The organism is Candidatus Pantoea rara, from assembly GCF_051136265.1.
GTDB classification, from domain to species: domain Bacteria; phylum Pseudomonadota; class Gammaproteobacteria; order Enterobacterales; family Enterobacteriaceae; genus Pantoea; species Pantoea rara.
The window spans coordinates 1,029,566-1,087,236 of the sequence record NZ_CP194942.1; the positions used below are offsets into that span (position 1 = coordinate 1,029,566).

The following is a 57,671-nucleotide window of genomic DNA, read 5'->3' on the forward strand; positions in this document are numbered from 1 at the left end:
ACGTATTATCCGGGAGACGCAATCATGATCACTGGTATCCAGATCACTCAATCAAACAATTCACAACTACTGAACTCCTTCTGGCTGCTGGACGAAGAGAAAGCCGAAGCGCGTTGCCTGTGTGCAAAAGCGGGCTACGAAGAAGATCAGGTTGTCGCTATCAGCGAACTGGGTGAGTTCGCTTACCGTGAAGTACCGGTTGAAATCAAACCGCAGGTGCGTGTTGAAGGCGGACAGCATCTGAATGTCAACGTTCTGCGTCGCGAAACGCTGGAAGATGCGGTTAAACATCCAGAAAACTACCCGCAGCTGACCATTCGCGTTTCAGGCTATGCCGTGCGTTTTAACTCACTGACGCCTGAACAACAGCGTGACGTGATTACCCGTACCTTTACTGAAAGTCTTTAATCAGCCTGAATTAACAGGTGATGAAAATAAGTGCAAAGCGCACACAGCAATTTTATCAATGGTATGAAAGAGATAAAAAGGGAATAGCCCGGCTTCGATAGTCTATTTTCAAAAAGAAAGCATTCTCGTAGTAAAAGCATTGTGAAAGGGTTGTTACTGATTATCAGATAAAAAAAATCGCCTCCTGTGAGGCGATTTTTTTAACCCTGCGATGATTTATTCCGCATTCTCGTTAGCTGGCGTACTGCCGCTTGCCTTACGGCGTTTGCCGACATTTTTGGCGTCACGATGGCGTTTTTTTACACGCGGTTTTTCTGTTTCACTGGCTTTCTGCTCTGCACGCTTCGCCAGTACTTTTTTCGACGGTTTCCCCGTAGTTTTGGCACTTGGCGCTCGCGTCTCAGGACGCAGCTCATCAATCACACGGGCTTTGATCGGCTCGTTCACATAGCGGGTGATTTTGCCCAACAGGACGAAATCGTGCGCTTCAACCAGTGAGATGGCGATGCCTTTACGGCCTGCACGCCCGGTACGACCGATGCGGTGCAGATAGGTATCAGCAGTGCGCGTCATATCAAAGTTAAAGACGTGACTGACATCTTCAACATCGATGCCGCGCGCGGCGATATCCGTCGCAACCAGCACGTTAACGCGGCCTTCACTCAGACGTTTAATCGCTTCGTTACGTTTCGCCTGCACCATTTCGCCTTCAAGATAGCTGCTACGAATCCCCGCTTCGTGCAACCAGCTCACCAGCTCATGCAGACGTTCACGCTTACGCACGAAAACGATGCTGCGCGTCACATCCGGCTGCTTCAACAGATGAATCAGTAATTTGGTCTTATGCTGCAGATCATCAGCACGGTAGTACCACTGCTGGATCTTTTTGCGCTCACGACGGCTAGGGTCTGCTTCCAGCTCAACCGGATCGTTCAGCAGACGCTCGGCGAAGTCACGGATGTTGTCGCCTTCCAGCGTGGCGGAAAACAGCAGGGTTTGCTTGCGCCAGCGCGTTTCAGCCGCGATGGTTTCGATATCCTGGGCAAAGCCCATATCGAGCATACGGTCCGCTTCATCCAGCACCAGGGTTTCTACGGCGCGGCAGTCAAAGTTCTCTTCTTTGATGTACTGCAGCAGGCGGCCGGTGGTCGCGACCACGATGTCCTGATTTTCGCTGAACACTTCGGCATGGTTCATGTAAGCCACGCCGCCGGTAATGGTGGCGATATCCAGATGGGTATGTTTCGCCAGCTCACGCGCATGGTCGGCGACCTGCATCGCCAGTTCGCGGGTTGGAGTCACAATCAGGATGCGGGGTGGCCCGGATTTCTTGCGCGGAAAATCAAGCAGGTGCTGCAACGCCGGTAACAGATATGCGGCGGTTTTCCCGGTCCCTGTAGGTGCCGAACCCAGAACGTCACGACCCTCCAGTGCGGGCGGAATTGCAGCAGCCTGGATCACTGTTGGGCGCGTAAAGCCTTTTTCCTGCAACGCTTGTAGCAGGCTTTCGTCAAGTTCGAGTTCGGAAAATGTGGTTACTGTCATGGTCTACCTCAGTTTGGGGCGCTGATTATAGACAGATCAGACTGAATCTTCATCTGTTAATCCGTTTCGGCTGCGCCTGGGGTTGTCTGCCGCGTGAATTCCCTCTGTCGCCACGTTACACTTATGCGCTGCCGTACGGCAGGAAAAAAACGATGGTAGTGACGAATGATGCAGGATAAGCCGCGTGAACGGCCACAGTTAAACAAGAACGGATTTACCTTTAAACAATTTTTTGTCGCGCACGATCGCTGTGCGATGAAAGTAGGCACCGATGCCATCCTGCTCGGGGCCTGGGCGCCGGTTGCCGGGATAAGACGCATTCTGGATATTGGCAGCGGCAGCGGCTTGATCGCGCTGATGCTGGCGCAGCGTACGCCGGCGCCGGTCCACATCGATGCGGTGGAATTAGAACCGGAAGCCGCACAACAGGCGCAGGAGAATGTGCAGCAGTCGCCGTGGCCGGAGCGTATTCAGGTTCATCAGCAGGATATCGCCGACTGGGCTGAGCAGTGCGATAAACGTTACTCGCTGATTGTCAGCAACCCCCCTTATTTCGCGCCGGGCGTGGCCTGTTCTACCGCGGCTCGGGACAGCGCACGCGCGACGGCCTCGCTCGATCATCAGACGCTATTACGCAGTGCAGCACTACTGATTGAAGAAGAGGGAATGTTCTGTGTGGTGCTGCCCACCGCCACCGGCCAGGATTTTATTGAGCTGGCACAGGCGGATGGCTGGTATCTGCGCTTCCGGCTGGACGTGGCGGAATATGCCCATCGTCTGCCACATCGCGTCGTGCTGGGTCTGTCGCCGCAGGCCGGTGAGACGCTGCTGGAGCGTCTCGCCATCCGCGCGCCAGACACCCGCTATTCAGATGAGTGGTGCAGCCTGACGCGGGAGTTTTATCTCTTCATGTAGCCTGGCGGCGTCAGAATGGTCGGCAGCGCTTCTGGCAGTAAATCCGGATAGTCGCGGATATAGTGCAGGCCGCGACTCTCTTTTCGTTCCAGCGCACAGCGCACCATCAGGTCAGCGACCTGCACCAGATTCCGCAGCTCCAGCAGATTATTGGAGAGCCGGAAATGGCGATAATATTCATCGATCTCCTGCTGAAGGAGGTTGATGCGGCGCAACGCCCGTTCCAGCCGTCGGGTAGTGCGCACGATTCCCATGTAATCCCACATGAATAACCGCAGCTCGTGCCAGTTATGCTGGATCACTACGCGCTCATCGGCGTCATCAACCTGACTTTCATCCCATGCTGGCAGCGCAGTGACGGCTTCGATGGTGGGCAGGGTACGGAGCAGCTCTTCTGCCGCGGACCAGCCATAGACCAGACACTCCAGCAGTGAGTTGGATGCCATGCGGTTAGCGCCGTGCAGGCCGGTGTAACTCACCTCACCAATGGCAAAGAGGCCACTGACGTCGGTCTGACCGTGCTGATCAACTACCACGCCACCACAGGTGTAATGCGCGGCGGGCACAATCGGGATCGGCTCTTTAGTGAGGTCAAAGCCAAAGGTCAGTAACTTCTCATAGATCATCGGGAAATGTGCGCGAACAAATTCTTCAGGCTGGTGGCTGATATCCAGATACATACAGTCGACGCCAAGGCGCTTCATTTCATGATCGATTGCCCGGGCGACGATATCACGCGGGGCCAGTTCGGCACGCTCATCAAAATCGGGCATGAAACGGCTGCCATCGGGACGCAACAGCCAGGCACCTTCACCGCGTAACGCTTCGGTTAACAGGAAATTCTGCGCCTGCGGATGAAACAGACAGGTCGGATGGAACTGGTTAAATTCCAGATTGGCGACCCGGCAGCCCGCGCGCCAGGCCATTGCGATGCCATCACCGGAGGCGATGTCGGGGTTGGTGGTATATTGATAGACTTTAGCGGCACCGCCGGTTGCGACCACTACGGCCCGCGCCCGACAGGTTTCAACCTGCTCGCGATTACGGTTCCAGATCCACGCACCCACCACCCGACGTGGGCCTGGCTGGCCGATTTTATCTGAAAGGATCAGATCGACTGCGTTGGTGCGTTCCAGAATCCGGACGTTGGGATGACTTAATGCCTGGCTCACCAGGGTAGTTTCCACCGCGTGGCCGGTGGCGTCTGCGCTGTGCAGGATGCGGCGATGACTATGGCCGCCTTCGCGGGTCAGGTGATAGCGCATATCGCCTGCCGCCTGCGGATCAAGATCAAAGGCAACGCCATTGTCGATCAACCACTGCACGCAATGCCGGGCATTGCTGGCAATAAACGAGACCGCTTCACGGTCACATAATCCTGCGCCAGCAATCAGCGTATCCTCTATGTGCGACTCGATGCTGTCCGTCTCATCAAATACCGCTGCAATACCGCCCTGGGCGTACAGGGTTGAACCTTCATTGACCTGCGCTTTACTGAGAACGGTCACCTGATACTGTTTTGCCAGCCGTAAAGCCAGCGACAGACCGGCGGCGCCGCTGCCAACAATTAATACATCACACTCATAATCCGGGGTCACATTCATCATAATGTTTAATTTACTAAACAAGAATGCGTCTGAGCATAAGCGCAATGGGGTGACCTGTGAAGTATTTTAAACACCAGTTGCCGCTATTCGTCAGATGATTTCTCAAAGTTACTTATAATCAGTGAGTTAAAATCGCGTCGTATCAGACCTGGTTTTTTATAGCAAACTTATTAAACCTAAAGGATTTAATGATGAAAAAGCTGTTGTCATAGGTTACTCTGCCTGCGATTTACGCGCCTTACACTAAACGAAAACGAACAACCTGTGTAATGTCCACTGGTGCGGTAAATATCAGGGCGAAAAGTGAACTTCGCACCACATCACAACTCTAAGCGCATGCTTGCTCAGAACATGAGATGTGCTGGCAGTTACTTTTGCATATGAAAAATTTGGGGAGACATTACCTCGGATGAGCGAGCAGTTAACGGATCAGGTCCTTGTCGAGCGGGTTCAGAAGGGAGATCAAAAAGCGTTCAACTTACTGGTAATTCGTTACCAGCATAAAGTGGCGAGTTTGGTTTCACGCTATGTCCCCTCAGGCGACGTCCCTGATGTAGTACAGGAATCATTTATTAAAGCGTATCGCGCACTGGACTCTTTCCGGGGCGATAGCGCGTTTTATACCTGGCTGTACCGCATTGCGGTAAATACAGCGAAAAATTACCTGGTTGCTCAGGGGCGCCGTCCGCCATCCAGCGATGTGGATGCGATTGACGCAGAAAATTTCGAAAGTGCGGGTGCATTAAAAGAAATTTCGAACCCTGAGAACTTAATGTTGTCTGATGAATTGAAACAAATTGTCTTTCGTACCATCGAGGCGCTACCCGAGGACTTGCGTATGGCAATCACCCTCAGGGAACTGGACGGTCTGAGTTATGAAGAGATCGCCGTCATTATGGATTGCCCGGTAGGCACTGTTCGATCACGTATCTTTCGTGCGCGAGAGGCCATTGATAACAAAGTTCAACCGCTTATCCAACGTTAGTGATAACGGCTACTGGAAGGGTACATAGGCATGCAGAAAGAAAAACTTTCCGCTTTAATGGATGGTGAGACCTTAGATAACGAGCTGTTTTCCGCCTTGTCTAAGGACGCAGAATTGCAGAAAAGCTGGGCGAGCTATCATCTCATCCGCGATACCCTGCGTGGTGATGTGGGTGATGTCCTGCACTTCGATATCTCTGCGCGCGTCGCTGCTGCCATCGAAAAAGAACCGCTTCGAACGGTTACCACGCTGATCCCTGAAGCTCAGCCAGAACCTTCCCGCTGGGAAAAAATGCCATTCTGGAAAAAAGCGCGCCCATGGGCTGCGCAACTGACTCAGGTGGGTGTGGCTGCCTGTGTTTCACTGGCAGTGATCGTGGGTGTTCAGCACTACAATCAGCCTGCGGGCAGCGCCACACAGACCTCTGATTCGCCGGTGTTCAATACCATGCCGATGATGGGGAAAGCCTCGCCAGTGAGCCTGGGCGTGCCGTCTGATGCTTTTGACACTAACAGCTCCAATCAGCAGGTTCAGGACCAGCGTCGTCGCGTAAATGCCATGCTGCAGGACTATGAACTGCAACGTCGCCTGCACGCTGACCAGCTGCAATTCGAAACCAACGCGCCAAAACAGGCGCAGGTTGATGTTCCCGGAAACCAGTCATTAGGACAGCAACAGCAGTAATGAAGCCGCTTTGGTATGCTGTTAGCCTGCTGACAGGCAGCCTGTTGTGGTCATCTGCCGCCCCGGCGCAAACCAGCGCGTCCGGGGCGCTATTGCAGCAGATGGAGCAGGCAAGTCAGAACCTCAATTACGAATTCGCCTATATCAACGTCTCGCGCATCGGCATCGAATCGCTGCGTTATCGTCACGCTGTGATTGATAACCGCATATTCGCGCAGCTGTTGCAGATGGACGGTCCACGTCGGGAAGTCATCCAGCGTGGTAACGATATCAGCTATTTCGAACCTGGCCTCGATCCTTTCTCACTTCCTGGCAATCACATTATCGATGCCTTGCCATCGGTGATTTTTGCTGACTTCACCAAGCTCGCCTCCGCCTACGATTTTATTACCGTTGGCCGGTCGCGTATCGCCGATCAGATGTGTGATGTATTGCGCATTGTTTCGCGCGATGGTACCCGTTACAGCTATGTGGTGTGGCTGGATGTAGACACCAGGTTACCGCTACGTATCGACCTGCTGGATCGTGACGGCGAGACGCTGGAGCAGTTCCGCGTCATTAGCTTTGCGGTAGATGAAGGGGTGCGTAACCTGATGCAGGGGCTGGAGAAAGCGAATCTACCACCATCGCTCTCCGTGCCGAAAGGGGATCCGGTCAAACTCGCCTGGCAGCCAGGCTGGATACCCGCCGGGATGTCGCTGGTGTCGCAGAACCGTCGTACGCTGCCGGGTCTGGACAAAAATATGGAGTCGAAGCTCTACAGCGATGGTCTGTTTAGTTTCGCAATCAACGTGACGCCAACCGATAAAACCAGTACAACGCAGACATTGCGCACTGGACGTCGTACGGTTCAGACCGTTGTACGTAATAATAACGAAATTGCGGTGATTGGCGAGTTACCGCCGGCAACCGCAAAACGTATTGCGGATAGCATCGACCTGGGGTCACAAAAATGATGAGAGAATGGGCCACCGTGGTGGCATGGCAGAATGGCATCGCGACACTGCACACTGAAGCAAAAACGTCCTGCAATAGCTGCCAGGCGCGTAAAGGCTGCGGCAGCCATATGCTGAATAAACTCGGTCCGAAGAATGCTCATGTGATGCAGATCGCCAGCAGCAAGCCACTGCAACCGGGACAGCGTATCGAATTAGGCATTAAAGAGAGCAGCCTGCTCGGTTCTGCGCTGCTGGTCTACATGACCCCGCTGTTTGGCCTGTTCGTAGTTGCCGGCCTGTTTCAGGCGCTGTTCAACAGTGATTTAGCTGCGGCCTGCGGTGCGCTGCTGGGCGGCATTGGCGGCTTTATTGTCGCTAAAGGCGTTTCAATGAAATTCGGCGATCGCGAAGCTTTTCAACCGGTCATTCTGAACATTGCTTTGCCCCCTGATGCGCTGCGTGTTGAAAGCGAAGCGTAACGTACGTCCAGGCCGCGCATCCCGCGGCCTTTGTCCATTCTGCCTTGCGCAGATATCTGTTTCGCTTCCACCACGTTCCATTCTTTTATGCGCGGCGTTAACAGTGTAATATGCGTCGTCATTAATGAGGCTGACAGGATTGTGGGTAAAGAGCGATCTTCCTGAATGTGTCTGTGCTCAGGTTTTCAACTGAATTTTAAGCGAAGATATCCCAATAAATGAAGCACATAAGAAATTTCTCCATCATCGCTCATATCGACCATGGTAAATCTACGCTCTCTGACCGTCTGATTCAGATCTGTGGCGGCCTCACCGCTCGTGAAATGGCTGCGCAGGTTCTCGACTCTATGGATCTGGAGCGCGAGCGTGGCATCACCATCAAAGCCCAGAGCGTGACACTCGATTACCACGCGAAAGACGGCCAAACTTACCAGCTCAATTTCATCGATACCCCAGGCCACGTAGACTTCTCTTACGAAGTTTCCCGCTCACTGGCCGCCTGTGAAGGTGCGCTGCTGGTGGTGGATGCCGGTCAGGGTGTTGAAGCGCAGACACTGGCGAACTGCTATACCGCGATGGAGATGGATCTGGAAGTGGTGCCGGTTCTGAACAAAATTGACCTGCCTGCAGCCGATCCCGATCGTGCCGCACAGGAAATTGAAGATATCGTCGGCATTGATGCAACGGATGCGGTGCGCTGTTCAGCCAAAACCGGCGTCGGCGTACCGGAAGTGCTGGAACGCTTAGTGCGTGACATACCGCCGCCGGAAGGCGATCCGGAAGGCCCGCTGCAGGCGCTGATTATCGACTCCTGGTTTGATAACTACCTGGGCGTTGTCTCTCTGGTACGTGTGAAAAACGGCACCATGCGCAAAGGCGACAAGATTAAAGTCCTGAGCACCGGCCAGATTTATAACGCCGACCGTCTGGGTATTTTCACCCCGAAACGTGTCGACCGTAATGAACTGAACTGCGGTGAAGTGGGCTGGCTGGTCTGCGCCATCAAAGATATCCTCGGCGCACCGGTAGGCGATACGCTGACAACCGCACGTAATCCGGCAGACAAAGCGCTGCCAGGCTTCAAAAAAGTGAAGCCGCAGGTTTACGCTGGTCTGTTCCCAATCAGCTCTGACGACTATGAAGCGTTCCGTGATGCGCTCGGCAAGCTGAGCCTGAACGATGCCTCGCTGTTCTATGAGCCAGAAAGCTCAACGGCGCTGGGCTTTGGTTTCCGCTGCGGCTTCCTCGGCCTGCTACACATGGAGATCATCCAGGAGCGTCTTGAGCGCGAATACGATCTCGACCTGATCACCACCGCACCCACGGTAGTGTATGAAGTCGTAACCACCAGCGGCGATATCGTTCATGTCGACAGCCCATCCAAGCTGCCCGCGCTGAACAATATTGAAGAGCTGCGTGAACCGATTGCGGAGTGTCACATGCTGCTGCCGCAGGAGTATCTGGGCAATGTGATCACGCTGTGTATTGAGAAGCGTGGCGTGCAGACCAACATGGTTTACCACGGCAATCAGGTTGCACTGACTTACGAAATTCCGATGGCAGAAGTGGTACTCGACTTCTTTGACCGTCTGAAGTCAACCTCGCGTGGTTATGCCTCGCTGGATTACAACTTTAAACGTTTCCAGCCTTCAGACATGGTGCGCGTCGACGTCCTGATTAACTCTGAACGTGTGGATGCGCTGGCGCTGATTACCCACCGCGACAACGCGCCTTATCGCGGACGCGATCTGGTTGAGAAAATGAAAGAACTCATCCCGCGTCAGCAGTTCGATATTGCGATTCAGGCTGCCATCGGTAACCACATCATTGCGCGTTCAACGGTTAAACAGCTGCGTAAAAACGTTCTCGCCAAGTGTTATGGCGGTGACGTGAGCCGTAAAAAGAAACTGTTGCAGAAACAGAAAGATGGTAAGAAGCGTATGAAGCAGGTTGGTAACGTTGAGCTGCCACAGGAAGCGTTCCTCGCCATTCTGCATGTCGGTAAGGACAGCAAATAAGGATTTCCAATGGCTAATATGTTCGCCCTGATTCTGGCGATAGCGACGCTGATTACTGGCATCGTATGGGTAATTGATCGTTTTAAATGGGCACCTGCACGTCGCGCGAAACAGGCTGAAGTGCAGGCCCAGACCGGTAACTCGCTCGACAGCAAAACGCTGGCGAAGGTCGCGGCAAAGCCAGGCTGGATTGAGACCACCGCGTCTGTGTTCCCGGTGCTGGCTGTGGTTTTCATTGTGCGTTCGTTTATCTACGAACCCTTCCAGATTCCCTCTGGTTCGATGATGCCAACGCTGCTGATTGGTGATTTTATCCTGGTGGAGAAATTCGCTTACGGTATTAAAGATCCGATTACCCAGACGACGCTGATCCCAACGGGTCAGCCGAAGCGCGGCGACATCGCAGTATTTAAATACCCGAAAGATCCGAGCCTGGATTACATTAAGCGCGTTATTGGCCTGCCAGGCGACAAAGTCATCTATGATCCTTACAGCAAAACGCTGACGGTGAAGCCGACCTGTAGTGGCGATAAAGCCTGTGACACAGCGTTAGCGGTGACGTATACCGACGTTGAGCCAAGTAACTTTATTCAGACTTTTAGCGGCTTTGATGGCAACGAAACGGGCAACGGTTTCTATCAGGTGCCGCAGGGCGATACCATGCGTGGTGGTCTGCGCCTGGCCACCCGTAAAGAGACAATCGGTAACGTGACGCATGACATTCTGCTGGTAAATGAAGCGCAGAGCCAGGCAGGTATGTATTATCAGCAGCCGGGTCAGCCGCAGTCGAGCTGGGTCGTGCCGCAAGGGCAATACTTCATGATGGGCGACAACCGTGATAACAGCGCAGACAGCCGCTACTGGGGCTTTGTCCCGGAGCGTAACCTGGTCGGTAAAGCGGTCGCTATCTGGATGAGCTTTGAAAAACAAGAAGGCCAGTGGCCAACCGGCGTGCGATTCAGTCGCATCGGCGGTATCCACTAACAACATTGTCTGATTAGCAGGCAATTCGGGTGGCCTCCTCAGGGAGGCCACTGCACACCAAACGGAACGTGTTGGATTACCAGCCCCGTTTGGTATGCAGAGTCACAGACGCAACAAAGAACTGGAATCGCATGAATCCCATCCTGATTAACAAGCTTCAGCGCAAACTGGGCTACACTTTTACTCATTCGGAACTGTTACAGCAGGCCCTGACTCACCGCAGCGCCAGCAGTAAACACAACGAACGCCTGGAATTCCTGGGCGATTCAATTCTTAGCTATGTGATTGCGAATGCCCTTTATCACCGCTTCCCGCGGGTGGATGAAGGTGACATGAGCCGCATGCGCGCCACGCTGGTGCGCGGCAATACGCTGGCTGAAATGGCTCGCGAATTTGATATTGGCGAGTGCCTGCGCCTGGGGCCAGGCGAGCTGAAAAGCGGCGGTTTCCGTCGTGAATCTATTCTTGCAGATACGGTGGAGGCGCTCATTGGCGGAATCTTCCTCGACAGCGGTATTGAGCGGGTAGAGCAGCTGATCCTCGACTGGTATCAGAGCCGTCTGGACGAAATCAGTCCTGGCGACAAACAAAAAGATCCGAAAACGCGCCTGCAGGAGTATCTGCAGGGACGTCATCTGCCGCTGCCAAGTTATCTGGTAGTCCAGGTGCGTGGCGAAGCCCACGATCAGGAATTCACCATTCACTGTCAGGTGAGTGGCATGGCCGAGCCGGTCGTCGGCGTCGGCTCCAGCCGTCGTAAAGCCGAGCAGGCAGCGGCTGAACAGGCACTGATAAAATTAGGTCTCGAATAGGTTTGTCGGGGTGACAGGTGCCTGAACTGGCGCTGAATCCATTACCCTCTGACAGTTCTATCACGGCGTCAGAAGACGCTGAATGACATATGACTCAAATAGCACTCTTTCGGCGCCGCATCCGGCGCTGAACAATTCAGGACTCGAATGAGCGAAAACGTTACTTATTGCGGCTTTGTCGCGATTGTTGGCCGACCAAACGTCGGTAAATCCACCTTACTGAACCAGTTGCTGGGGCAGAAGGTGTCGATCACCTCGCGTAAGCCGCAAACCACGCGCCACCGCATCATGGGCATTCACACCGAGGGCGAATATCAGGCGATTTACGTCGATACCCCGGGCCTGCACATGGAAGAGAAGCGCGCGATTAACCGTCTGATGAACCGTGCAGCCAGCAGTTCGATTGGCGATGTAGAACTGGTGATCTTCGTGGTTGAAGGCACCCGCTGGACGCCAGATGATGAGATGGTGTTGGGCAAACTGCGCGAAAACAAAGTGCCGGTCGTGCTGGCGATCAATAAGGTCGACAACATTCAGGATAAAAGCATTTTGCTGCCGCATCTGCAATTCCTGAGCCAGCAGATGAACTTCCTCGATATCGTGCCTATCTCTGCTGAGAGCGGCAAAAACGTCGATACCATTGCGGCCATTACCCGCAAGCATCTGCCACAGGCTGATCATCACTTCCCGGAAGATTACATCACTGACCGTTCACAGCGTTTCATGGCATCAGAGATGATCCGTGAAAAACTGATGCGCTTTCTGGGTGCTGAACTGCCTTACTCCGTCACGGTTGAAATCGAGCGATTCGTCACCAACGAACGCGGCGGTTACGACATCCATGGTCTGATCCTGGTTGAGCGTGAAGGGCAGAAGAAGATGGTAATTGGCAACAAAGGCGCCAAAATCAAAGTCATCGGAACAGAAGCGCGCAGGGACATGGAAGAGATGTTCGAAGCGAAAGTGCATCTCGAACTGTGGGTGAAAGTGAAATCCGGCTGGGCAGATGACGAACGTGCTCTGCGCAGCCTGGGTTATACAGACGATCTCTGATTCAATGGAAGGCTGGCAACGCGCCTTTGTGCTGCATAGTCGTCCCTTCAGCGAAACCAGTCTGCTGCTCGACCTGTTCAGCGAAAATGAAGGGCGGGTGCGGGTACTGGCTAAGGGCGCACGTTCCCGGCGCTCACATCTGAAAGGCGCGTTACAACCTTTTACCCCGCTCCTGGTTCGCTGGAGCGGGCGAGGGGAAGTCAAAACCCTGCGCAATGCCGAAGCGGTGTCGCTGGCTTTACCGCTCAGCGGCATCACGCTTTACTGCGGTCTCTACGTCAATGAGCTGGTCTCGCGCGTATTGCAGCAGGAATCTCCCTTCCCGGAACTCTTCTTCGACTATCTCAACTGTCTTCAGGCATTAGCCTCAACGCACGGCAAGCCCGAACCGGCACTGCGACGCTTTGAACTGGCACTGCTCGGTCACCTCGGATATGGCGTCGACTTCCTGCACTGCGCGGGCAGCGGCGAGCCGGTCAGCGATGACATGACGTATAGCTATCGTGAAGAGCGTGGCTTTATCGCCAGTCTGGTGGTTAACAATCGCAGCTTTACCGGCCGCGAGTTGCAGGCCCTGTGCGAGCGAGAGTTTCCCGATGCCGATACCCTGCGCGCCGCGAAGCGCTTTACGCGCATCGCCCTGAAACCCTATCTTGGCGGTAAGCCGCTGAAAAGCCAGGAGCTGTTCCGCCAGTTTATCCCGAAGAAAAAGCCCGAACAGTCAGAAGAATAGCGCGGGTCGTACCGCCTGGTTAAATAAGCGCGGTACACTCAACATCACGATGGAAAAGAAGTGAGGATGGTCATGGCTGAGTTGCTGTTAGGCGTCAATATCGATCACATTGCCACGGTGCGTAACGCGCGTGGGACAAACTATCCCGATCCGGTGCAGGCGGCGTTTATCGCCGAACAGGCGGGCGCAGACGGCATTACCGTGCACCTGCGTGAAGATCGCCGTCACATCACCGATCGTGACGTGCGTATTTTGCGTGACACTATCCAGACGCGCATGAATCTGGAGATGGCGGTCACCGATGAGATGATCGGCATCGCCTGTGATATCCAGCCCCATTTCTGCTGCCTGGTGCCGGAAAAGCGTCAGGAAGTCACCACTGAAGGCGGACTGGATGTGGCGGGACAGCAGGAGAAGATGAATGCGGCCGTACAACTGCTGAAAGATGCAGGCATTCTGGTTTCGCTGTTTATCGATGCCGATCACCGCCAGATCGAAGCGGCCGTTGCTACCGGTGCGCCTTACATCGAAATTCACACCGGCGCTTATGCCGAAGCACCTGAGGGACTGGCGCGTGACGCTGAGCTGGCACGCATCCGTCACGCTGCGACATTCGCCGCCAGTCTGGGGCTGAAGGTCAACGCCGGTCACGGTCTGACCTACCATAACGTGTTACCGATTGCGGCGCTGCCGGAAATGCATGAGCTGAATATCGGCCATGCGATTATCGGTCGTGCGGTGATGAATGGGCTGCCGGATGCAGTCAAAGAGATGAAACAGCTACTGCGTGAAGCCCGCCGCTGATGGCTATTCTCGGACTGGGTACAGACATTGTTGAGATTGAACGCATCGCCGGGGTGATAGAGCGCTCTGGCGACCGGCTGGCGCGTCGGGTGCTGAGCGAAGCTGAATGGCAGCAGTATCAGACGCACAAACAGCCGGTGCGCTTTCTCTCCAAACGCTTTGCGGTCAAAGAGGCGGCAGCCAAAGCCTTTGGCACCGGTATTCGTGGGGGGCTGGCGTTTAATCAGTTTGAAGTTTACAACGATGCGCTGGGAAAACCGGAGTTACGCTTCTTTCAGCATGCTGCTGACGTGGCGGAGAGGCTGGGCGTTAAGCACGTTCACGTCACCCTGGCCGATGAACGTCACTACGCCTGCGCCACGGTGATCATTGAAAGCTAGCCGTGCAGCAGTACAAACTTTTCCCACAGCGCATCGCGTGATTCGGTGTGCTGTGGGTCAATGATAATGGTGTTGTCGATGGGGCAGACCTGCTGGCAGGTGGGTACCTCATAATGTCCGACGCATTCCGTACAGCGGCTGACATCTATCTCATAGATCGCATCGCCCAGCGAAATCGCCTGGTTCGGGCACTCCGGTTCACACATATCGCAGTTAATGCATCTGGACGTAATCAACAGCGCCATTTTACCCACCTGATAACAACAGAAAAAGCGCGGGTATTATACGCACTGCTGCTGATCAGACCAGCTTTTTCACCAGCGCTTCGCTGTGACGAATATGGCTTGACGCGCGCTCCGGATCGTTTTGCACCAGCGCCATAAACAGCAGATCGGTCAGTGCCAGCTGCGCCGTGGTCGAGGAGATCGCCGCGCTGCGGGTACTCTGTTCTTCCGCCACCGTATAGAGACAGTAACTGGCGCTCTGCTGCAGGGTATTCGGCGTAAAGCCGGTAAACGCCACCACATCCGCGCCCACCTGAACCGCTTCCTGCGCCGCCAGATTGATCTCTCGCCGTTCACCCGTGTAAGAGATGGCAAGCAGCACATCGCCTGGCCCCATCGCCTGTACGCTGGCCAGCAGGGCGTGCATATCCTGTTCCGCTACCGCATTAATGCCAATCTTCATCAGCTTCCAGGAGAAGTCCTTGGCCACCAGGCCCGATGCGCCGATGCCCACCAGTAAAATGCGTCGGGCATTTTTCAGCAGCTGTAACACGTCATTGAGCTTTTCTTCGCTATTAATATCCAGCGTGGCGCGAATTGCTGAGAGCTTTTCTGTCAGCAACTTTTCACCCACCATTTTAAGCGGGTCGTCGCTGAGAATATGGTTGTGCACAGTAATGGCATCCTTGTCCGCCAGTGACTCACTCAGGGCCAGCTTAAGCGCCGGAAAGCCTTTGTATCCCAGCTTCTGAGCAAACTTCACCACGCTCGACTGGCTAACGCCGGATTCTTCCGCGAGTTTCTGTGAACTCAGGTGACGCGCCCGATCGGGTTGCGACAGTAAAAAATCCGCCAGCCGACGCTCGTTCAATGCCAGACGTGGATAAAGCTGGCGAATGCGCAGCAATGAACTCATGCCCAATCCTCGTAATTCAGGGATAATCAGTGAAGAATAAACTATTCATCTGGCATTGTAGTCATCGGAATTAAAAATGACAGTCATCGCCGTACCGCCTGATGATAGCTACACTACTCTTTATCATCCCGGAATCAGCCGTAAAGGAGAGTTGTTTGACCAGGGGAACACAACGTCGCATCGTATTTTTTGACCTGGATGGCACTTTGCATCAGCAGGACATGTTCGGCACATTTATGCGCTATCTGCTGCGTCGCCGGCCACTGAACCTGCTGCTGGTGGTGCCATTATTGCCGGTGGTGGGCATTGGCCTGCTGTTTAAAGGCCGCGCGGCACGCTGGCCCATGAGCCTGCTGCTCTGGTCAATCACCTTTGGCCGCTCTGAGCGGACATTACTGCGCCTCGAAGCGGAGTTTGCGCAATGGTTTCGCCTGCGCGTCAAAGCATTCCCGGTGGTGCAGCAGCGCCTGACAGAGTATCTCAGCAGTGATGATGCTGACGTCTGGCTGATCACCGGATCGCCACAGTCGCTGGTGGAGCAGGTCTATTACGACTCCGCGTTTCTGCCACGCGTGAAGATGATTGCGAGCCAGATGCAGCGCGGCTGGGGTGGGCGAGTGCTGGCGATGCGCTGTCTTGGCCATGAGAAAGTGGCGCAACTGGAAGAGAAAATCGGCACGCCGCTTCAGCTCTACAGCGGCTACAGCGATAGCAAACAGGATAACCCGCTGCTGTTTTTCTGTCAGCATCGCTGGCGCGTGACCCCGGCGGGTGAGCTGCAGCAGCTGGAATAAGTTTCTAAAGGATCAATGAGACCGCTATAATGCGCCGCTTTTCTGTCGCCCGGAGTGGTCAGCGTGAAACAACAAGATGAATACTGGATGCGCCATGCGCTTGGCCTGGCGCGGCGGGCCTGGGAGCAGGGCGAAGTCCCGGTCGGTGCGGTACTGGTTCAGGACGACCGGGTGATTGGTGAAGGCTGGAACCGGCCCATCGGCCAGCACGACCCGACGGCGCATGCTGAGATGATGGCTCTGCGCCAGGGCGGTAAAGTGCTGGAAAATTATCGTCTGCTGGATACCACGCTTTACGTAACGCTTGAGCCGTGTGTCATGTGCGCCGGCGCCATGGTTCACAGCCGCATTACGCGACTTGTGTATGGTGCACACGATAGTAAAAGTGGGGCGGCGGGATCGCTGCTGGATGTACTGGGTCATCCCGGCATGAATCATCAGGTTGAGCTGCACAGCGGCGTGCTTGCTGAGGAGTGTGCCGCCATGCTGAGTGATTTCTTCCGTATGCGTCGTGAGCAGAAAAAAGCGCTGCGGCAGGCGCAGCGCCGCGATTAGTTCATCGCAATCTTCGGTTCAACCGCCGGATAGCCCTTCGCCAGTTCAGCCTGGGCTTCTGCCTGCTGCGTCAGACGCTTCTCCTGCTCCTGCAGATAGCCTACCAGGCTTATCTGATACTTGCGGATATTCTCCACGTAATTATACGCTTCATGCCCACGGGCGTAGCCATACGTCGTCTGGGTATAGTATCGCTTCTGACTCAGCATCGGCAGACGTAGCTTCACATCGGCCCAGCTGTCCGGATTGCCGCCCTGGCGCGCCGTTAGCTTGCGGACGTCGAGCATATGCGCATAGCCCATGTTATAGGCCGCCAGTGCAAACCATATGCGCTCATCTTCCGGGATGGTCTGCGGCACCTTCGCCATCATATCCTGCAGATACTGACTGCCGCCGCGGATACTCTGTTCGGGATCGGTCCGGTCGCCCACATCCAGGCTATCAGCGGTATTACGCGTCAGCATCATCATGCCGCGCACGCCAGTAGGGGAGGTGGCCTGCGGATTCCAGTGCGACTCCTGATAGGAGATCGCCGCCAGCAGTCGCCAGTCAATGCTGGTGGCGTACTTCTCGAACAGCGGCTTAATGTCGGGCAGCGTATTGTCGATGGCGCGCAGGAAAGTGCGGGTATCGACATAGTCGAAGGTGCCGACGTGGCCAAGATATTTCTCCTCCAGCCGCGCCATTGCGCCTTCCTCACCCATCCCGTTAAAGAAGTCGAGCATTGCCGCATTCAGGCTGTCATCATCGCTGTGTCGCACATACCAGGTCACCGGCTCTTCATCCGTGACGTCGAACGCCACCGCCAGCTGCGGATAGATGCGTTGCAACAGGGCGATGGTTACAGAATCGCCAATTGTGTAGTCAAGCTTGCCAGCGGCCACCGCTTCCAGCAACGCTTTAGGACTCAGATCGGTGGAGATCGCCCAGTCCAGATCGGGGAACTGACTGGAACGCGCGCTCTTGAGCGTTGACAGATAAGCCGATCCCGATGCAACCGTCAGCCGCCCCTTTAAGTCACCGAGGTTTTTAGGGCGCGGCTTATCCACGCGATAGACCAGCTGCTGCGAAACGTTGTAGTAACCTGGCCCGGTCTGAAAGCGCGTCAGGCGTTCATTGTTATAGTTGAGGCCAGCAGCCAGCAAATCGGCTTTACCATCGTCAAGGTCATCAAACAGATCGCTCAGGTTAGGACGAACCGTCACCTCGAGTTTGACGCCCAGATAATCGGCGAAGCGTTTTGCCAGCTCATAATCCATACCGGCCGGTAACTTGTTCACTGTGTAGTAAGTCAATGGGGAGTTGATGGTACTGACACGCAGCACTCCCCGCGATTTAATCTGTGAAATCGTATCCTGCCCACCCCCATACCAGGGAATGGAGGGCCACAGCGCTAACGCTAACAGCACGGCAACCAGACCGATAAACAGATAATTAAATTTTAGGCGTTTCAAATAGTTATCTCTCGCTGGCTCTAAGGCCTCTGTCTTTTAAAGGCAGTATTTATCTTCTTTGAACTCCCAGAGCGAGGGGCATTTTGCGCAACTAAATCACGCTGAGCAACTTTTATAGCAGCTTTTGCGCAAAATTCAGGCAAATCCGGGTCGCCAAAAATTGTGCGCAAACGGTTTCGTCGCGAGGTCGCTTTCTCTATAATACGCCCCGTTTTCCCTGTTGCGCCCAATTTGCGTCGCCCGGCGCCCTGACGAGAGACTTATTAATGGAAATTCTGCGTGGTTCGCCCGCCCTGTCGGCATTTCGTGTAAACAAACTGCTGACCCGCTTTCAGGACGCTCATCTGCCGGTGAGTGATATTTACGCTGAGTACATCCATTTTGCTGATGTCAGCGCGCCCTTAAGCGCTGACGAACAGAGCCGTCTGCAACGCCTGCTGAAATATGGTCCCTCTCTCGCTGAACATGCCCCACAGGGTCGTCTGCTGCTGGTGACGCCGCGTCCTGGCACGATTTCGCCCTGGTCATCCAAAGCAACCGACATCGCCCACAACTGCGGCCTGCCACAGGTGCGTCGTCTGGAACGTGGTCTGGCTTTCTATGTACAGGCTCCCCAGCTGACCGAAGCACAGTGGCAAACGCTGGGCACGCTGCTGCACGATCGGATGATGGAAACGGTTTTCAGCGATCTGGCGCAGGCTGAGCAGCTGTTCGCGCACCACACGCCGCAGCCGGTCAAAAGTGTCGATCTGCTGGGTGAGGGCCGTCAGGCGCTGGTTCAGGCCAATATCTCCCTGGGCCTGGCGCTGGCAGATGATGAAATTGACTACCTGGTGGCGGCGTTTACCGCACTGGGCCGTAACCCCAACGACATTGAACTCTATATGTTTGCGCAGGCGAACTCTGAGCACTGTCGTCACAAGATTTTCAACGCCGACTGGATTATCGACGGCGAGAAACAGCCGAAGTCGCTGTTTAAGATGATTAAAAATACGATGGAGCAGACGCCGGACTTCGTGCTGTCTGCTTATAAAGATAACGCTGCCGTAATGGAAGGTTCAGAGGTTGGTCGCTTCTTTGCTGACGCCGGAGAGAGCGAATACCGCTGGCATCAGGAAGCGGCGCATATCCTGATGAAGGTGGAAACCCACAACCACCCAACGGCGATCTCGCCGTGGCCGGGTGCTGCGACCGGTTCCGGTGGTGAAATTCGTGATGAAGGCGCAACCGGACGTGGCTCTAAACCAAAAGCGGGCCTGGTCGGTTTCTCGGTCTCAAACCTGCGTATCCCGGGCTTTGAACAGCCGTGGGAAGAGGACTTCGGCAAACCAGCCCGCATCGTCAGCGCGCTGGAGATCATGACCGACGGCCCTTTGGGCGGCGCTGCCTTTAACAATGAATTTGGTCGTCCCGCACTGAACGGCTACTTCCGTACTTATGAAGAGCAGGTTACCAGCCACAACGGCACCGAGCTGCGCGGCTACCACAAGCCGATCATGCTGGCGGGCGGCATCGGTAACATCCGTGCCGACCACGTGCAGAAAGGCGAAATCACCGTGGGCGCGAAGCTGGTGGTGCTGGGTGGTCCGGCCATGAACATCGGTCTGGGCGGCGGTGCGGCTTCATCCATGGCCTCGGGCCAGTCAGATGCCGATCTCGACTTCGCCTCGGTACAGCGTGATAACCCGGAGATGGAACGCCGTTGCCAGGAAGTCATTGACCGCTGCTGGCAGTTGGGTGATGAGAACCCGATTCTGTTTATCCATGACGTGGGCGCAGGCGGCCTCTCCAATGCCATGCCGGAGCTGGTCAGCGATGGCGGCCGTGGCGGCCGGTTTAACCTGCGTGACATCCTGAGTGATGAGCCAGGCATGAGCCCGCTGGAAGTCTGGTGTAACGAATCACAGGAACGTTATGTGATGGCTGTTGCACCCGATCAGCTGGCGCAGTTTGAGGCAATTTGCCAGCGCGAACGCGCACCGTTTGCGGTCATTGGTGAAGCGACCGAAGAGCTGCACCTGAGCCTGGAAGACAGCCATTTCGATAATAAGCCGATCGATATGCCGCTGGATGTGCTGCTGGGCAAAACGCCGAAGATGACGCGGGATGTGGTGACGCAGCAGGCGCAGGGCACCGAACTGCAGCGCGACGGCATTACGCTGGTCGACGCGGTGAATCGTGTGATGCACTTGCCTGCCGTGGCGGAAAAAACCTTCCTGATTACCATCGGTGACCGCAGCGTGACCGGCATGGTGGCGCGCGACCAGATGGTCGGGCCGTGGCAGATCCCGGTGGCCAACTGTGCGGTGACGACTGCCAGCCTCGACAGCTACCACGGTGAAGCCTTTGCCCTGGGCGAACGTTCACCCGTTGCGTTGCTGGATTTCGCAGCGTCGGGTCGTCTGGCTGTAGGTGAAGCACTGACCAACCTGGCCGCCACGCAGATTGGTTCGCTGAAGCGCGTGAAGCTCTCCGCTAACTGGATGTCTGCAGCCGGTCATCCGGGTGAAGATGCCGGTTTATATGCGGCGGTAAAAGCGGTCGGTGAAGAGCTTTGCCCGGCGCTGGGGATCACCATCCCGGTTGGTAAAGATTCGATGTCGATGAAAACCCGCTGGCAGGAAGGCACTGAACAACGCGAGATGACCTCGCCGCTGTCGCTGGTGATTACCGCCTTTGCCCGCGTTGAAGATGTGCGTCGCACCGTCACGCCACAGCTGCAGGCCGATCAGGATAACCTGCTGCTGCTGATCGATCTGGGCAACGGCGCAAATACGCTGGGCGCAACTGCGCTGTCGCAGGTCTATCGCCAGCTCGGCGACAAGCCTGCTGACGTACGTGATGCTACGCAGCTTGCGGGCTTCTTCAATGCGATTCAGGCGCTGGTGGCTGAGCAGAAACTGCTGGCCTACCACGACCGCTCCGACGGCGGTCTGCTGGTGACGCTGGCCGAGATGGCCTTTGCCGGTCACTGCGGCATTGACGTTGATATTGCTTCACTGGGTAACGATGCGCTGGCCGCCCTGTTTACCGAAGAGCTGGGTGCGGTAATTCAGATCAACACCGCCGATCGCGGCGCAGTAGAGCAGATCCTGGCGGATCATGGCCTGGCCGCCTCAACGCATCTGCTGGGCAGCGCGCAGCCGGGCGATCGCTTTGTGATCCGTTCCGGTGACAGCGCAGTTTACAGTGAAAGCCGCAACACGCTGCGCACCTGGTGGGCAGAAACCACCTGGCAGATGCAGCGCCTGCGCGACAACCCGGCGTGTGCCGATCAGGAGCATGAAGCGAAGAAAAATGACAGCGATCCTGGCCTGAACGTTAATCTGACCTTTAATCCGCAGGAAGATGTGGCGGCGCCGATGATCGCGACTGGCGCACGTCCACGCGTCGCCGTGCTGCGTGAGCAGGGCGTCAACTCGCATGTGGAGATGGCTGCCGCCTTTGATCGGGCCGGTTTCACCGCCATTGACGTTCACATGAGCGATTTGCTCGCCGGACGGCGCGGTCTGGAAGAGTTCCAGGCGCTGGTCGCCTGTGGCGGCTTCTCTTACGGTGATGTGCTGGGTGCCGGTGAAGGCTGGGCGAAATCGATCCTGTTCAACCCGCGCGTGCGTGATGAGTTCGAAACCTTCTTCCACCGTCCGCAAACTCTGGCGCTGGGCGTCTGCAACGGTTGCCAGATGATGTCGAATCTGCGTGAACTGATCCCAGGCAGCGATCTCTGGCCGCGCTTTGTGCGTAACCAGTCTGAACGCTTTGAAGCGCGCTTCAGCCTGGTCGAAGTGGCCGCCAGTCCCTCACTGCTGCTGGACGGGATGGCTGGTTCGCATATGCCTATCGCGGTTTCACACGGTGAAGGCTTTGTTGAAGTGCGTGATGCGACGCATCTGGCGGCGCTGGAGTCGAAAGGGCTGGTGGCACTGCGCTTTGTCGATAACTTCGGCAAGGTGACAGAAACCTATCCGGCTAACCCGAATGGTTCTCCTAACGGCATTACCGCCGTGACCAACGAAAGTGGTCGCGTCACCATCATGATGCCGCATCCGGAGCGTGTGTTCCGCACCATCAGCAACTCCTGGCACCCGGCAGAGTGGGGCGAAGACAGCCCGTGGATGCGTATTTTCCGCAATGCGCGCAGACAGCTGGGTTAATTTATTCCGCTGAATGGAACAGGAGGCCAGTGTGCCTCCTGTTCTTTTTTACGCCGTTGTTGGCAAATGACGACAACAGGGATGCCGCACTGTCTCTTTATGGCGACATCTATCTCATTGATTTTAAATAAGCCGGATTCTGGCGTGATTTGATGTCGTCTTGCGGAGACACATTGTCCCTGTTTATATCGGAATTTTCGCAAGAGTGATTAAACAGGCCGATTCAATCTGCTGAAAAATATAATGATTTATTTTCTGGCATGGAACTTGCTATACTCCTGCAGCTGCTCATTCACCTGTTTATGATTGCCCCGCTTAGCGGATAAGAGCTCATAAAGCCCGAATGACGCACCAAACGGAGCCTGCCGTCCACCTGACCGATAATCGCTTGCGTTATCAAACACCGGACGTAACGTTGAGTAAGGCTCCACCCATTCTTACGCGATGCACTACGCGTCGTGCCAGCGGCAGGCCATTGAGCCTGCCGTTTTCTTTTGTTCCCTTTCTTTTGCCGACACCTTTCTTCGGCTGACAGAGTCCGCTAGCATCCAGACAGTGATTCTTAAGGAAGCGGCTGCGTGAAAAAATGGCGTTTATTTCCCCGTTCTCTGCGTCAGCTGGTGCTGATGGCATTTGTGCTGGTGCTGCTGCCCTTGCTGGTGCTGGCCTGGCAGGCGTGGGAAAGTCTTTCTGCGTTAAGCGAACAGGCTGCGGACACTAACCGCAATACTTTTACGGATGTGCGCAGAAGTGAGGCGATGGCGCGAACGGCGGTTGAGCTGGAGCGCAGCTATCGTCAGTACTGCGTGCTGGATGATGCTTCGCTGGCGCGGCTCTATCGGACTCAGCACACGCGCTACAGTCAGATGCTGAGCTCGCACAGCGCCAGCCTGCCCGAACTGCCCGCCTTCCAGACCTTACAGGCGACGTTGCCGCTGCTGACGCCACTGAAATGCGATAATGGCAACCCGGTGCCGCCTGCCGCAGAGGCGCTGGATCGTTTTTCTGCCACTAACGCCCAGATGGTGCAGGACACGCGCGAAGTGGTCTTTTCGCGCGGTTTACAGTTGCAGCGTGAAATCGCCGATCGCGGCCAGTTTTTTGGCTGGCAGTCGCTGATTCTTTTTATCATTAGTCTGGCCCTCATGACGCTGTTTACCGGCATGATTATTGGCCCGGTCAAGCGTATTGAGCGGATGATCAACCGGCTTGGCGAGGGACGGGAACTGGGTGACAGCGTGACATTTCGTGGCCCGCGCGAACTACGCTCACTGGGACAGCGCATCGTCTGGCTCAGCGAACGGCTCGCATGGCTGGAATCGCAGCGTCATGAATTTCTGCGCCATCTCTCTCACGAATTGAAAACGCCACTGGCCAGCCTGCGTGAAGGCACCGAACTGCTGGCGGACGAAGTCGCCGGCGCGCTGAATGCCGATCAAAAAGAGGTGGTGACTATCCTCGATGGCAGCAGCCGTCATCTGCAGCGTCTGATTGAACAGCTCCTCGATTACAACCGTAAACTGGCAGATGGCCCGATTGAACTGAAGCCGGTCAGCGTGGCAGAAATCGTGGAGGGCGTAGTCACTGCACATGCGCTCTCGGCGCGTGCCAAACTGATGCATACGGTGGTCAATCTTGAGGTCATTCACTGCCTTGCCGAACCGACGTTACTGATGCGGGTCATTGATAACCTCTATTCGAACGCCGTGAACTACGGCAGCGAATCCGGTACCATCTGGCTTCGCAGTCAGCAGCTGGGTGATCGAATCTGGATTGAGGTCGCAAATAGTGGCTCGCCGATTCCGCCGGAAGAGCAGGCGATGATTTTCGAACCGTTCTTCCAGGGTAGCCAGCAACGCAAAGGGCCGGTAAAAGGCAGCGGGCTGGGATTGAGTATTGCCAAAGATTGCCTGCGCCGGATGCACGGCGACCTGACGCTGGTCCCCTGCGAGCAGGCTGACGTCTGTTTTCGAATTGAACTGAACACCACATCCGGGAAAGTCTGACCGATGAAATATTTACCCGCTTTGCTGTTGAGCACGCTGACTACGCTGCTCCTCAGCGGATGTACGACCTCCCCGGCCACCTCCTCTTTGCCGTCAGGCCATCAGGTGGCGGAACCCGATGTCAGAATTGCTGATTACCTGGCGACCCGCTGCAGTGATCTGTGGCCGATAGAGAATAGGGCGGCGCTGGATAATACCCTCTACTGGATGCGGGCGATCGACTGTGCTGAACGTCTTTCTCCCGCTGAGGCCCGTGCCGAAGCGCATCGCTGGCCGGCAGAAAACTGGTCGCGCGCCTTTAAGCAGGGCGTGCTGATGTCCAACGGCAATGTGACGCCCGTGGAGCGTCGTCGCTATGTTGAAACGCTGGATCGCTACAGCAGCGATTTCCCGCAGTCTGTGCGCCCGCTGATCCAGCTGTGGCGCAGCAATCAGACCGCGCAGCTCGACCTCAGTGAAGCGCGCACCCGTTATGTCCATCTGCAGCAGAGCAGCGATACGCAGCTGGAGACGATACGCCAGCAGATGGTGAAACAGCAGCAGCAGCTCAGCGAGACACAGCATAAGCTGGAGCGGCTGACTGACATTGAGCGCCAGCTTTCATCACGTAAAGCCCCGGATGTCTCTGACAGCAGTCACGGCACGGCGCTGCCGCAGGATGAGGAGCAATAATGGTGAGGCAAGCGGCTAAATTGCTGCTGGTAGATGACGATCCCAGCCTGCTGAAGCTGCTGGGCATGCGTCTTCGCAGCGAAGGGTATCAGGTCACCACCGCAGGCAGCGGACCCGAAGCATTGCGTCTGCTGCAGAAAGAGAAGATCGAGCTGGTGATTAGCGATCTGCGGATGGATGAGATGGATGGCCTGGCGCTGTTTGGCGAGATCCAGAAGCGCCATACTGGTCTGCCGGTGATTATCCTGACGGCGCATGGTTCAATCCCGGACGCCGTATCCGCCACGCAGCAGGGCGTCTTCAGCTTCCTGACCAAGCCGGTGGATAAAGATGCGCTCTATAAAGCCATTGATGAGGCGCTGGCACAGCAGGCACCGGTCAGCGATGATCGCTGGCGTGAGGCGATTGTTACCCGCAGCCCGCTGATGTTACGGCTGCTGGAGCAGGCGCACATGGTGGCGCAGTCGGACGTCAGCGTGTTGATTAATGGTCAGAGTGGCACCGGTAAGGAGATGCTGGCGCAGGCGATTCACGCCGCCAGTCCGCGTAACGGCAAGCCTTTTGTCGCCATTAACTGTGGCGCACTGCCGGAGCAGTTGCTGGAGTCAGAGCTGTTCGGCCATGCCAAAGGAGCCTTTACCGGCGCGGTCAGTGCCCGTGAAGGTTTGTTTAAGACTGCTGGCGGCGGCACGCTGTTTCTGGATGAGATTGGTGATATGCCGCAAACGCTACAGGTTAAGTTGTTGCGGGTGTTGCAGGAGCGTAAGGTCAGGCCGCTGGGCAGCGATCATGATAGTGAGATCGATGTGCGGATTATTTCAGCCACGCATCGCGATCTGCCCAGGGCAATGGAGAAAAAGGAGTTTCGCGAGGATCTCTTCTATCGTCTGAATGTGGTGAATCTGAAGATCCCGGCGCTGCATCAGCGTACGGAAGATATCCCGCTGCTGGCTAATCATCTGTTGCGGCAGGCAGCGGAACGGCATAAACCGCAGATTCGCAGTTTTTCCGTCGATGCAATGAAGCGCTTGATGGCCGCCAGCTGGCCGGGCAACGTGCGTCAGCTGGTTAACGTGATTGAGCAGTGTGTGGCGTTGAGTTCATCGCCGGTGATCAGCGATGCGCTGGTGGAGCAGGCGTTGAGCGGCGAAAATAGCGCGTTGCCGACCTTTGCGGAGGCGCGCAATCAGTTTGAGCTTAACTATCTGCGTAAGCTGTTGCAGATGACCAAAGGCAATGTGACTAACGCCGCACGTCTGGCTGGACGCAACCGCACGGAGTTCTATAAGCTGCTGTCTCGTCATGAACTGGATGCCAGTGATTTCAAAGAGTAGCGGAGGCTGCGATGTGATACCGGCAGGTTGCCTGCTCAGGCCCGAATCTGAATGGGTGCGGTCAGCATAATCTGACAGCGCTTGCGGCAACCTGAAGAATCCCGGATATTACCGCCCGACAGCGCCAGCAACATTTATACTTGATAAACCCTCTGACCATGGAGGGAGTGAAAAAGGGTCTGACATGAAAAAGATTGATGCGATTATCAAACCATTCAAACTCGATGATGTCCGTGAAGCCTTGGCGGAAGTGGGCATCACCGGGATGACCGTGAGTGAAGTGAAGGGCTTTGGTCGCCAGAAAGGGCACACCGAGCTGTACCGCGGCGCAGAGTATATGGTCGACTTTTTGCCTAAAGTGAAAATCGAGATGGTGGTGGGCGACGATATCGTTGATACCTGCGTCGAGGCCATTATGCGCACCGCGCAGACCGGCAAAATCGGTGACGGTAAGATCTTTGTCTTCGACGTAGCGCGCGTCGTGCGTATCCGAACTGGCGAAGAAGATGAAGAGGCGATCTGACAGGCTTTTTATCAGCGCTTTATCAGCATCAAGAAGCCCGCGCTGCGGGCTTTTTTTATGGCGCAATTACATGCCTTTATGCGGGCCAAAGAGTTCGTAATGAATGCGTGCGTCTGCCACGCGGGCATCACGCAGTTGCGCCACCACATGCTGCATAAAGGGCAGCGGGCCACAGAGGTAGAAGTGGGTATCGGGTAAGGCAAGACGTGCGGCGATCACGCTGATATCCATCAGACCCTGCGCGTCATAACGACCCGCATCTTCAGTCGCGGGCTCACGATACCAGATCTCGCTCATGAAATCGGCGAACTGCGCGCCAGTGGCACGCACTTCATCGCCAAAAGCATGCTGTTTGCCGTTCTCTGCGGCGTGCAGCCAGCTGACCGGCGCGCGATGCTGGTTAGCTGCCAGTGAATGCAGCATCGCCAGCATCGGGGTCTGACCCACGCCCGCAGAGATGAGCGCTACCGGTGTGACCGGATCGACATCCAGGAAGAAGTCACCGTGCGGTGCGGCGAGCATCAGTTCGTCACCCACCTTAGCATTCTGATGCAACCAGCCGGAAACGGTCCCCTGCGCTTCACGTTTCACCGCAATCCGATAATCTTTGCCATTGCTGAGATGAGTCAGCGAGTACTGACGAATCTGGTGATGGTCGAAACTGGCGGGCTGCAGATGTACTGTCAGATACTGACCCGGCTTAAATGCCGCAACCGGGCCGCCATCCATCGGGCTGAAGGTAAAGCTTTTAACCACATCGCTTTGCTGCTCAATCGCGCTAATGCGAAAAGCACGGGTATCGCGCCAGCCTCCGGTTTGCTGCTCGGTCGCCTGATAAATTTCCTCTTCCCGATGGATAAACACATCTGCCAGTACGCCATAGGCCCGGCCCCATGCAGCCAGCGCCTCTTCGCCTGGATTCAGTAGCTCTTTGATGGTTGCCAGCAGATTTTCACCCACGATGGCGTACTGTGCAGGCTGAATATTCAGGCTGGTGTGTTTCTGCGCAATCTTTTCCACCGCAGGCAGCAGTACGGCCAGATTTTCCAGATTCGCGCCGTAAGCGCAGATGGCATTGAACAGCGCTTCGCGTTGATCGCCGTTGCGCTGGTTATTCATATTAAAGACGTTTTTGAGTTCCGGATGGTGCGACAGCATGCGGTCATAGAAGTGGGCAGTGAGCTTTGGGCCGCAAGCGGCGATGGCAGGCAGGGTCGATTTAACGGTGGCGATGGTGTGTGCATCAAGCATATCAGTGGCCTCTTTATAAACATGTATTTTAAATGCATCTTATAGCTAACTCGCCTGTGGAGTAAATAACCCGGGAAAATTTCGGGTTATGCAGATGGCAACATTCAGGTGCATGAACAGAAGCCGCCGTCACATCCCAGAGAAAAAATGTGACGTCTGAACGGGGTAAAAAGGTGTAAAAAAGCAGTGCCAGTCACCAGCCAATCGTTTGCGTAAAAAGAGGCGGTTCACCCTACCTTCACCTGTTAAAACGGTTTACACTGTTGGCCTTCGCCCCTGAAGGGGGGTAAATACCGTCAGAAAGTTAGCTGAGTCAGGAGATCCGGATGTTAAAGCGTGATATGAACATTGCCGATTACGATGCCGAGTTGTGGCAGGCGATGGAGCAGGAGACAGTGCGTCAGGAAGAGCACATTGAACTGATTGCTTCTGAAAACTACACCAGCCCGCGTGTTATGCAGGCACAGGGTTCTCAGCTCACCAATAAATACGCTGAAGGGTATCCAGGCAAACGCTATTACGGCGGCTGTGAGTACGTTGATATCGTTGAGCAACTGGCCATCGATCGCGCAAAAGCGCTGTTTGGTGCTGATTACGCTAACGTGCAGCCACACTCAGGTTCACAAGCTAACTTCGCGGTTTACACCGCGTTGCTGCAGCCGGGTGATACCATTCTCGGGATGAATCTGGCGCACGGTGGACACCTGACTCATGGCTCACCGGTTAACCTGTCCGGTAAACTCTATAACGTGGTTGCTTACGGTATCGATGAGACCGGCAAAATCGACTACGACGAACTGGCTGAACTGGCGAAAACCCACAAGCCAAAAATGATCGTTGGCGGATTCTCAGCGTATTCCGGCGTCTGCGACTGGGCGAAAATGCGCGAAATCGCGGATAGCGTGGGTGCCTGGCTGTTTGTGGACATGGCGCACGTTGCTGGCCTGATTGCTGCAGATGTCTATCCAAGTCCGATTGCGCATGCACACGTTGTCACCTCTACCACCCATAAAACGCTGGCAGGTCCGCGCGGTGGTATTATTCTGGCGAAAAACGGCGACGAAGATTTCTATAAGAAACTGAACTCAGCTGTCTTCCCTGGCGGTCAGGGCGGTCCTCTGATGCATGTTATCGCGGGTAAAGCGGTCGCGTTCAAAGAGGCGATGGAGCCGGAATTCAAAACCTACCAGCAGCAGGTGGCAAAAAATGCCAAAGCAATGGTTGAGGTGCTGATTGAACGTGGCTATGACATCGTTTCTGGTGGCACCTATAACCATCTGTTCCTGATCGATCTGGTGAGCAAAAACCTGACCGGTAAAGAAGCAGATGCTGCGCTGGGCCGTGCCAACATCACGGTCAACAAGAACAGCGTACCTAACGATCCGAAAAGCCCCTTTGTCACTTCCGGTATTCGTATCGGTACACCTGCTGTTACGCGTCGTGGTTTCAACGAAGCGGACGTGCGCGAACTGGCTGGCTGGATCGCCGATGTGCTGGATAACGTCAATGACGAAGCAACCATTGAGCGCACGAAGAAGAAAGTGCTGGAAATCTGCAGCCGTCTGCCGGTCTACGCTTAATCGTTAACCTGTTGTGAGACAATATAAAAAGGATGGCAACTGCCATCCTTTTTTATTGCCTGTCCTGCGGCGCTCTGCCAGAGTAGCGCCCACTTATGCTGCCAGGCAGCAAACCTGCTGGAGGGAATATGGCAATCGGCTCCGCCAGATGGCTCGGATTGGGCTACTTCACTTACTTCTTCTGTTACGGCATCTATCTGCCATTCTGGGGCGTGTGGCTGAAAGGGACCGGCCTGGATGCTGAAAAAATTGGCCTGCTTCTTGGTTGTGGCATGGTGGCCCGTTTTGTCGGCAGTCTGCTCATCGCTTCTCAGGTCAAAAATCCTTCACGATTGATTACAGCGCTGCGTCTGCTGGCGCTGATGACCTGTCTGTTCGCCGCCGGTTTCTGGGTGGGTGAGCAGTGGATGTGGCTGCTGACGATCATGATTGGCTTTAACCTCTTTTTCTCGCCGCTGGTCCCGCTCAGCGATGCGCTGGCCGCGACCTGGACACAGCAGATTGGGCTGGCCTACGGGCCGGTCAGACTGTGGGGATCGCTGGCCTTTGTCATCAGCTCGGCGTTAACCGGCGTGCTGGTCAGTGCCTACTCCTCTAACGCCATTCTGCTGCTGCTTTCCGTCGGTGTCATTTCTATGCTGGCTGGCATGATGCTGACACCCGCCACCCAGCCGCAGGGCAATGAGCGGCAGGGTGCTGCCGGCGGCGGCTGGCAGGTGTGGCGTGCGTTGCTGCGTGAGAATGCGGTATGGCGATTCATGCTCTGCGTGACACTGCTGCAGGGCGCACACGCCGCTTATTATGGATTTAGTGCTATCTGGTGGCAGGAGAGCGGCTATTCCGCCTCGACGGTGGGCTATCTCTGGTCGCTGGGTGTGGTGGCGGAGATTGTGGTGTTTGCCCTGAGCAATCGGCTGTTCCGCCGCTGGAGCGCGCGCGATCTGCTGCTGCTTTCGGGCATCTGCGCACTGATCCGCTGGAGCCTGATGGGGGCAACGACCGCGCTGCCGCTGCTGATTGTGGCGCAAATCCTCCACTGTGGCAGCTTCACCGTCTGCCATCTGGCGGCGATGCGATTTATCGCGGCGCGCAAGGGGGCGGAAGTGATTCGGCTGCAATCACTCTATTCCGCACTGGCGATGGGCGGTGGCATTGCGGTGATGACAATGATCTGCGGCGTGCTGTTCGCGCATCTGCAGGGACACCTGTTCTGGGTGATGGCGCTTGTCGCGCTGCCCGCGCTGTTCCTGCGTCCCGGCTACGACTCCAGTAAATAACGAATTCGCTGCTGATGGTGTAACGTCAGCGGCAGTTCCGCATGCACCAGCGGCGGAGAGAACAAGGGCAGCGAAGTAGGGTAGGGCGAAATGATGATGTCGATATCCTTTGGCGCGCCATCCCGCTGAAACTGCTTTACGTCCTGATAAGTAATATTGACTGGCAGCAGCGTGATCTCCCGGATCTGCTGCTCCACATCCTGCTCGAGATCGGCGTCGTCGCCGGTCAGGATCAGGACCTGTTTCTCCTGCAGCGCACTCTCCTGCATCAGCCAGGCGCCAAAAATAATGGTCACTAAGCTCACTTCTTCCGGCGTAAAAGCGATGTTGTAGTGCTGCTCAAAACCCTTCAGGGCCTCATGAGTCGTGCGTAGCAGTCGGGGATAGAGACGGCTGACATCCAGTGCCACGCTATTGTCGATGCCGATATTGAAGTGGGTGCGATCCAGCGCCTGCGCCAGATGAGGATAGAGCTGGTGCAGCAGTTCGTTGCGGTCAGCAAACGTAATCCCGGCACAGGCTTCAAAATCATTAATCAGCTGCTGAGTCGCGTTCATTAACTGCTGCTCAGCAGGATGCGCCACCGCGTCAACAACTGGCGTATGAATCTGACTGAACAGCAGCGTCCAGAAGTCCGCTTCGCTGACGGGCGGAGCAATGTGGCAGCGTTTGCGCCAGTGGTAAATCACAGCCTCGGCGGCCTGGCGCTCAGGCTTCTGTTGCAGCCAGAGACATTGCGCCTCACTGAACAGCACTGGCTGGCGCTGGCACAATCCATACTTCATGAATATCTGCAGAAAAAGCCGGTCACGTTCGCTGAAGTCACGCTTCAGACGCAGGCTGCAGTGCTGGATCAGTGCCTGTAAATTGGTCTCATCCCACAGCGCTTTCTCAATCTTCATGATCTTCAGGCGCTGACGCAGAGGAGCAGCAAAATGCTCGCAGACGAAATCCTGCGATAAACGCAGACTGCGTCGCAGGTTGTGCAACAGACAGAGGCGCCGATCCAACTCTGTTCCATGAAGACGAAAGCTGCCATCCACCATCTGATGCAATTCCAGCTGGTGATATCGCTGTATCTCAAGGCCCACATCCGCGATATCCTGTCGGGCAACAGCAGGATCGACGCCATTCAGCTGGCAGACTTTTTCAAGCGTGAGCAAAGGTGTCGGCAGAAACAGCAGCAATAAAAGATGGCACTGACGCTGTGAACGGGAGAAGAGTGGTGCCAAAGGGGTAGCAGAACTCATCAATCAGATTTCCAGCAGACTATTTTGAGCTAAGAATAGTCAACCCGGTCAGCGCCTGCGCGGTTTACGCGGTTTATTTGCCGGAGGTTTAAGGCGGGTCACAAAATTTGTTACTTATCGATCCTTTTAATCGGAAACGTTACTTTATAACATTATGAAACGCGTACTCTTTGCTCTGTTAATGGTATTAAGTCCGGCTGTGCTGGCGCATCCTCACAGCTTTATCGATATGAAAACGGAACTGGTCGTGCAGGGTGATACGTTTACCGGGTTAAAGATGATCTGGACGATGGATGAGATTACCTCCGCCGATCTGCTGTATGACGCGGGCGATGCAAAACCTGGCAGCGTGGTGTGGAAAAAGCTGGCAGCGGGCGTGATGGCGAACGTATTGGGCCAGCACTACTTTTCTGAAATCTGGCATAACCAACAGCGGGTAAAGTTTTTGAATCTGCCAACGGAATACAACCTTTCGCGTAACGGCCACAAAGCGGTGCTGGAATTCATTCTGCCGCTGGCGGAACCCCCGAAGCTGACCGGCCAGCGCTTTGAGATCCTGACCTTTGATCCCACCTATTTCGTCGATATGTTCTACGACAATTCCGGCGCGTTGACGCTGCCACCGTCGCTTCAGACGCGCTGCCAGTTTGCCCTTAATACGCCAAAGCCCAACGACTCACTGAAGCAATATGCGCTATCGCTGGATAAAGCGGACGCCCCGGCGGAGGAGATGGATCTGGGTCGCCAGTTCGCTCAGACGGTGGTGCTGACATGTCAGTGATCTCCACACCCTTACGGGCCATCCGACTCTGGCCATTCTGGCTGATGGCAGGACTCTTCCTCGGCGGTGCGCTGCTGGTATGGCTTTACTGGTCGCAGATTCTGCTGCAGAGCGTGCTGTGGCAAAAAGACCTGCACCGGCAGATGACCCAGCTATTACAGCAGGTGTCGGAGCAGCCACACAAGGCTGGCCTCTCGCTGGTGATTTTCAGCCTGCTGTATGGCGTATTGCACGCGCTGGGTCCGGGCCACGGTAAAGTCGTCATCGCAACGTTTCTGGCGACCCATCCGAGTCGCGTCAGAACCAGCATCAGGCTGACGCTGCTTGCCTCATTGCTGCAGGGCTCGGTTGCGATTGTGCTGGTCACGGTGATGCTGGTGCTGCTGAAAACCTCATCGCGCCAGCTGCATCTCAGCAGCTTCTGGCTGGAAAAGGGCAGTTATTTGCTGGTGATCGGGCTGGGCGTAATGATCGGGTATCGGGCGTTGCGGGCGTTGTGGCGGGCATTGCGTCCACGGCAAACCCTGGCTTTTCGTGCTTTCAGGCCGCAGCATCAGCACGATGAGCAGTGCGGCTGCGGACATCCACATCTCCCGACGCCGCAGCAGATGAGTGCCAACGTTAGCGGGAGAACCCAACTGCTGGTGGTGGTGTCGATGGGCTTACGTCCCTGTTCCGGCGCAATTATGATGCTGCTATTTTCCAAAGTCATTGGTGTTTATGGCTGGGGCATTCTCTCTGCTGCCGTAATGGCGGCCGGCACAGCACTGACCATTTCGGCGATTGGCCTGCTGGTGCAGCAGGCGCGCTCGGTCGCACAGCGGCTGGCACAGCCTGGTGCTGCCCCAGGCATCACGCGACTGCTGATGCCAGTGCTGGCGTTAACCGGCAGCCTGATTTTAATCGTGGCGGGTATCGCATTATGGCAGTCAGCGCAGCTGACGCTCGGCGGCGGAATTCGACCTTTCTGAATAAAAGCGCAGCGGAAATAAAATTGCCGCTGCGCTCTTCTCTTCGTTAATTATCTTTAAATTCACCTCTTTAATTTTTTCTCTGCGTAGTTTAGTGGAGAAATAACATTTCCCTGTCTACGCTGTTAATACCAAAACGGCATTCCGCCGTCGGAATGATAAAAGATCAAGACAGCTTGCTGTTTATTGCGAGGAGTATATTTCATGGCTGATACCCGTATTAATAATGGCTACACCGAAACGCTGGCGACCGGACCCGCTGGATTACCGCTGAAGCGTATTTCATGGAGCGCCGTGTTTGCTGGTGTTATTTGTGCCTTAATCGTTCATATCATTCTGACGCTGCTGGGAACAGCTATTGGTGCCACCACCATTGATCCAATGAAAGAACAGAATCCCCTTGACGGCCTTGGCACTGGCGCACTGGTCTGGACGGCCATTGAAATGCTGGTTGCGATGGCGGCAGGGAGTTATGTTGCTGGTCGACTGGCTCAGCGCGAAGGCGCACTGCACGGCTTACTGATGTTTGGCCTTAGCACAATTTTCACTATTTATCTGGCTATTACGCTGGCAACCAGTGTATTAGGTGGCGCGATGAATATTGTGGGTTCAGGTTTCCAGGCGCTGGGTAGTGGTATTTCCGCAGCTGCGCCTTCGGTTACTCAAATGGCAAAACAAAAACTGCAGGAGAATAATATTAATTTAGATAACCTGCAGAATGAACTGGAAACGACATTACGTCAGACCGGAAAACCGGAATTACAGCCTGAGAATTTGAAGCAGGACGCAAATAAAGAAGCGCAGAATGCAGAAAACCAGGCTAACAATACTGCGAACCATCCGCAGACAGCCGATACCGATCTAACGAACTGGGTGAAAGGGGTGATGGATCGTCATTCCGATACCCTGCAGGCTGCCGATCGTGATGCGCTGAAAAATATTATCAAAGCGCGTACCGGTAAAAGCGATCAGGAAGTGGATCAGATTGTTGCCAAAACTGAGCAGAGCTATCAGCAGGCCGTTCAGAAGTATCAGGAACTGAAACAGCAGGCTGAACAGAAAGCGCGTGAAGCCGGTGAGAAAGCCGCTGCTGCAACCGCTAAAGCGAGCTGGTATGCCCTGATTCTGATGATTATCGAAGCCGTACTGGCCGGTGTGATGGGTATGGTAGGTCGTCGTACTCAGCCCCGTCAGGTGCTGACACACGAACGTCGTTAATCATCACTGAATGACAGGCAACAAAAAAGGCGGCTGATAAGCCGCCTTTTTCTGTACTGAAACTTAGCGTTTTAACGCTTCGCTCAGCTCATCACGCATGTTTGAGAGCATCGCTTTCACCACTCGTGGGTTACCTGCGACCAGGTTGCCTGACAGCAGGTAGCCGTGGTTACCGGTGAAGTCAGTGACCAGACCGCCCGCTTCGCGAACCAGCAGTTCACCCGCCGCAAAATCCCACGGCTTCAGGCCAATCTCAAAATAGCCGTCAACGCGACCCGCAGCCACATAGGCCAGATCCAGCGCAGCAGAACCGGTGCGACGGAAATCAGCACACTGAGTAAAGAGTTTGGTCATGATGTTCATATAAGCAGGCGCGTGCTGCTTCATTTTGAATGGGAAGCCGGTGGCCAGAACAGTGCCATCCAGATCGCGTGCTGTGCTGCCACGCAGACGATAGCCATTCAGCTGCGCGCCCTGACCACGTGAAGAGGTGAACAGTTCATTGCGCATAGGATCGTAAACGACGGCGACTTCAGTGCGGCCTTTGATGCGCACAGCGATTGAAACGGCAAAGTGAGGTAAACGTTTGATGAAGTTAGACGTGCCATCCAGCGGATCGATAACCCATTGAACGTCCTGATCTTCGCCCGCCAGCTCACCGCTTTCTTCAGTGATGATGGTGTGTTTCGGGTAAGATTTACGAATGATTTCGATAATCAGGCGTTCTGCTTCGCGGTCAACATTGGTTACGAAGTCGTTGCTGCCTTTCTGGCTGGCTTCGACGGCGTCCGGGGTTTCATAATATTTGGCAATTAAATTTCCGGCCTTGCGCGCTGCGCGCACGGCAATGTTGAGCATTGGATGCATCGGTATCTCTCGCTGGATGTTAAAGAACGGGGAAAACGGCGCGGAGTATAGCAGCGTGTTCGGTAAATGTCCTGCTTTATGTTAAGATTCTCTCTACTGATTTTACTGACCCGTTTCTGAGTATCCCTAATCATGTTGCAAAATATTCGTATCGTGCTGGTCGAGACTTCTCATACCGGTAACATGGGCTCCGTTGCGCGCGCCATGAAAACCATGGGCTTAACGAACCTCTATCTGGTGAATCCACTGGTTAAGCCTGACTCACAGGCGATCTCTCTGGCTGCCGGTGCCAGTGACGTTATCGGCGAAGCAAAAATCGTCGACTCACTGGATGAGGCGATCGCCGGATGCAGCCTGGTGGTCGGCACCAGCGCACGTTCCCGTTCGCTGCCCTGGCCGATGCTGGATGCGCGTGAATGCGGCGTGAAAAGCGTGGAAGAGGGCCAGCAGGCTCCGGTCGCGCTGGTTTTTGGTCGTGAACGCGTCGGCCTGACCAATGAAGAGTTGCAGAAGTGTCACTATCACGTCGCGATTCAGGCCAATCCCGAATACAGCTCACTGAACCTGGCGATGGCGGTGCAGATTATCGCCTATGAAGTACGCATGGCGTGGTTGCAGTCGCAGGAACAGGCCAGCCCGGCACCGAAGTATGAAGAGTCACCTTATCCGCTGGTGGATGACCTTGAGCGCTTCTATCAGCATATGGAACAAATGATGCTGAACAGCGGCTTTATCCGCGAAGCCAATCCGGGTCAGGTGATGAGCAAACTGCGTCGTCTTTACACCCGTGCGCGCCCGGAACGCGATGAACTCAACATCCTGCGCGGCATGCTTTCGTCGTTTGAAAAGCGTAAAAACGAGAAAAAAGAAGAAGATAATAGTTGAGTAAATTACCAGGTTAAATACCTGACTAATTTACCAGGTTAAATAGTTGACCAAATTACTCGGGAATGGCAGACTTCAGAGCATCTGTTGCTAATCTTCCGCTAACCGGACGCTATTGAGGTCGTACGCTATGAGACTGACATCCAAAGGACGTTATGCCGTTACTGCAATGCTGGACGTTGCCCTTCATTCCAATGAAGGCCCGGTCCCGCTGGCAGATATTTCCGAGCGTCAGGGCATCTCGCTCTCCTATCTGGAGCAGTTATTCTCCCGACTGCGTAAAAATGGTCTGGTTTCCAGCGTACGTGGTCCCGGCGGCGGTTATCTGTTGGGTAAAGAGTCAAACACCATCTCTGTTGGTGAAGTGATCACCGCCGTGGATGAGTCCGTTGATGCCACCAAATGCCAGGGCAAAGAAGGCTGCCAGGGCGGCGAACGTTGCCTGACTCATGTGCTGTGGCGCGATTTGAGCGTGCGCATCAGTGAGTTCCTGAACAATATTACGCTGGCTGAGCTGGTGAATAATCAGGAGATCCTGGACGTGGCCGATCGTCAGAATGCGATCGATAATCGCCGCTTCCAGAGCCCGCGTTCGCAGGAAATTAACATTAACCAGCGCGCCTCGTAATCCCCGCTGTTCCGGCCCTTACTGCTAACGCGGTCAGGGCTGAATCTGCTATAAAGACGTATGATTTTTTATACGGAGCTGTAGCGCAATGAAATTACCGATTTACCTGGATTACGCCGCCACCACGCCGGCCGATCCGCGTGTGGCCAGCAAAATGATGCAGTTTCTGACGCTGGATGGCACGTTCGGTAATCCGGCCTCGCGATCGCACCGTTTTGGCTGGCAGTCTGAAGAGGCGGTGGATGTTGCCCGCAATCAGATCGCCGAACTGGTTAACGCTGATCCGCGCGAAATCGTCTTTACCTCTGGCGCCACCGAATCCGATAACCTCGCGATTAAAGGCGCGGCTCACGCCCATCAGGCGCGCGGCAAACATATCATCACCAGCCAGACAGAACACAAAGCGGTGCTCGACAGCTGTCAGCAACTGGAGCGCGAAGGCTTTAATGTCACGTATCTGACGCCAGCGGCAAACGGCATTATCTCGCCTGACCAGCTGCGTGCGGCGCTGCGCGACGACACGATTTTAGTCACCCTGATGCACGTGAATAACGAAACCGGGGTGATTCAGGATATCGCCGCTTTTGGCGAACTCTGCCGTGAGCGTGAGATTCTGTTCCATGTAGATGCTACCCAGAGCGTTGGCAAATTGCCTGTCGATCTCAGCCAGTTACCGGTCGATTTGATGTCCTTTTCCGCCCACAAACTCTATGGCCCTAAAGGTATCGGCGCGCTCTATGTACGGCGTAAACCGCGCGTGCAGATCGCGGCGCAGATCCACGGCGGCGGGCATGAGCGCGGGATGCGCTCCGGCACCTTGCCGGTGCATCAGATTGTCGGCATGGGTGAAGCCTATCGCATCGCAGCAGAAGAGCGTGAAACCGATATGGCGCGGTTGAAGGCTCTGAGCGATCGTCTGTGGCAGGGCATCAGCACACTGCCGGGCGTCACCCTCAATGGCGATCACAACCTGCGCGCGCCCAACATTCTTAACCTCAGTTTCGCCGACGTTGAGGGCGAATCACTGATTATGGCGCTGAAAGACCTGGCGCTCTCTTCCGGCTCGGCCTGTACCTCCGCCAGCCTGGAACCTTCATATGTCCTGCGTGCGCTGGGCCTGAGTGAAGAGCTGGCCCACAGTTCGCTGCGTTTCTCACTGGGACGCTTCACGACTGAAGAAGAGATCGATTACGCCATTACACTGGTGCAGAAATCGGTGACCCGTCTGCGGGCCTTAATGAAATCCTGATACCCAGTGTTAGTCCGGAAATTGCGCCAATATGGGCACTTCGCTGGCAACGCCTGGCGGAATCTGTTATCAGGTCTCTCTGTGCACTACATTTAACATCTTATTAAAGCCGCTATAACAATCAGGCTGGATGAAACAGATAACGATTACGGAGCTTTTCGATGACCACACAACCGATGACTATTACGCTTAGCAGCCAGCCCGCCGATGCGCGCTGGGGCGATAAAGCGATTCTCAGCAGCAATGACAGCGGCATGACATTGCACCTGACCGGCGCAGATGCGCTGAATACCATTCAGCGTGCGGCGCACAAAATTGACGGCCAGGGTATTCGCCATGTGGCGCTGACCGGCGAAGGCTGGCACCTTGAGCAGTGCTGGGCATTCTGGCAGGGCTTCCGTGGCCCGAAAGGCCAGCGTCAGGTTGAATGGCCAGCGCTGGGCGAACATGAGCAGGCGGAGTTTGATCGCCGTCTGAAAATTATCGACTGGGTTCGCAACGTCATTAACCTGCCTGCAGAAGATCTGGGGCCGGAGCAGCTGGCGCACAATGCCGTCGATCTGATCAGTGAAGTGGGCGGTGACGCCGTCAGCTATCGCATTACCAAAGGCGATGAACTGCGGGTGCAGGGTTACATGGGCCTGCACACCGTAGGACGCGGTTCGAATCGCCCGCCGGTCTATCTGGCGCTCGACTACAACCCGACCGGCGACGAGAATGCGCCGGTCTACGCCTGCCTGGTCGGAAAAGGCATCACCTTTGATACCGGCGGCTATAGCCTGAAGCAGAGTAGCTTCATGGACTCGATGAAGTCTGACATGGGCGGCGCAGCGACCGTGACGGGTGCGCTGGCCATGGCGATTTCGCGCGGTCTCAACAAGCGCGTCAAACTCTATCTCTGCTGTGCCGATAACATGGTCAGCAGTAACGCCTTCAAGCTGGGCGACATCATTCGCTATCGCAACGGTAAATCAGTGGAAGTGATGAACACCGACGCGGAAGGTCGCCTGGTTCTGGCTGACGGTTTAATCGACGCCAGCGAACAGAATCCGACGATGATCATCGACGCTGCAACGCTGACCGGCGCGGCTAAGACGGCGCTGGGCAATGATTACCATGCACTGTTCACCTTTGATGATGTGATGGCGCAGTCGCTGATGGGCAGTGCGGTCAGTGAGAACGAACCTTTCTGGCGTCTGCCGCTGGCTGAATTCCATCGCAGCCATCTGCCGTCTAACTTTGCCGATCTCAATAATATCGCCAGCCCGTCTCATGCGGCAGGTGCCAGCAGCGCAGCAGCGTTCCTGTCACACTTCGTCAGCAACTATCAGCAGGGCTGGCTGCACATCGACTGCTCCGCGACCTATCGCAAAGGCGCCGTTGATCAGTGGGCAGCGGGTGCAACAGGTCTTGGCGTGCGTACCCTTGCCAATCTGTTACTGAAATAAGCCGATTTCAGCGGTGGCTGATGCTGCCGCTGTATAGAAGGAAACCGTTCAGAGGGAAACTATGAACCGTCTTGAAGAGGTGCTGAAGCTGGCGGCCACTGAGCCTGCCCATCGGCCGGAGTTTTTCCAGTTGCTGCTGGAATCTGACGTCTTTGTTCCAGGCGAAAGCACCACGCAACAGCTTGATGCCAGCACGCCCGTTGATCTGCAGCACTGGGAAAAAGAGGATGGCAGCAGCATCATTCCTTTCTTCACGTCAGAAGAGGCGATGAGTGAAGCGGTCAGCGGTGAGCAATCCTGGCTGCGTCTGCCCGTGCAGACGCTATTTGAGATGACGCGCGGTGAGACGCTGTTCCTCAATCCCAAACTGCCTTCCGGCAAAGAATTTACGGCGGCTGAGATCACCCATCTGCTGGCCGAAGAAGGCAGTGCGCTAAGCCAGCAAACCGTGCTGGAAGGCGGACAATCCCTGCTGCTTTCTGAAGTGGCAGAACCGCCAGCGCAGATGATCGACTCACTGACTCAGTTGTTCACTAAGCACAAGCAGGTGCGCCGCGCGTTTATCGCCAGCATTCGTGAGCGGGCCGATGAAGCGCCTAATCTGCTGATCGGCATTGAAGCGGACAGCAATATTGAGGCGATTATTCAGGCGGCGGGCAGTGTGGCAACGGATACACTGCCGGACGATGCGCCAGTAGATATCTGTGAAGTGACGCTGAACGATCGCGGAATCAGCCACTTCTTTACCGCCCACATCACGCCATTCTATGAACGTCGCTGGGGCAGTTTCCTGCGCGACTTCAAGGGCAGTGAGCGGATTATCTGACGCAACAGAAGAACAGGCGGCTCATGGGCCGCCTGTTTTTTATTTCGCTATCGGTAAGTCGTCGCGACTGCCCCATTCGCCCCAGGATCCGTCATACAGCGTGGCATCCCGTACGCCCAGCGCGGTCAGCGCCAGAATCAACACCACCGCCGTCACGCCTGAGCCACAACTGGCGACCACTGGCTGAGTAATATCGACACCCGCGTCAGCAAACAGCCTGCGCAGTTCTGCTTCCGGCTTGAGTTTTCCCTGTTCAACCAGCGTATTCCACGGCACGTTCAGGCTATTGGGAATATGCCCGCGATGCAGCCCGGGTCGCGGCTCGTCTACTTCAGCGTTAAAGCGGTTAGCCGCACGCGCATCAACAATCTGTGCGCCGCCTTCATGGCTGATCAGCAGCACATCCGTCAGGCGTTTCACCCGGCTTTCATCCGCATGGGCCTCAAATTCACCTTCCGGCAGATTCACTTCGCCGGTTACCAGCGCAAAACCGGCCTCTTTCCAGCCCTGCAAACCCCCGGTAAGAATCGACACCTGAGCCACACCAAAAGTCTTCAGCATCCACCAGGCGCGCGGCGCGGAGAAGAGATTGCCCTCGTCATACACCACCAGGTGCTTATCACTGCTGACGCCCAGCTCACGCATCGCGACGGCAAACGTCTCGGCGCGCGGCAGCATATGCGGATAGGGGCTGGTGTGATCGGAAAGCGCTTCAATATCGTAAAAAGGGGCGTCGGGTAAATGACCCGCCAGATATTCAGCCTGGATATCGCGAACCGCTTCCATCCCGGCAGGCAACATACGTGCATCCAGCACCTGAAGCCGTTCATCGTTATAGTGCTCTTGTAACCAGTCGGCGGACACAAACAGTGGCGTCGTCATAACAACCTCATCTCAGCAATCTGTCATACCAGTGTCAGGGAATGTGCGCACCATCTCAAGAGAAGCGTTGATTAAATGCGAGCATTGATATGAAATTGCGCGGCGTAATCAAACGACACTCCCTGCGTCCCGGTGAAGGAATTACCATGAAGAAACGCACTACCCGGCTGCTGCTCAGTATGCTGTTCGGTGGCTCGCTGCTGTCAGCGACCCTGTTACCTGTTTTACCTCTTCAGGCCGCAGAGGCACCCGCAACTTCTCCGGTCAGCAAACCGCTGACGATTATTGATCTCTCAGAACTGCAGATCGACGGTGCCGCTGCGCTGGTCTTAACGTTCAGTCAGCCGCTGGATGACAAACAGGATATCGCGCAAAAAATCAGGCTGACCGACGATAAACAGGGTCGGGTAGACGGCGGCTGGGAACTTTCTTCTAACCGCAAAACGTTGCGCTTCCGCCATCCTGAACCCGCACGTCACTTCACTGTCACAGTGGATGCGGGACTGCGCGCGGCCAGCGGTGAAACGCTTGCCGCCGATTACAGCCAGAAAATTGTCACCAGTGATATTCAGCCGATGGTAGGTTTTGCCAGTCGCGGTTCACTGCTGCCGCTGCGTATCACGCAGGGACTGCCGGTGCTGGCGCTGAATGTGAATCAGGTCGATGTCGATTTCTTCCGCATCAGGAATGCGGGCCTGGCGGAATTTCTCTCGCAGTGGAATTACGGCAACAACCTCTCCAGCTGGCAGTCGCAGGATCTGCTGAAAAGCAGCCAGCTGGTCTATACCGGACGCTTTGAGCTTAACCCGGCGCGAAACACCCGCGAAAAATTGCAGCTGCCGATGAGCGATATTACCGCGCTTCAGCAACCGGGCGTCTATCTGGCGGTGATGAAACAGGCCGGGACCTATCACTACAGCCAGCCCGCGACGCTTTTCACCCTGAGTGACATTGGCCTTTCTTTGCATCGCTTCCCGACGCAGTTCGACCTGTTTGCCCAGAGCCTGGCAAATGGCCAGCCGCTTTCCGGCGTCAGCGTGAGGCTGCTGGATGCGAAAGGGCAGGTGCTGCAGAGCGGGACCAGTGATAACACCGGTCATCTGCGTCTCAGGGCGGATGAAAAAGGCAAGATCCTGCTGGCTGTGCAGGGTGAACAGACCTCGATGATCGACCTGGCGCGCCCGGCGCTGGATCTCGCTGAGTTTCCGGTTGCGGGACCGCAGGGCTATGACAAACAGCTATTTGTCTTTGGGCCGCGCGATATCTATCGTCCTGGCGAAATCGTCATCGTTAATGCACTGCTTCGCGATGCTGACGGACACCCGTTGCCCGCCCAGCCGATAAAAGCCGAGCTGGTGCAGCCCGATGGCCAGGTGATGCGGACCTTTGTCTGGCAGCCTGAAGCGGGATTTTATCAGCAACGACTGGCGCTCCCCGAATCCGCCATGACCGGCGACTGGATGCTGCGACTCAATACCGGCGATAACCTCAAGCGCGAATGGACGTTACACGTCGAGGATTTTCTGCCGGAGCGCATGGCGTTAACTCTGAAAAATGACCCTCAGCCGCAGCCTGCTGATGCCAGCGTTGAGTTCGGCATTGAAGGTCGCTATCTCTATGGCGCACCTGCGGCAGGTAATACATTACAGGGACAACTCTATCTGCGACCGGCACGCGAAGCGGTGGCGGCACTGCCGGGCTACCAATTTGGTGACATCACCGAAGAGGGAGTAAAGCGAACGCTGGATGAGGTAGATCTCAAGCTGGACGCCAGCGGTAAAGCACAGCTTTCGGTAGAGAGTCAGTGGGATCAGCTGCACTCTCCACTCAACCTGATCCTGCAGGCCAGCCTGCTGGAGACCGGCGGCCGTCCGGTCACCCGCCGCGCAACTCAGGCTATCTGGCCCGCTGACGCCCTGCCAGGCATCCGGCCACTGTTTGGTAACAAGGCCGTTTATGACTACCGCAGTGACAGTTATCACGATGAGCCTACCGTGCCAGAAGAGAGCCTGGCCGAATTCGACATTGTCTATGCCAACAGTCAGGGCAAAAAACTGGCGGCAGACAAGCTGGATGTGCGCCTGATTCGTGAACGCCGTGACTACTACTGGAGCTTCTCTGACAGTGAAGGCTGGCAGTCACAGTATGGTGACAAGGATCTGCAGGAAGATGAACGTGCCATTTCTGTCCCGGCTGACGGCAGCACCAAAGTCAGCTTCCCGGTTGAATGGGGCCACTATAGGCTGGAAGTGCAGGCGGGCGAAAAGATCGTCAGCAGCGTGCGTTTCCAGGCCGGTTATGACTGGCAGGATAATACCAACGGCACGGGCGCATTACGCCCTGACCAGGTCAGACTGAAGCTGGACAAAGCGGCTTATCAGCCAGGCGATACCGTGCATCTGCAGGTTGAGTCACCCGCTGCGGGTAAAGGTTACCTGATGGTGGAGTCGAGCAGCGGCACGCTGTGGTGGCAACCGCTGACCGTACCAAAGGGCGGCACAACAGTGGATGTGCCGGTTGCTGAGAGCTGGCGGCGTCACGATCTCTACTTCAGCGCTATTGTGGTCCGTGATGGCGATAAGGTCAGCGGCGTAACGCCAAAACGCGCGGTAGGGCTGTTGCATCTGCCGATGGCGACAGAGGCGCGTCGCTTAAACCTGACGCTGGATGCACCCGACAAAACCCGTCCTGAGCAATTCCTGACGGTAAAAGTTCATGCCAGTCGTGACGGCGGGCCGCTGCCGGAAAAAGTGAATGTGCTGTTGTCAGCTGTGGATAGCGGCGTGCTGAGCGTGACAGATTTTAAAACGCCCGATCCGTGGCAGGCTTTCTTTGGCCGTAAACGCTACAACGTCGATCAGTACGACGTCTTTGGTCAGTTAATCGAAGGCGGAGGCCGGCTGGCGGCACTGCGTTTTGGTGGTGATGGCGAGGATGAATCGATGACGCGCGGCGGTAAAAAGCCGGTGACGCACGTCAATATCGTCGCGCAGCAGTTGCAGGCGGTGACGCTGGATAAAGAGGGTAATGGATCGATTACGCTGCCGATCCCGGCGTTTAACGGCGAACTGCGGCTGATGACTCAGGCCTGGAGCGATGACAGCTTCGGTGCGGCAGAGCGCAAGCTGGTGGTCGCGGCGCCGCTGATCAGCGAACTGGCAACCCCGCGCTTCCTTGCCAGCGGCGATTCGGCCTCCCTGGCGCTGGATCTCACTAACCTTACCGACCTGCCACAAACGCTGAAAGTAGATATGACCAGCAGTGGCTTAGTGGATCTGGCCGGTGCAGCCAGCCAGAGCGTGACGCTGGCCAAAGGCGCACGTACAACGCTGCAGATTCCGGTCACGGCGAAAGCTGGCTTTGGTGATGGCGAGATTGCGGTGCAGGTTTCCGGTCTGAACCTGCCGGGCGAGCAGGTAAAGCCCAGCAAACAGCAGTGGAAAATTGGCGTCCGGCCACCTTATCCGGCCGTGACGCTGAACTTTGATGCCGTCATCAATCCCGATCAGCCCTGGCAGGTCGCGGCAGCTTCGCTGACGGGCCTGGATGCGCAGACGCTGAGTGGACAGCTGACGCTGAGCAATCGCCCGCCACTGAACATCGCCAGCTATATCAGTGCGCTTTATGCCTATCCCTACGGCTGTCTGGAACAGACTACCAGCGGGCTCTGGCCTTCGCTCTACACCAGCCATGCTGAGCTAACCGCCATGGGCATTAAAACCAGCAGCGATGAAGCGCGTCGGGCCGCCGTCGATACCGGCATCGCCCGTCTGGCAGGCATGCAACGGGCCAACGGCAGCTTTGGGCTGTGGGATAAACAGAGTGAAGAAGAGTTCTGGCTGACGCCTTACGTGACGGACTTCCTGCTGCGTGCCAGTGAGGCGGGTTATGCGCTGCCGGATAATGTGGTTGAGCGCGCTAACGCACGGCTGCTGCGCTATCTGCAGGATCCAGCGCAGATCAGCGGCGGCGGCAGTGACGACAACGCCGCGCTGCAGTTCAGCGTGCAGGCTTACGCCGGACTGGTGCTGGCGCGTCAGCAGCGCGCGCCACTGGGTGCACTGCGTGCATTGTATGAAAAACGTGAGAAAGCCCGCTCTGGCCTGGCGCTGATGCAGCTGGGTGTTGCGCTGAAGCTGATGGGGGACGGGCAGCGCGCATCGCTTGCGATCATGCAGGGTGCCACGCTGACGCGTTCAGACAAAGAGTGGTACGGCGACTATGGCAGCACGGTGCGCGATGAGGGAATGATGATTGCCCTGTTAGCCGGGAATAAGCTGCAACCTGATTTGCAGAACAGTCTGCTGCTGTCGCTGTCCAAAGAGGTCAGGGGCAAACGCTGGTTCTCGACCCAGGAAAATAACGCGCTTTATCTGGCTGCTCATACCCTGCAACGTGCGCAGGGCGGAAGCTGGCAGGCGCTGCTTTCGGGCAATCCACAGCCTCTGCAAAGCGATGCACCGCTGAACAAAGGGCTGGGGGCTGAGCGGCTGTTGCAGGGCTTAACCATCAGTAATCCGGGCAGTGCGCCGCTGTATGGTCGTCTGGACGTCACCGGTTATCCGCTGGCCGCGCCTCAGCCTGAGAGCAACGTGCTCGGGATAAAGCGTGAATACTTCACCCTGGATGGCAAAGCTGCCGATCTCAACAATCTGCGCAGCGGTGAGTTGCTGGTGGTCCGTCTGATCGTTTCGTCGAAACGCAGCATCAGTGATGCGCTGGTGGTGGATCTGCTGCCTGCTGGTCTGGAGCTGGAAAACCAGAATCTGGCCGACAGCAGCGCCAGCCTCGGTGACAGTGCGGATGCGCTGAAGGAAAGCATGGGAGACATGCAACAGGCTGACATCAGGCACATTGAGTTCCGTGACGATCGCTTTGTTGCGGCGCTTGCGGTAGATACTTATCGTCCCGCAACGCTGGTCTATCTGGCGCGGGCGGTCACGCCGGGTCGCTACCTGATGCCGCCGCCGCAGGTGGAGTCGATGTATGTGCCAGAGTGGCGCGCTACCGGCAGTACGCCGCCGCAGCTGCATATCCAGTAAGTGACGCGGGGCGTGTTAAACATCAGCACCATTAAAAGGCGGTGGCTCGCGCTGCCGTTTTTTTTTCTGGCGTTATGGCTGGTGACGTGGGGACTGGATCGCCTGTTCCCGCTGCCGCTTAAACAGGTGCAGCCTGCGCGGGTGATTGTGGCCAGCGACGGAACGCCGCTGTGGCGCTTTGCTGACAGCAAAGGCATCTGGCGCTATCCCGTCACGCCAGAGGAGGTGGCCCCTGTTTATCTGCAGGCGCTGCTGACCTATGAAGATCGCTGGTTCTGGTATCACCCCGGTATCAATCCCCTGGCGCTGGTGCGTGCGGCCTGGCAGGATTTACGCCATCAAAGCGTCATTTCCGGTGGCAGCACGCTGACCATGCAGGTAGCACGCCTTATCGACCCGCAACCCCGTACGCTGCGCGGCAAGCTAATCCAGGCGTGGCGGGCGCTGCAGCTGGAGTGGCACCTTTCCAAACGTGACATCCTGACACTCTATCTTAACCGTGCGCCCTTTGGCGGCACTCTGGAAGGCGTGGGCGCAGCAAGCTGGAGCTGGCTGGGAAAGGCCCCGTCGCAGCTGACGCCGGGCGAGGCAGCGCTGCTTGCCGTTTTGCCGCAGGCACCCAGCCGACTGCGGCCCGATCGCTGGCCGGAGCGGGCGGAAGCCGCACGCAATAAAGTGCTGGATCGACTGGCGGAATATAACATCTGGTCCGCTGAACAGGTGGCGGAAATTCGTCAGGAGCCGGTCTGGCTGCCGCCACGACAGATGCCGCAGATGGCACCGCTGCTGGCCCGGCGTCTGCTGTCGATCAACGCCAGTGACAAGATTGTCTCCACGCTCGATCCTTCATTGCAGCGCGAGCTGGAGAGCCTGGCGTTGAACGTTAAAAACCAGCTTCCGCCGCGCACCTCGCTGGCGATGCTGGTGGTGGATCACACTACTATGGCGGTCAGGGGCTACGTCGGTTCGGCTGACTTTACCGATGACAGCCGTTTTGGGCATGTGGACATGATCGCCAGCGTGCGCTCGCCAGGCTCGGTGTTAAAACCGTTTATTTACGGCATGGCGCTGGATGAAGGACTGATTCATGCCGAATCGCTGTTGCAGGATGTGCCGCGTCGCTTTGGCGATTACCGGCCAGGCAACTTTGACACTGGCTTTCATGGGCCGGTCAGCGCCAGCGATGCACTGGTGCGCTCCCTGAATCTGCCTGCCGTGCAGGTGCTGGAGTCGCTGGGACCGAAAAACGTTGCGGCGCGTCTGCGCAATGTGGGTCTGAATTTACGTTTCCCGCCAGGTGCGGAACCTAATCTTTCGTTGATTCTTGGCGGCACCGGGGCGCGCATGGATGAAATTGTGGCGGCTTATAGCGCCTTTGCCCGTCACGGTAATGCCGCTCAGCTGCGCTGGATGCCCGATCAACCTTTGCAGCAGCGGCCGCTGCTTTCGAAGGAATCGGCGTGGATCATCCGGCGTATCCTTGCGGGAGAAGCGCAGCCTGCCGGTAATGGCAGCGTACCCGACGTGGTACCGCTGGCCTGGAAGACCGGCACCAGTTACGGCTATCGCGACGCCTGGTCGGTGGGCATCAATCCCCGTTATCTGATTGGCGTCTGGGTCGGGCGACCCGATGCTACCCCGGTTGCCGGGCAGTTTGGTTTTGCCTCTGCCGTACCGATCATGAATCAGATTAACAGCGTGCTGATGAGTCGCCTCGGCAGGCGTGACGTGCCGGTCGATCCGCGACCGGCCTCGGTGACGGTCGCGACCATTTGCTGGCCTGGTGGTCAGCCGCTGCCAGCCGGAGATGAGAGCTGTCGCCAGCGTCGGCAAAGCTGGGTTGCCTCGGATACGCTGCCGCCAACCCTGCTGGCGCCGGGGCAGGAGAGCCTCAGCGGATTACGCCTGGGCTACTGGCAGAATGCGCAGGGGTTGCGGGTCGCAGCAGATTGCCCCGGTGCCACCCGTCATGAACGGCTGGTCTGGCCGCTACCGCTGGAGGCCTGGCTGCCGCCTCAGGAGCGGCGGGCGCAGCGCTTACCCCCCATTGATGCCCATTGTCCGCCTCTACAGCAGGGCAGTAGCGCACCACTGATCGTCACGGGCGTCATTGAGGGGCAAATCGTTAAGCCGCTGCCGGGCAATAGCGCGCTGACGATCCCGGTCGCGGTGCAGGGTGGGCAGGGCGCGCAGCGCTGGTGGTTCCTGAATGGTGAGCCGCTGATGACGCAAAACGTTGCCGATAGCCTGTCGCTGCACCTTAATCATCCGGGAGAGTATCAGCTGGTGGTGATGGATGAAGAGGGGCAGCTTGTCTCGGTTACTTTCAGCCGGGGTTGACGCTTTTCTGCGCTAAATCATAACCGTTGCGCGTCTGCTTCGACTCAGATCAAGAATTTTCAATAAATTAGGGATCTCTGATAGGCAATGCCGGACTCAGCCCCTATAATCGGCGCCGTTTCTTAACCGGGGCGGACGCCACCGGTTTCTTCAGAACGTCAAGACAGAGGTCATCATGGCAATCGAACGTACTTTTTCTATCATCAAGCCAAACGCCGTCGCTAAAAATGTGATTGGTGCTATCTACAACCGTTTTGAAAGCGCAGGCTTCAAAATCGTTGGTGCAAAAATGCTGCAGCTGAGCAAAGAGCAGGCTGAAGGTTTTTACGCTGAGCACCAGGGCAAACCATTCTTCGATGGCCTGGTTGAATTCATGACCTCTGGCCCGGTTGTTGTTTCCGTGCTGGAAGGTGAAAATGCGGTTCAGCGTCACCGTGACCTGATGGGTGCAACTAACCCGGCAAACGCACTGGCTGGCACACTGCGTGCTGACTACGCTGACAGCTTCACCGAAAACGCGACCCACGGTTCAGATTCTGCAGAGTCTGCTGCTCGCGAAATCGCCTATTTCTTCGGCGAAAACGAAATCTGCCCACGTACCCGTTAATCGCCCGGGCGATAAACGTTACAGCGGCTTTACAAAAATCTGCGTAGGGGAGGTCACTCCCGCCTGTTATCAGGCCGCAGATGTTGTACAATATTGCGCCTTCATTGACATCGATTAATGAAGGCGCAATTTTTTCACCTATCCCTGAACAGCGCCATAACGTGTAACAACGAGGCCAGAGAATATTATGTCCGAACAGATTGAGACGTCCGCGTCCGCTTCCCCCCTTGTCGTTTCCCCCAAAAGCCAGAAAATAAACCTGCTGGATCTCAACCGCCAGCAGATGCGGGAATTCTTCCTTTCGCTGGGCGAAAAGCCGTTCCGCGCCGATCAGGTCATGAAGTGGATCTATCACTACTGCTGCGATGACTTCGAGCAGATGACTGACATCAACAAAAAGCTGCGTAACCGGCTGATGGAGCTGACGGAGATCCGCGCGCCAGAAGTGGCGGAAGAGATGCGCTCCACCGATGGCACCATCAAATGGGCCATTCGCGTGGGCGATCAGCTGGTTGAAACGGTCTATATCCCGGAAGGTGACCGCGCTACGCTCTGTGTCTCTTCACAGGTGGGGTGTGCGCTGGAGTGTAAATTCTGTTCGACCGCGCAGCAGGGGTTTAACCGTAACCTGCGGGTGTCAGAAATTATTGGTCAGGTGTGGCGTGCGGCGAAAATTGTCGGCGCAGCAAAAATCACCGGCCAGCGGCCTATCACTAACGTGGTGATGATGGGCATGGGCGAGCCACTGCTTAACCTCAATAATGTGGTTCCGGCGATGGAGATCATGCTGGATGACTTCGGTTTTGGTCTGTCAAAGCGTCGCGTGACCCTGTCCACGTCAGGTGTTGTGCCTGCGCTGGATAAACTGGGCGACATGATCGATGTCGCGCTGGCGATCTCCCTGCATGCAGCAAACGACAAGCTGCGTGATGACATCGTGCCGATCAACAAAAAGTACAATATCGAAACCTTCCTGGCGGCGGTGAAACGCTACATTGCAAAATCCAACGCCAATCAGGGACGCGTGACCATTGAGTACGTGTTGCTGGATCACGTCAATGACAGCACCGATGATGCGCATGAGCTTGCCGCACTGCTGAAAGAAACGCCGTGTAAAATCAACCTGATTCCCTGGAATCCCTTCCCGGGCGCGCCGTATGGCCGTAGCTCAAACAGCCGTATTGATCGTTTCTCCAAGGTCCTGATGGACTATGGTTTTACCACCATCGTGCGTAAAACCCGTGGCGACGACATTGATGCCGCCTGTGGTCAGTTAGCCGGAGAAGTCATTGACCGTACCAAGCGGACAATGCGCATTAAAATGGCGGGTGAAGCCATCTCTGTGAAGCCTCTCTAGAAGACGGACACAGAGCGTTTCCTGAAGTTATGACGCGTGGCAGGCTTGCAGCCTGTCAATGTCAACCGGATGGAAACGATTATGCGTAACGGATTACCTGCAGTTTTACTGGCGCTGTTTGTTGTAAGCGGGTGTGTCAGTCAGCCATACAAACCTGGCGCAGAAGAGGTGCGTCTGCAGTTAGGGATGCACTATCTGGCAGGTGGCGACTATGCCGCGGCTGAGCGGAACTTTCTACGCGCGCAGGCTGCCGTGCCAGACGATTACCGGGTCTCGCTTGCACTGGCACGGCTGGCCCAAAAGCAGGGTAATCAGACAGCGGCGCAGGCACGGTTTATACTGGCACAGCAACAGGCCCCGGATAATGGTTTTGTTGCTAACAATTACGGTGCGTTTCTCTGCGCTTTAAGGCAGTATGGCGAAGCGCATCAACAGTTTAGTCGGGCAGGTGCAGCGCCGCAGTTTGATGCACGCAATGACGCACTTGAACTGGCTGGATTTTGTTATCTGCAGGCTGGCGATGTTGCTGCTGCCCGCAGGACGTTACGTCAGGCTATTGAAGCTGACAGGCGCAAAGCTGACTCGCTGCTGTCTGAAGCTGAAAAGCATCTGGCAGATAACCATCTGGCGAAGGTGCAGGTTTTGCTCGACGTTTATCAGCAACAGCTGCCCGAAACGGCACTAAGTCTGGCGTTACACTTACGTTTCGCCGCGCTACAGGGAAATGCCGCTGACGTTTCACGTTATGGCGACCGGTTAGCGCGACGTTTTCCGCAATCGATACAGTACCAGCGTTATTTAGCTAATGAATACTGAAGCCACTCAAGAAAACTCTGCATTACAATCAACAGGTGAACGCCTGCGACTGGCCCGTGAGCAGATGGGGCTGACGCAGCAGAACGTCGCTGAACGCCTGTGTCTGAAACTCTCTACCGTGCGTGATATCGAGGAAGACAAATCGCCCGCCGATTTAGCGACCACGTTCCTGCGCGGATATATTCGCTCTTATGCGCGACTGGTGCACATTCCTGAAGAGGAACTGCTGCCGATGATGGCGAAACAGACCCCGATTCGTTCTTCAAAGATCGAGCCGATGCAAAGTTTCTCTCTGGGCAAACGCCGCAAAAAACGTGACGGCTGGTTGATGATTTTCACCTGGCTGGTGGTGTTTGTGGTGGTGGGCCTGACTGGCGCCTGGTGGTGGCAGAATCACAAAGCGTCGCAGGATGATCTGGTACCGATGACCGATCAGAGCAGTAGCGGCAGTGATAACGGACAGTCGATTCCGCTGGGTGAGTCCAGCGGTGACAGCGCGGCACCTGCCGCGCCTGACGAAAGCAATACCACGACCAGCAATAATAGCGCGACCACTGCGCCAGCGAGTGCGGCTCCGGCCGCCAGCGCCACCAATAATGCAACCCCTTCACAGCCGGATGCTACCAGCAATACCGTGGTGTCGCCGAGCCAGGCGCCAGTGGAGAATTCAGCGGCTGCACCTGCAGCCACGCATTCCAGTACCAGCCCGGCATCACCGATGCCAGTGGGTGCCGCCGCCGTCAGTGAACCGGCGGCTGATCCTAACGCGGTGGTCATGACTTTCAACGCCGACTGCTGGCTGGAAGTGAGCGATGCTACCGGCAAAAAACTGTTCAGCGGCATTCAGCGCAGTGGTGGTAAACTCAGCCTCGCAGGAACGCCTCCGTATCGTCTGAAAATTGGCGCGCCTTCCGCTGTTCAGGTGCAATATCAGAATCAGCCCGTTGATTTAAGTCGTTTTATCCGTAATAACCAGGTTGCTCGCCTGACGTTGGGTGCGCAATAACAGCGTATCGCGTACCGGGCAATTGTGGAGAAGAAAAATATGCATAACGAAGCACCCATTATCCGCCGTAAATCCAAACGCATTTACGTCGGCAAGGTGCCGGTCGGTGACGGCGCACCCATCGCTGTTCAGTCGATGACCAACACCCGCACCACTGACGTGGAAGCGACGGTAAATCAGATCAGAGCCCTTGAGCGAGTCGGTGTCGACATCGTGCGCATCTCGGTGCCTACCATGGATGCCGCAGAAGCATTCAGACTGATCAAACAGCAGGTGAACGTACCGCTGGTTGCAGATATTCATTTTGACTACCGCATCGCCCTGAAAGTCGCCGAGTATGGCGTCGACTGTCTGCGCATCAATCCTGGTAATATCGGAAACAATGAGCGCATCCGCATGGTGGTCGACTGCGCACGCGACAACAATATTCCCATTCGAATTGGCGTGAACGCGGGTTCCCTTGAAAAAGATCTACAGGAAAAGTATGGCGAGCCGACGCCTCAGGCGTTGCTGGAATCTGCCATGCGCCATGTTGATCATCTCGACCGCCTTAACTTCGATCAATTCAAAGTCAGCGTAAAAGCCTCTGACGTCTTCCTCGCCGTTGAATCTTATCGCCTGCTGGCGAAACAGATCGAACAGCCCCTGCATCTCGGTATCACCGAAGCGGGCGGCGCGCGCGCAGGCGCAGTGAAATCTGCAATTGGTCTGGGGCTGCTACTGTCCGAAGGGATCGGCGATACGCTGCGTATTTCGCTGGCGGCCGATCCGGTTGAAGAAGTTAAAGTCGGTTTCGATATCCTGAAATCACTGCGCATTCGCTCTCGTGGAATTAACTTCATCGCCTGTCCAACCTGCTCACGTCAGGAGTTTGACGTGATCGGCACGGTCAACGCGCTGGAACAGCGTCTGGAAGACCTGATCACCCCGATGGATGTCTCCATTATCGGCTGTGTGGTCAACGGACCGGGTGAAGCGACACTCTCTACGCTGGGCGTAACTGGCGGCAGCAAGAAGAGTGGTTTCTACGAGGATGGTGTGCGTCAGCGCGATCGTCTCGATAACAATGACATGATCGATCAGCTGGAAGCGCGCATTCGTGCGAAAGCGTCGATGCTGGATGCCAGTCGCCGTATTGATGTGCAGCATCTGGAAAAATAATGGCGTACGCGGTCTGCGTGCGTGACTTTTTTGACTGAACCTGTGCGGTTTCATCCTCATAAGGTATGATGCCGGACAGGTTTTTTTGCATTAAGAGATTTTAACGTGGCGAAGAATATTCAGGCGATTCGCGGGATGAACGACTACCTGCCTGCCGATACTGCCCTCTGGCAACGGATTGAAGGCGTTCTCAAGCAGACGCTGGCGAGCTACGGTTACAGCGAAATTCGCTTACCGCTGGTAGAGCAAACCCCACTGTTTAAACGCGCCATTGGTGAAGTCACCGACGTGGTTGAAAAAGAGATGTATACCTTCGAGGATCGCAACGGTGAAAGCCTGACGCTGCGTCCGGAAGGCACGGCTGGCTGCGTGCGAGCCGGTATCGAACACGGGTTACTCTACAACCAGGAACAGCGCCTGTGGTACATGGGACCGATGTTCCGCTATGAGCGTCCGCAGAAAGGCCGCTATCGTCAGTTCTATCAGATTGGCGTGGAAGTGTTTGGTCTTCAGGGACCGGACATCGATGCTGAGCTGATTATGCTGAATGCCCGCTGGTGGAAAGCCCTGGGTATCTCCGGGCACGTTCGTCTGGAACTTAACTCTATCGGTTCGCTGGAAGCCCGTGCTCGCTATCGCGACGCGCTGGTGGCCTTCCTTGAACAGCACAAAGACGTGCTGGATGAGGATTGCAAACGCCGCATGTACAGCAATCCGATGCGCGTTCTCGACAGTAAAAATCCCGATGTTCAGCAACTGCTGAATGATGCGCCACAGCTTGGTGACTATCTGGATGACGAATCACGCGAACATTTCAGCGGCCTGTGTGCCCTGCTGGATGATGCCGGGATCAGCTACACCGTCAATCAGCGTCTGGTGCGCGGTCTGGATTACTACAATCGCACCGTGATTGAGTGGGTCACCGATAGCCTGGGTTCACAGGGCACAGTCTGCGGTGGTGGTCGCTATGATGGTCTGGTCGAGCAGCTCGGTGGTCGTTCAACACCGGCCGTTGGCTTTGCTATGGGCATGGAGCGTCTGGTGCTGCTGGTTCAGGCGGTTAATCCTGAATTTGAACCGACGAGCAATGTGGATGTCTATGTTATCGCTTCAGGTCAGGGCGTGCAGTCCGCCGCTATGCAGCTGGCTGAGAAATTGCGTGACGAAGCGCCAGAACTGAGGCTGATGACCAACTTTGGCGGCGGTAACTTCAAGAAGCAATTTGCCCGTGCTGACAAATGGGGCGCTCGTGTCGCCCTGGTGTTAGGCGAGGATGAAGTCAAAGCCGGGCAGGTCGTGATTAAAGATCTGCGCCGTGGCGAGCAGCAAACGCTGGATCAGGCAGAGGCTGCTGCTGTATTGCGTACGCTGTTACAGTAAGCGTGACACAGCACCAACCATAGAAAGGAGAGGGATTGCGTGGAAGTGTATAGCAATGAGAACGAGCAGACCGACGCGCTGCGCAACTTTTTTGCCAACAATGGCAAAGCGTTAGCCATTGGCGTAGTGATCGGCATTGCTGCGCTGGGTGGCTGGCGTTACTGGAGCAGTCATCAGGACGATACGGCGAAGTCAGTGTCTGCGCAGTATCAGCAACTGACCAGCGCCATGCAGGCAGGCAAACCGGAAACGCTGGAAGCGGTAAACCGTTTTGCCAGTGAAAACAGCAATACCTACGGTGCGCTGGCAGCGATGGATCTGGCGAAGCAGTATGTTGACGCCGGTCAACTGGATAAGGCTGCGACGTTGCTGCAAAACGGATTGAAAGATACCAAAGATGCCAATCTGCAGGCGGTCATCAACCTGCGCCTGGCCCGCATTCAACTGCAACAGAATCAAGCCGATGCGGCGCTTAAAACCCTTGACGGTGTGAAGGGTGATGGCTGGACAGCCATTGTGGCCGATATTCGCGGCGAAGCGCTGCTGACCAAAGGCGACAAGCAGGGCGCGCGCGATGCCTGGAGTAAAGGGGTTGAATCTGACGCCTCTCCGGCATTGAAGCAAATGATGCAGATGAAGATGAATAACTTAAGCTAAGCCAGTCAAGAGAGAGCGCATGGAATTACGTAAATACCTGCTGCCGGGACTGATTTCAGTCACTTTGCTCAGCGGTTGTTCGCTGTTTAGCGGCGAAGAAGATGTAGTAAAAATGGCCCCGTTGCCGAAGGTGGAAAATCAGTTCACGCCACAGAAAGTGTGGAACACCTCGGTAGGCGATGGTGTCGGTGATTTCTACTCAAATCTGCATCCTGCCTGGCAGGACAATACGGTTTACGCCGCCGACCGCTTTGGTATCGTCAAAGCACTGGATGCCGCAGACGGTAAAGAAAAATGGAAAGCCGATCTCTCTGAGAAAACCGGCTTCTTCTCGAAAAATCGCTCAGCCATGTTATCGGGTGGCCTGACCGCTGATGGCGATCGGGTTTATGTTGGCAGCGAACGCGGCCAGGTTTATGCCCTTAACAGCAGTGATGGTAGCCTGGTCTGGCAGACCAAAGTGGCCGGTGAAGCACTGTCGCGTCCGGTGATCAGCGATGGTCTGGTGCTGGTACATACCAGCAACGGTATGTTGCAGGGACTGGATCAGAGCAGCGGTGCCGTGAAGTGGAGCGTCAACCTGGATATGCCAGCGTTGTCTCTGCGCGGTGAATCTGCTCCGGCTGTAGCCTTTGGCGGCGCAATTGTCGGTGGTGACAATGGTCGTGTCAGCGCTGTGGTGCTAAATCAGGGTCAACTGATCTGGCAGCAGCGTATATCTCAGGTTAGTGGTGCAACAGAGATTGATCGTCTTAACGATGTTGATACTACCCCGGTTATCGTCAACGGCGTAGTTTACGCGCTGGCATATAACGGCAATCTGACCGCACTGGATCTGCGTTCCGGCCAGATTTTGTGGAAACGCGAAATCGGCGGTGTCAAAGATCTGATTGTTGATGCCGGCCGAATCTATCTGGTCGATCAGGACGATCGTGTCATTGCCCTGAACGCTGACGGTGGTGTTGCTATCTGGCGTCAAAGTGATCTGCTGCATCGTAACCTGACTTCACCGGTACTCTACAACGGCTACCTGGTGGTCGGCGACAGCGAAGGTTACCTGCACTGGCTGAACACCACTGATGGTCGTTTTGTCGCCCAGCAGGAACTGGATAGCTCAGGCTTCCAGACCGAGCCGGTGGTCGCCAGCGATAAGCTGCTGATCCAGTCGAAAGATGGTGAGGTTTATGCGATTACCCGTTAACGGGTAAACGTCTG

General features: G+C 55.8%; 49 protein-coding genes. 40 read left to right on the plus strand and 9 right to left on the minus strand.

Annotated features, from left to right (window positions below; translation table 11 throughout):
• Window positions 1-24 precede the first annotated feature (24 nt).
• Entirely contained in the window at window positions 25-408 is a 384-nt protein-coding gene (grcA, locus tag ACR8BF_RS05045) for an autonomous glycyl radical cofactor GrcA (protein WP_010672180.1), read from the plus strand.
• 216 nt (window positions 409-624) lie between these two features.
• On the opposite strand, the gene srmB is transcribed toward grcA, so the two are convergent.
• Window positions 625-1,953, minus strand: coding sequence for an ATP-dependent RNA helicase SrmB (gene srmB, locus ACR8BF_RS05050; RefSeq protein ID WP_434745649.1), 1,329 nt, complete (start codon window positions 1,951-1,953; stop codon window positions 625-627).
• A gap of 165 nt (window positions 1,954-2,118) precedes the next feature.
• On the opposite strand from srmB, the gene trmN reads away from it, so the two are divergent.
• Window positions 2,119-2,868: a tRNA(1)(Val) (adenine(37)-N(6))-methyltransferase TrmN gene (gene trmN / locus ACR8BF_RS05055; RefSeq protein ID WP_179895012.1), complete on the plus strand. Its 750-nt coding sequence runs from the start codon at window positions 2,119-2,121 to the stop codon at window positions 2,866-2,868.
• Here trmN and nadB read toward each other — a convergent pair.
• On the minus strand, window positions 2,853-4,472 hold the full coding sequence (nadB, locus tag ACR8BF_RS05060; RefSeq protein ID WP_179896995.1) for an L-aspartate oxidase: 1,620 nt from the start codon (window positions 4,470-4,472) through the stop codon (window positions 2,853-2,855). The genes trmN and nadB overlap by 16 nt on opposite strands.
• Window positions 4,473-4,884: 412 nt before the next feature.
• On the opposite strand from nadB, the gene rpoE reads away from it, so the two are divergent.
• From rpoE to acpS, 11 genes are all read left to right on the plus strand, one after another.
• Window positions 4,885-5,460: an RNA polymerase sigma factor RpoE gene (rpoE, locus tag ACR8BF_RS05065; protein WP_013358764.1), complete on the plus strand. Its 576-nt coding sequence runs from the start codon at window positions 4,885-4,887 to the stop codon at window positions 5,458-5,460.
• A 30-nt stretch (window positions 5,461-5,490) separates the two neighbouring features.
• Window positions 5,491-6,144, plus strand: coding sequence for an anti-sigma-E factor RseA (gene rseA, locus ACR8BF_RS05070; protein ID WP_292991417.1), 654 nt, complete (start codon window positions 5,491-5,493; stop codon window positions 6,142-6,144).
• Entirely contained in the window at window positions 6,144-7,100 is a 957-nt protein-coding gene (gene rseB, locus ACR8BF_RS05075) for a sigma-E factor regulatory protein RseB (RefSeq protein WP_179895014.1), read from the plus strand. The genes rseA and rseB overlap by 1 nt, the downstream gene beginning before the upstream one ends.
• The gene (gene rseC, locus ACR8BF_RS05080) at window positions 7,097-7,561 is read left to right on the plus strand and encodes a SoxR-reducing system protein RseC (protein WP_434745650.1); all 465 of its coding nucleotides are present in this window, start codon (window positions 7,097-7,099) and stop codon (window positions 7,559-7,561) included. Before rseB ends, rseC begins: the two co-directional genes overlap by 4 nt.
• Window positions 7,562-7,779: 218 nt before the next feature.
• Window positions 7,780-9,579 carry a translation elongation factor 4 gene (gene lepA, locus ACR8BF_RS05085; protein WP_179895016.1) on the plus strand — a complete coding sequence of 600 codons (1,800 nt, stop codon included), beginning with the start codon at window positions 7,780-7,782 and terminating at the stop codon, window positions 9,577-9,579.
• Between the two features lie 9 nt (window positions 9,580-9,588).
• Window positions 9,589-10,563, plus strand: a complete 975-nt coding sequence (gene lepB / locus ACR8BF_RS05090) for a signal peptidase I (protein WP_434745651.1) — start codon at window positions 9,589-9,591, stop codon at window positions 10,561-10,563.
• 131 nt (window positions 10,564-10,694) lie between these two features.
• Entirely contained in the window at window positions 10,695-11,375 is a 681-nt protein-coding gene (gene rnc, locus ACR8BF_RS05095; RefSeq protein ID WP_090958580.1) for a ribonuclease III, read from the plus strand.
• A gap of 147 nt (window positions 11,376-11,522) precedes the next feature.
• Window positions 11,523-12,428 (plus strand): GTPase Era, encoded by a 906-nt coding sequence (gene era / locus ACR8BF_RS05100; RefSeq protein WP_434745652.1) that lies wholly within the window; start codon window positions 11,523-11,525, stop codon window positions 12,426-12,428.
• Window positions 12,429-12,432: 4 nt separating this feature from the next.
• A complete protein-coding gene (gene recO / locus ACR8BF_RS05105) occupies window positions 12,433-13,161 on the plus strand; it encodes a DNA repair protein RecO (RefSeq protein ID WP_179896997.1) in 729 nt (242 codons plus the stop codon).
• Between the two features lie 72 nt (window positions 13,162-13,233).
• Entirely contained in the window at window positions 13,234-13,965 is a 732-nt protein-coding gene (gene pdxJ, locus ACR8BF_RS05110; RefSeq protein ID WP_292991436.1) for a pyridoxine 5'-phosphate synthase, read from the plus strand.
• Window positions 13,965-14,345: a holo-ACP synthase gene (acpS, locus tag ACR8BF_RS05115; RefSeq protein ID WP_179895019.1), complete on the plus strand. Its 381-nt coding sequence runs from the start codon at window positions 13,965-13,967 to the stop codon at window positions 14,343-14,345. Before pdxJ ends, acpS begins: the two co-directional genes overlap by 1 nt.
• Here the strand turns inward: acpS and ACR8BF_RS05120 are convergent.
• Window positions 14,342-14,590 (minus strand): YfhL family 4Fe-4S dicluster ferredoxin, encoded by a 249-nt coding sequence (locus ACR8BF_RS05120; protein WP_179895020.1) that lies wholly within the window; start codon window positions 14,588-14,590, stop codon window positions 14,342-14,344. The two genes, acpS and ACR8BF_RS05120, sit on opposite strands and share 4 nt — an antisense overlap.
• 55 nt (window positions 14,591-14,645) lie before the next feature.
• Entirely contained in the window at window positions 14,646-15,485 is an 840-nt protein-coding gene (locus tag ACR8BF_RS05125; protein ID WP_010257643.1) for a MurR/RpiR family transcriptional regulator, read from the minus strand.
• Window positions 15,486-15,640: 155 nt separating this feature from the next.
• Between ACR8BF_RS05125 and yfhb the strand changes: the two genes are divergently transcribed.
• Both yfhb and tadA read left to right on the plus strand, forming a co-directional pair.
• Entirely contained in the window at window positions 15,641-16,279 is a 639-nt protein-coding gene (gene yfhb, locus ACR8BF_RS05130; protein WP_179895021.1) for a phosphatidylglycerophosphatase C, read from the plus strand.
• A gap of 87 nt (window positions 16,280-16,366) precedes the next feature.
• Window positions 16,367-16,834: a tRNA adenosine(34) deaminase TadA gene (tadA, locus tag ACR8BF_RS05135; RefSeq protein WP_218928068.1), complete on the plus strand. Its 468-nt coding sequence runs from the start codon at window positions 16,367-16,369 to the stop codon at window positions 16,832-16,834.
• On the opposite strand, the gene mltF is transcribed toward tadA, so the two are convergent.
• Complete coding sequence (gene mltF, locus ACR8BF_RS05140; protein ID WP_179895023.1) at window positions 16,831-18,288, minus strand: membrane-bound lytic murein transglycosylase MltF; 1,458 nt, start codon at window positions 18,286-18,288, stop codon at window positions 16,831-16,833. The genes tadA and mltF overlap by 4 nt on opposite strands.
• Before the next feature lie 266 nt (window positions 18,289-18,554).
• Here mltF and purL point away from each other — a divergent pair, with 266 nt between their 5' ends.
• The 5 genes from purL to glnB all read left to right on the plus strand — a co-directional run bounded on the left by purL (window position 18,555) and on the right by glnB (window position 26,977).
• On the plus strand, window positions 18,555-22,442 hold the full coding sequence (gene purL / locus ACR8BF_RS05145) for a phosphoribosylformylglycinamidine synthase (RefSeq protein WP_434745653.1): 3,888 nt from the start codon (window positions 18,555-18,557) through the stop codon (window positions 22,440-22,442).
• A gap of 578 nt (window positions 22,443-23,020) precedes the next feature.
• Window positions 23,021-24,448 carry a HAMP domain-containing sensor histidine kinase gene (locus ACR8BF_RS05150; protein WP_434745654.1) on the plus strand — a complete coding sequence of 476 codons (1,428 nt, stop codon included), beginning with the start codon at window positions 23,021-23,023 and terminating at the stop codon, window positions 24,446-24,448.
• Window positions 24,449-24,451: 3 nt separating this feature from the next.
• Complete coding sequence (gene qseG, locus ACR8BF_RS05155; protein ID WP_179895026.1) at window positions 24,452-25,120, plus strand: two-component system QseEF-associated lipoprotein QseG; 669 nt, start codon at window positions 24,452-24,454, stop codon at window positions 25,118-25,120.
• Entirely contained in the window at window positions 25,120-26,454 is a 1,335-nt protein-coding gene (glrR, locus tag ACR8BF_RS05160) for a two-component system response regulator GlrR (RefSeq protein WP_218928039.1), read from the plus strand. The genes qseG and glrR overlap by 1 nt, the downstream gene beginning before the upstream one ends.
• Before the next feature lie 184 nt (window positions 26,455-26,638).
• A complete protein-coding gene (glnB, locus tag ACR8BF_RS05165) occupies window positions 26,639-26,977 on the plus strand; it encodes a nitrogen regulatory protein P-II (RefSeq protein WP_179895027.1) in 339 nt (112 codons plus the stop codon).
• Window positions 26,978-27,043: 66 nt separating this feature from the next.
• Here glnB and hmpA read toward each other — a convergent pair whose 3' ends face one another.
• Window positions 27,044-28,228, minus strand: coding sequence for an NO-inducible flavohemoprotein (hmpA, locus tag ACR8BF_RS05170; RefSeq protein ID WP_434745655.1), 1,185 nt, complete (start codon window positions 28,226-28,228; stop codon window positions 27,044-27,046).
• A gap of 326 nt (window positions 28,229-28,554) precedes the next feature.
• Between hmpA and glyA the strand changes: the two genes are divergently transcribed.
• Together glyA and ACR8BF_RS05180 are read left to right on the plus strand one after the other, a co-directional pair.
• Complete coding sequence (glyA, locus tag ACR8BF_RS05175) at window positions 28,555-29,808, plus strand: serine hydroxymethyltransferase (protein WP_179895029.1); 1,254 nt, start codon at window positions 28,555-28,557, stop codon at window positions 29,806-29,808.
• A 128-nt stretch (window positions 29,809-29,936) separates the two neighbouring features.
• Window positions 29,937-31,085, plus strand: a complete 1,149-nt coding sequence (locus tag ACR8BF_RS05180) for a 3-phenylpropionate MFS transporter (RefSeq protein WP_292991465.1) — start codon at window positions 29,937-29,939, stop codon at window positions 31,083-31,085.
• Here the strand turns inward: ACR8BF_RS05180 and csiE are convergent.
• Window positions 31,067-32,335 carry a stationary phase inducible protein CsiE gene (gene csiE, locus ACR8BF_RS05185; protein WP_292991467.1) on the minus strand — a complete coding sequence of 423 codons (1,269 nt, stop codon included), beginning with the start codon at window positions 32,333-32,335 and terminating at the stop codon, window positions 31,067-31,069. The two genes, ACR8BF_RS05180 and csiE, sit on opposite strands and share 19 nt — an antisense overlap.
• Before the next feature lie 154 nt (window positions 32,336-32,489).
• Here csiE and ACR8BF_RS05190 point away from each other — a divergent pair, with 154 nt between their 5' ends.
• The 3 genes from ACR8BF_RS05190 to ACR8BF_RS05200 all read left to right on the plus strand — a co-directional run bounded on the left by ACR8BF_RS05190 (window position 32,490) and on the right by ACR8BF_RS05200 (window position 35,305).
• The gene (locus tag ACR8BF_RS05190; RefSeq protein ID WP_179895032.1) at window positions 32,490-33,116 is read left to right on the plus strand and encodes a DUF1007 family protein; all 627 of its coding nucleotides are present in this window, start codon (window positions 32,490-32,492) and stop codon (window positions 33,114-33,116) included.
• A complete protein-coding gene (locus tag ACR8BF_RS05195) occupies window positions 33,107-34,087 on the plus strand; it encodes a nickel/cobalt transporter (RefSeq protein WP_434745656.1) in 981 nt (326 codons plus the stop codon). The genes ACR8BF_RS05190 and ACR8BF_RS05195 overlap by 10 nt, the downstream gene beginning before the upstream one ends.
• Before the next feature lie 204 nt (window positions 34,088-34,291).
• On the plus strand, window positions 34,292-35,305 hold the full coding sequence (locus ACR8BF_RS05200) for a TIGR04086 family membrane protein (RefSeq protein WP_292991474.1): 1,014 nt from the start codon (window positions 34,292-34,294) through the stop codon (window positions 35,303-35,305).
• A 63-nt stretch (window positions 35,306-35,368) separates the two neighbouring features.
• On the opposite strand, the gene suhB is transcribed toward ACR8BF_RS05200, so the two are convergent.
• Entirely contained in the window at window positions 35,369-36,172 is an 804-nt protein-coding gene (gene suhB, locus ACR8BF_RS05205) for an inositol-1-monophosphatase (protein WP_292991477.1), read from the minus strand.
• Between the two features lie 132 nt (window positions 36,173-36,304).
• Here suhB and trmJ point away from each other — a divergent pair, with 132 nt between their 5' ends.
• From trmJ to sseB, 5 genes are all read left to right on the plus strand, one after another.
• The gene (gene trmJ, locus ACR8BF_RS05210; protein WP_434745657.1) at window positions 36,305-37,057 is read left to right on the plus strand and encodes a tRNA (cytosine(32)/uridine(32)-2'-O)-methyltransferase TrmJ; all 753 of its coding nucleotides are present in this window, start codon (window positions 36,305-36,307) and stop codon (window positions 37,055-37,057) included.
• 130 nt (window positions 37,058-37,187) lie between these two features.
• Window positions 37,188-37,685, plus strand: coding sequence for a Fe-S cluster assembly transcriptional regulator IscR (iscR, locus tag ACR8BF_RS05215; protein WP_179895037.1), 498 nt, complete (start codon window positions 37,188-37,190; stop codon window positions 37,683-37,685).
• An 88-nt stretch (window positions 37,686-37,773) separates the two neighbouring features.
• On the plus strand, window positions 37,774-38,934 hold the full coding sequence (locus ACR8BF_RS05220; protein ID WP_313698243.1) for an IscS subfamily cysteine desulfurase: 1,161 nt from the start codon (window positions 37,774-37,776) through the stop codon (window positions 38,932-38,934).
• Window positions 38,935-39,095: 161 nt separating this feature from the next.
• Window positions 39,096-40,382, plus strand: a complete 1,287-nt coding sequence (pepB, locus tag ACR8BF_RS05225; RefSeq protein WP_179895039.1) for an aminopeptidase PepB — start codon at window positions 39,096-39,098, stop codon at window positions 40,380-40,382.
• Between the two features lie 61 nt (window positions 40,383-40,443).
• Window positions 40,444-41,208: an enhanced serine sensitivity protein SseB gene (gene sseB, locus ACR8BF_RS05230; RefSeq protein ID WP_179895040.1), complete on the plus strand. Its 765-nt coding sequence runs from the start codon at window positions 40,444-40,446 to the stop codon at window positions 41,206-41,208.
• Between the two features lie 39 nt (window positions 41,209-41,247).
• Here the strand turns inward: sseB and sseA are convergent, their stop codons facing one another.
• Entirely contained in the window at window positions 41,248-42,090 is an 843-nt protein-coding gene (sseA, locus tag ACR8BF_RS05235) for a 3-mercaptopyruvate sulfurtransferase (protein ID WP_313698240.1), read from the minus strand.
• Between the two features lie 146 nt (window positions 42,091-42,236).
• On the opposite strand from sseA, the gene ACR8BF_RS05240 reads away from it, so the two are divergent.
• The 10 genes from ACR8BF_RS05240 to bamB all read left to right on the plus strand — a co-directional run bounded on the left by ACR8BF_RS05240 (window position 42,237) and on the right by bamB (window position 57,657).
• A complete protein-coding gene (locus ACR8BF_RS05240; RefSeq protein WP_434745658.1) occupies window positions 42,237-47,132 on the plus strand; it encodes an alpha-2-macroglobulin family protein in 4,896 nt (1,631 codons plus the stop codon).
• On the plus strand, window positions 47,133-49,472 hold the full coding sequence (pbpC, locus tag ACR8BF_RS05245) for a peptidoglycan glycosyltransferase PbpC (protein ID WP_434745659.1): 2,340 nt from the start codon (window positions 47,133-47,135) through the stop codon (window positions 49,470-49,472). It abuts the gene before it with no gap.
• Between the two features lie 175 nt (window positions 49,473-49,647).
• Complete coding sequence (gene ndk, locus ACR8BF_RS05250) at window positions 49,648-50,079, plus strand: nucleoside-diphosphate kinase (protein ID WP_003848684.1); 432 nt, start codon at window positions 49,648-49,650, stop codon at window positions 50,077-50,079.
• A gap of 187 nt (window positions 50,080-50,266) precedes the next feature.
• Entirely contained in the window at window positions 50,267-51,436 is a 1,170-nt protein-coding gene (locus ACR8BF_RS05255; protein ID WP_179895044.1) for a bifunctional tRNA (adenosine(37)-C2)-methyltransferase TrmG/ribosomal RNA large subunit methyltransferase RlmN, read from the plus strand.
• An 81-nt stretch (window positions 51,437-51,517) separates the two neighbouring features.
• Window positions 51,518-52,252: a type IV pilus biogenesis/stability protein PilW gene (gene pilW, locus ACR8BF_RS05260; RefSeq protein WP_434745660.1), complete on the plus strand. Its 735-nt coding sequence runs from the start codon at window positions 51,518-51,520 to the stop codon at window positions 52,250-52,252.
• Window positions 52,242-53,258, plus strand: a complete 1,017-nt coding sequence (rodZ, locus tag ACR8BF_RS05265; protein ID WP_292991634.1) for a cytoskeleton protein RodZ — start codon at window positions 52,242-52,244, stop codon at window positions 53,256-53,258. Before pilW ends, rodZ begins: the two co-directional genes overlap by 11 nt.
• A gap of 39 nt (window positions 53,259-53,297) precedes the next feature.
• Window positions 53,298-54,419, plus strand: a complete 1,122-nt coding sequence (gene ispG, locus ACR8BF_RS05270) for a flavodoxin-dependent (E)-4-hydroxy-3-methylbut-2-enyl-diphosphate synthase (protein ID WP_090958667.1) — start codon at window positions 53,298-53,300, stop codon at window positions 54,417-54,419.
• A gap of 105 nt (window positions 54,420-54,524) precedes the next feature.
• Complete coding sequence (gene hisS, locus ACR8BF_RS05275; protein WP_314985614.1) at window positions 54,525-55,799, plus strand: histidine--tRNA ligase; 1,275 nt, start codon at window positions 54,525-54,527, stop codon at window positions 55,797-55,799.
• A gap of 39 nt (window positions 55,800-55,838) precedes the next feature.
• Entirely contained in the window at window positions 55,839-56,456 is a 618-nt protein-coding gene (locus ACR8BF_RS05280) for a YfgM family protein (protein WP_136196758.1), read from the plus strand.
• A gap of 19 nt (window positions 56,457-56,475) precedes the next feature.
• Complete coding sequence (gene bamB, locus ACR8BF_RS05285) at window positions 56,476-57,657, plus strand: outer membrane protein assembly factor BamB (RefSeq protein WP_179895049.1); 1,182 nt, start codon at window positions 56,476-56,478, stop codon at window positions 57,655-57,657.
• Window positions 57,658-57,671: the final 14 nt, after the last annotated feature.

Excerpts from the sequence above, each read along its gene's own strand:
- rodZ (WP_292991634.1), top strand. The coding sequence starts at position 52,242 with ATGAATACTGAAGCCACTCAAGAAAACTCTGCATTACAATCAACAGGT.
- pilW (WP_434745660.1), top strand. The coding sequence starts at position 51,518 with ATGCGTAACGGATTACCTGCAGTTTTACTGGCGCTGTTTGTTGTAAGC.
- ACR8BF_RS05220 (WP_313698243.1), top strand. The coding sequence starts at position 37,774 with ATGAAATTACCGATTTACCTGGATTACGCCGCCACCACGCCGGCCGAT.
- grcA (WP_010672180.1), top strand. The coding sequence starts at position 25 with ATGATCACTGGTATCCAGATCACTCAATCAAACAATTCACAACTACTG.
- era (WP_434745652.1), top strand. The coding sequence starts at position 11,523 with ATGAGCGAAAACGTTACTTATTGCGGCTTTGTCGCGATTGTTGGCCGA.
- ACR8BF_RS05180 (WP_292991465.1), top strand. The coding sequence starts at position 29,937 with ATGGCAATCGGCTCCGCCAGATGGCTCGGATTGGGCTACTTCACTTAC.
- ACR8BF_RS05190 (WP_179895032.1), top strand. The coding sequence starts at position 32,490 with ATGAAACGCGTACTCTTTGCTCTGTTAATGGTATTAAGTCCGGCTGTG.
- ACR8BF_RS05200 (WP_292991474.1), top strand. The coding sequence starts at position 34,292 with ATGGCTGATACCCGTATTAATAATGGCTACACCGAAACGCTGGCGACC.
- pepB (WP_179895039.1), top strand. The coding sequence starts at position 39,096 with ATGACCACACAACCGATGACTATTACGCTTAGCAGCCAGCCCGCCGAT.
- trmN (WP_179895012.1), top strand. The coding sequence starts at position 2,119 with ATGATGCAGGATAAGCCGCGTGAACGGCCACAGTTAAACAAGAACGGA.
- ACR8BF_RS05240 (WP_434745658.1), top strand. The coding sequence starts at position 42,237 with ATGAAGAAACGCACTACCCGGCTGCTGCTCAGTATGCTGTTCGGTGGC.
- ACR8BF_RS05125 (WP_010257643.1), bottom strand. The coding sequence starts at position 15,485 with ATGAGTTCATTGCTGCGCATTCGCCAGCTTTATCCACGTCTGGCATTG.
- pdxJ (WP_292991436.1), top strand. The coding sequence starts at position 13,234 with ATGGCTGAGTTGCTGTTAGGCGTCAATATCGATCACATTGCCACGGTG.
- acpS (WP_179895019.1), top strand. The coding sequence starts at position 13,965 with ATGGCTATTCTCGGACTGGGTACAGACATTGTTGAGATTGAACGCATC.
- srmB (WP_434745649.1), bottom strand. The coding sequence starts at position 1,953 with ATGACAGTAACCACATTTTCCGAACTCGAACTTGACGAAAGCCTGCTA.
- ndk (WP_003848684.1), top strand. The coding sequence starts at position 49,648 with ATGGCAATCGAACGTACTTTTTCTATCATCAAGCCAAACGCCGTCGCT.
- recO (WP_179896997.1), top strand. The coding sequence starts at position 12,433 with ATGGAAGGCTGGCAACGCGCCTTTGTGCTGCATAGTCGTCCCTTCAGC.
- rseA (WP_292991417.1), top strand. The coding sequence starts at position 5,491 with ATGCAGAAAGAAAAACTTTCCGCTTTAATGGATGGTGAGACCTTAGAT.
- sseA (WP_313698240.1), bottom strand. The coding sequence starts at position 42,090 with ATGACGACGCCACTGTTTGTGTCCGCCGACTGGTTACAAGAGCACTAT.
- qseG (WP_179895026.1), top strand. The coding sequence starts at position 24,452 with ATGAAATATTTACCCGCTTTGCTGTTGAGCACGCTGACTACGCTGCTC.
- csiE (WP_292991467.1), bottom strand. The coding sequence starts at position 32,335 with ATGAGTTCTGCTACCCCTTTGGCACCACTCTTCTCCCGTTCACAGCGT.
- lepB (WP_434745651.1), top strand. The coding sequence starts at position 9,589 with ATGGCTAATATGTTCGCCCTGATTCTGGCGATAGCGACGCTGATTACT.
- rnc (WP_090958580.1), top strand. The coding sequence starts at position 10,695 with ATGAATCCCATCCTGATTAACAAGCTTCAGCGCAAACTGGGCTACACT.
- lepA (WP_179895016.1), top strand. The coding sequence starts at position 7,780 with ATGAAGCACATAAGAAATTTCTCCATCATCGCTCATATCGACCATGGT.
- suhB (WP_292991477.1), bottom strand. The coding sequence starts at position 36,172 with ATGCATCCAATGCTCAACATTGCCGTGCGCGCAGCGCGCAAGGCCGGA.
- iscR (WP_179895037.1), top strand. The coding sequence starts at position 37,188 with ATGAGACTGACATCCAAAGGACGTTATGCCGTTACTGCAATGCTGGAC.
- ispG (WP_090958667.1), top strand. The coding sequence starts at position 53,298 with ATGCATAACGAAGCACCCATTATCCGCCGTAAATCCAAACGCATTTAC.
- nadB (WP_179896995.1), bottom strand. The coding sequence starts at position 4,472 with ATGAATGTGACCCCGGATTATGAGTGTGATGTATTAATTGTTGGCAGC.
- sseB (WP_179895040.1), top strand. The coding sequence starts at position 40,444 with ATGAACCGTCTTGAAGAGGTGCTGAAGCTGGCGGCCACTGAGCCTGCC.
- ACR8BF_RS05195 (WP_434745656.1), top strand. The coding sequence starts at position 33,107 with ATGTCAGTGATCTCCACACCCTTACGGGCCATCCGACTCTGGCCATTC.
- hmpA (WP_434745655.1), bottom strand. The coding sequence starts at position 28,228 with ATGCTTGATGCACACACCATCGCCACCGTTAAATCGACCCTGCCTGCC.
- bamB (WP_179895049.1), top strand. The coding sequence starts at position 56,476 with ATGGAATTACGTAAATACCTGCTGCCGGGACTGATTTCAGTCACTTTG.
- ACR8BF_RS05120 (WP_179895020.1), bottom strand. The coding sequence starts at position 14,590 with ATGGCGCTGTTGATTACGTCCAGATGCATTAACTGCGATATGTGTGAA.
- ACR8BF_RS05255 (WP_179895044.1), top strand. The coding sequence starts at position 50,267 with ATGTCCGAACAGATTGAGACGTCCGCGTCCGCTTCCCCCCTTGTCGTT.
- rseC (WP_434745650.1), top strand. The coding sequence starts at position 7,097 with ATGATGAGAGAATGGGCCACCGTGGTGGCATGGCAGAATGGCATCGCG.
- rseB (WP_179895014.1), top strand. The coding sequence starts at position 6,144 with ATGAAGCCGCTTTGGTATGCTGTTAGCCTGCTGACAGGCAGCCTGTTG.
- purL (WP_434745653.1), top strand. The coding sequence starts at position 18,555 with ATGGAAATTCTGCGTGGTTCGCCCGCCCTGTCGGCATTTCGTGTAAAC.
- rpoE (WP_013358764.1), top strand. The coding sequence starts at position 4,885 with ATGAGCGAGCAGTTAACGGATCAGGTCCTTGTCGAGCGGGTTCAGAAG.
- tadA (WP_218928068.1), top strand. The coding sequence starts at position 16,367 with ATGCGCCATGCGCTTGGCCTGGCGCGGCGGGCCTGGGAGCAGGGCGAA.
- glrR (WP_218928039.1), top strand. The coding sequence starts at position 25,120 with ATGGTGAGGCAAGCGGCTAAATTGCTGCTGGTAGATGACGATCCCAGC.
- glnB (WP_179895027.1), top strand. The coding sequence starts at position 26,639 with ATGAAAAAGATTGATGCGATTATCAAACCATTCAAACTCGATGATGTC.
- glyA (WP_179895029.1), top strand. The coding sequence starts at position 28,555 with ATGTTAAAGCGTGATATGAACATTGCCGATTACGATGCCGAGTTGTGG.
- trmJ (WP_434745657.1), top strand. The coding sequence starts at position 36,305 with ATGTTGCAAAATATTCGTATCGTGCTGGTCGAGACTTCTCATACCGGT.